Origin of the sequence: Psychromonas sp. L1A2, assembly GCF_009828855.1 — a bacterium.
Taxonomy (GTDB): domain Bacteria; phylum Pseudomonadota; class Gammaproteobacteria; order Enterobacterales; family Psychromonadaceae; genus Psychromonas.
Genome location: NZ_WUAG01000002.1, coordinates 346030 through 403700, shown reverse-complemented (window position 1 = coordinate 403700; position 57671 = coordinate 346030). Strand labels below are relative to the sequence as shown.

At 35.5% G+C, this 57671-nt stretch carries 52 protein-coding genes and 7 tRNA genes (2 of these 59 only partly in view); 40 read left to right on the top strand and 19 right to left on the bottom strand.

Annotated features, from left to right (window positions below; translation table 11 throughout):
- The 12 genes from GQR59_RS12310 to GQR59_RS12255 all read left to right on the top strand — a co-directional run.
- Positions 1 to 800: the 3' portion of an IscS subfamily cysteine desulfurase gene (locus tag GQR59_RS12310; protein WP_160063142.1), read on the top strand. Its footprint begins 415 nt before the window's first position; only the last 800 of its 1215 coding nucleotides appear in the window; its start codon lies off the left edge, out of view; its stop codon occupies positions 798 to 800.
- A gap of 46 nt (positions 801 to 846) precedes the next feature.
- The gene (iscU, locus tag GQR59_RS12305) at positions 847 to 1227 is read left to right on the top strand and encodes a Fe-S cluster assembly scaffold IscU (protein ID WP_137297784.1); all 381 of its coding nucleotides are present in this window, start codon (positions 847 to 849) and stop codon (positions 1225 to 1227) included.
- Between the two features lie 71 nt (positions 1228 to 1298).
- A complete protein-coding gene (iscA, locus tag GQR59_RS12300) occupies positions 1299 to 1622 on the top strand; it encodes an iron-sulfur cluster assembly protein IscA (RefSeq protein ID WP_160063140.1) in 324 nt (107 codons plus the stop codon).
- Positions 1623 to 1783: 161 nt separating this feature from the next.
- Positions 1784 to 2293 (top strand): co-chaperone HscB, encoded by a 510-nt coding sequence (hscB, locus tag GQR59_RS12295; protein ID WP_160063138.1) that lies wholly within the window; start codon positions 1784 to 1786, stop codon positions 2291 to 2293.
- A gap of 56 nt (positions 2294 to 2349) precedes the next feature.
- Complete coding sequence (hscA, locus tag GQR59_RS12290; RefSeq protein ID WP_160063136.1) at positions 2350 to 4218, top strand: Fe-S protein assembly chaperone HscA; 1869 nt, start codon at positions 2350 to 2352, stop codon at positions 4216 to 4218.
- Positions 4219 to 4247: 29 nt separating this feature from the next.
- On the top strand, positions 4248 to 4586 hold the full coding sequence (fdx, locus tag GQR59_RS12285) for an ISC system 2Fe-2S type ferredoxin (RefSeq protein ID WP_137297788.1): 339 nt from the start codon (positions 4248 to 4250) through the stop codon (positions 4584 to 4586).
- A gap of 379 nt (positions 4587 to 4965) precedes the next feature.
- Positions 4966 to 5166, top strand: a complete 201-nt coding sequence (gene iscX, locus GQR59_RS12280; protein WP_160063134.1) for a Fe-S cluster assembly protein IscX — start codon at positions 4966 to 4968, stop codon at positions 5164 to 5166.
- Positions 5167 to 5223: 57 nt separating this feature from the next.
- Positions 5224 to 6519, top strand: coding sequence for an aminopeptidase PepB (gene pepB / locus GQR59_RS12275; protein ID WP_160063132.1), 1296 nt, complete (start codon positions 5224 to 5226; stop codon positions 6517 to 6519).
- A 290-nt stretch (positions 6520 to 6809) separates the two neighbouring features.
- Positions 6810 to 7238 carry a hypothetical protein gene (locus tag GQR59_RS12270; protein ID WP_160063130.1) on the top strand — a complete coding sequence of 143 codons (429 nt, stop codon included), beginning with the start codon at positions 6810 to 6812 and terminating at the stop codon, positions 7236 to 7238.
- Positions 7239 to 7843: 605 nt separating this feature from the next.
- Positions 7844 to 10888, top strand: coding sequence for a D-2-hydroxyglutarate dehydrogenase YdiJ (ydiJ, locus tag GQR59_RS12265; RefSeq protein WP_160063128.1), 3045 nt, complete (start codon positions 7844 to 7846; stop codon positions 10886 to 10888).
- Positions 10889 to 10896: 8 nt separating this feature from the next.
- Positions 10897 to 11361, top strand: coding sequence for a hotdog fold thioesterase (locus tag GQR59_RS12260; RefSeq protein ID WP_236546755.1), 465 nt, complete (start codon positions 10897 to 10899; stop codon positions 11359 to 11361).
- 53 nt (positions 11362 to 11414) lie between these two features.
- Positions 11415 to 12254: a CvfB family protein gene (locus GQR59_RS12255; RefSeq protein WP_160063126.1), complete on the top strand. Its 840-nt coding sequence runs from the start codon at positions 11415 to 11417 to the stop codon at positions 12252 to 12254.
- A gap of 336 nt (positions 12255 to 12590) precedes the next feature.
- Here GQR59_RS12255 and GQR59_RS12250 read toward each other — a convergent pair whose 3' ends face one another.
- Both GQR59_RS12250 and GQR59_RS12245 read right to left on the bottom strand, forming a co-directional pair.
- Complete coding sequence (locus GQR59_RS12250; RefSeq protein ID WP_160063124.1) at positions 12591 to 12740, bottom strand: hypothetical protein; 150 nt, start codon at positions 12738 to 12740, stop codon at positions 12591 to 12593.
- A 51-nt stretch (positions 12741 to 12791) separates the two neighbouring features.
- Positions 12792 to 13412 (bottom strand): LysE family translocator, encoded by a 621-nt coding sequence (locus tag GQR59_RS12245; protein WP_160063122.1) that lies wholly within the window; start codon positions 13410 to 13412, stop codon positions 12792 to 12794.
- A gap of 369 nt (positions 13413 to 13781) precedes the next feature.
- On the opposite strand from GQR59_RS12245, the gene GQR59_RS12240 reads away from it, so the two are divergent.
- Positions 13782 to 14420, top strand: coding sequence for a GNAT family N-acetyltransferase (locus tag GQR59_RS12240; protein WP_160063120.1), 639 nt, complete (start codon positions 13782 to 13784; stop codon positions 14418 to 14420).
- Positions 14421 to 14783: 363 nt separating this feature from the next.
- Here the strand turns inward: GQR59_RS12240 and GQR59_RS12235 are convergent, their stop codons facing one another.
- On the bottom strand, positions 14784 to 16232 hold the full coding sequence (locus GQR59_RS12235) for a beta-barrel assembly-enhancing protease (RefSeq protein ID WP_160063118.1): 1449 nt from the start codon (positions 16230 to 16232) through the stop codon (positions 14784 to 14786).
- A gap of 321 nt (positions 16233 to 16553) precedes the next feature.
- Here GQR59_RS12235 and GQR59_RS12230 point away from each other — a divergent pair, with 321 nt between their 5' ends.
- From GQR59_RS12230 to GQR59_RS12215, 4 genes are all read left to right on the top strand, one after another.
- The gene (locus GQR59_RS12230; protein ID WP_160063116.1) at positions 16554 to 16763 is read left to right on the top strand and encodes a sulfurtransferase TusA family protein; all 210 of its coding nucleotides are present in this window, start codon (positions 16554 to 16556) and stop codon (positions 16761 to 16763) included.
- A 117-nt stretch (positions 16764 to 16880) separates the two neighbouring features.
- Entirely contained in the window at positions 16881 to 17963 is a 1083-nt protein-coding gene (locus GQR59_RS12225; protein ID WP_160063114.1) for an AI-2E family transporter, read from the top strand.
- A gap of 129 nt (positions 17964 to 18092) precedes the next feature.
- A complete protein-coding gene (gene bcp, locus GQR59_RS12220; RefSeq protein WP_201288101.1) occupies positions 18093 to 18557 on the top strand; it encodes a thioredoxin-dependent thiol peroxidase in 465 nt (154 codons plus the stop codon).
- A 373-nt stretch (positions 18558 to 18930) separates the two neighbouring features.
- A complete protein-coding gene (locus GQR59_RS12215; protein ID WP_160063112.1) occupies positions 18931 to 20817 on the top strand; it encodes a methyl-accepting chemotaxis protein in 1887 nt (628 codons plus the stop codon).
- Between the two features lie 395 nt (positions 20818 to 21212).
- Here GQR59_RS12215 and uspE read toward each other — a convergent pair whose 3' ends face one another.
- The 10 genes from uspE to ccoN all read right to left on the bottom strand — a co-directional run bounded on the left by uspE (position 21213) and on the right by ccoN (position 30496).
- Entirely contained in the window at positions 21213 to 22151 is a 939-nt protein-coding gene (gene uspE / locus GQR59_RS12210; protein WP_160063110.1) for a universal stress protein UspE, read from the bottom strand.
- A gap of 245 nt (positions 22152 to 22396) precedes the next feature.
- Positions 22397 to 23140, bottom strand: a complete 744-nt coding sequence (locus GQR59_RS12205) for an FNR family transcription factor (protein ID WP_160063108.1) — start codon at positions 23138 to 23140, stop codon at positions 22397 to 22399.
- A 119-nt stretch (positions 23141 to 23259) separates the two neighbouring features.
- The gene (locus tag GQR59_RS12200; protein WP_160063106.1) at positions 23260 to 23937 is read right to left on the bottom strand and encodes a sulfite exporter TauE/SafE family protein; all 678 of its coding nucleotides are present in this window, start codon (positions 23935 to 23937) and stop codon (positions 23260 to 23262) included.
- On the bottom strand, positions 23927 to 24178 hold the full coding sequence (gene ccoS, locus GQR59_RS12195) for a cbb3-type cytochrome oxidase assembly protein CcoS (RefSeq protein WP_160063104.1): 252 nt from the start codon (positions 24176 to 24178) through the stop codon (positions 23927 to 23929). Before ccoS ends, GQR59_RS12200 begins: the two co-directional genes overlap by 11 nt.
- Positions 24175 to 26598 carry a heavy metal translocating P-type ATPase gene (locus tag GQR59_RS12190; RefSeq protein ID WP_160063102.1) on the bottom strand — a complete coding sequence of 808 codons (2424 nt, stop codon included), beginning with the start codon at positions 26596 to 26598 and terminating at the stop codon, positions 24175 to 24177. Before GQR59_RS12190 ends, ccoS begins: the two co-directional genes overlap by 4 nt.
- A complete protein-coding gene (locus GQR59_RS12185; RefSeq protein ID WP_160063100.1) occupies positions 26599 to 27075 on the bottom strand; it encodes a FixH family protein in 477 nt (158 codons plus the stop codon). It lies immediately after the preceding gene.
- A 139-nt stretch (positions 27076 to 27214) separates the two neighbouring features.
- Entirely contained in the window at positions 27215 to 28174 is a 960-nt protein-coding gene (ccoP, locus tag GQR59_RS12180; RefSeq protein WP_160063098.1) for a cytochrome-c oxidase, cbb3-type subunit III, read from the bottom strand.
- The gene (locus GQR59_RS12175) at positions 28174 to 28365 is read right to left on the bottom strand and encodes a cbb3-type cytochrome oxidase subunit 3 (protein ID WP_160063096.1); all 192 of its coding nucleotides are present in this window, start codon (positions 28363 to 28365) and stop codon (positions 28174 to 28176) included. The genes ccoP and GQR59_RS12175 overlap by 1 nt, the downstream gene beginning before the upstream one ends.
- 47 nt (positions 28366 to 28412) lie before the next feature.
- On the bottom strand, positions 28413 to 29051 hold the full coding sequence (ccoO, locus tag GQR59_RS12170) for a cytochrome-c oxidase, cbb3-type subunit II (RefSeq protein ID WP_160063094.1): 639 nt from the start codon (positions 29049 to 29051) through the stop codon (positions 28413 to 28415).
- A gap of 14 nt (positions 29052 to 29065) precedes the next feature.
- On the bottom strand, positions 29066 to 30496 hold the full coding sequence (gene ccoN / locus GQR59_RS12165; protein ID WP_160063092.1) for a cytochrome-c oxidase, cbb3-type subunit I: 1431 nt from the start codon (positions 30494 to 30496) through the stop codon (positions 29066 to 29068).
- Positions 30497 to 30716: 220 nt separating this feature from the next.
- Between ccoN and GQR59_RS12160 the strand changes: the two genes are divergently transcribed.
- The 11 genes from GQR59_RS12160 to GQR59_RS12110 all read left to right on the top strand — a co-directional run bounded on the left by GQR59_RS12160 (position 30717) and on the right by GQR59_RS12110 (position 35851).
- Positions 30717 to 31208: a hypothetical protein gene (locus tag GQR59_RS12160; protein WP_160063090.1), complete on the top strand. Its 492-nt coding sequence runs from the start codon at positions 30717 to 30719 to the stop codon at positions 31206 to 31208.
- 594 nt (positions 31209 to 31802) lie between these two features.
- Positions 31803 to 32366 carry a sigma-70 family RNA polymerase sigma factor gene (locus GQR59_RS12155; protein WP_160063088.1) on the top strand — a complete coding sequence of 188 codons (564 nt, stop codon included), beginning with the start codon at positions 31803 to 31805 and terminating at the stop codon, positions 32364 to 32366.
- Positions 32359 to 33078: a DUF3379 family protein gene (locus GQR59_RS12150; RefSeq protein ID WP_160063086.1), complete on the top strand. Its 720-nt coding sequence runs from the start codon at positions 32359 to 32361 to the stop codon at positions 33076 to 33078. Before GQR59_RS12155 ends, GQR59_RS12150 begins: the two co-directional genes overlap by 8 nt.
- A 390-nt stretch (positions 33079 to 33468) precedes the next feature.
- A tRNA-Asn gene (locus GQR59_RS12145) sits at positions 33469 to 33544 on the top strand.
- 137 nt (positions 33545 to 33681) lie between these two features.
- Positions 33682 to 33757 (top strand) — tRNA-Asn (locus GQR59_RS12140).
- Positions 33758 to 33824: 67 nt separating this feature from the next.
- Positions 33825 to 33900, top strand: a tRNA-Asn gene (locus GQR59_RS12135).
- A 67-nt stretch (positions 33901 to 33967) separates the two neighbouring features.
- Positions 33968 to 34043, top strand: a tRNA-Asn gene (locus GQR59_RS12130).
- Between the two features lie 84 nt (positions 34044 to 34127).
- Positions 34128 to 34216, top strand: a tRNA-OTHER gene (locus GQR59_RS12125).
- 84 nt (positions 34217 to 34300) lie between these two features.
- Positions 34301 to 34389: transfer RNA gene (locus GQR59_RS12120), tRNA-OTHER, on the top strand.
- An 84-nt stretch (positions 34390 to 34473) separates the two neighbouring features.
- Positions 34474 to 34562 (top strand) — tRNA-OTHER (locus tag GQR59_RS12115).
- Positions 34563 to 35044: 482 nt separating this feature from the next.
- A complete protein-coding gene (locus tag GQR59_RS12110) occupies positions 35045 to 35851 on the top strand; it encodes an ankyrin repeat domain-containing protein (protein ID WP_160063084.1) in 807 nt (268 codons plus the stop codon).
- Positions 35852 to 36032: 181 nt separating this feature from the next.
- On the opposite strand, the gene GQR59_RS12105 is transcribed toward GQR59_RS12110, so the two are convergent.
- Genes GQR59_RS12105 through GQR59_RS12095 form a run of 3 tightly spaced genes read right to left on the bottom strand, consistent with a single transcriptional unit; the run spans position 36033 to position 38941 of the window.
- Positions 36033 to 37094: a FecCD family ABC transporter permease gene (locus GQR59_RS12105; protein ID WP_160063082.1), complete on the bottom strand. Its 1062-nt coding sequence runs from the start codon at positions 37092 to 37094 to the stop codon at positions 36033 to 36035.
- Positions 37094 to 38074, bottom strand: a complete 981-nt coding sequence (locus GQR59_RS12100) for an ABC transporter substrate-binding protein (RefSeq protein ID WP_160063080.1) — start codon at positions 38072 to 38074, stop codon at positions 37094 to 37096. Before GQR59_RS12100 ends, GQR59_RS12105 begins: the two co-directional genes overlap by 1 nt.
- A 6-nt stretch (positions 38075 to 38080) precedes the next feature.
- A complete protein-coding gene (locus GQR59_RS12095; RefSeq protein WP_160063078.1) occupies positions 38081 to 38941 on the bottom strand; it encodes an ABC transporter ATP-binding protein in 861 nt (286 codons plus the stop codon).
- Between the two features lie 379 nt (positions 38942 to 39320).
- On the opposite strand from GQR59_RS12095, the gene GQR59_RS12090 reads away from it, so the two are divergent.
- The 4 genes from GQR59_RS12090 to GQR59_RS12075 all read left to right on the top strand — a co-directional run bounded on the left by GQR59_RS12090 (position 39321) and on the right by GQR59_RS12075 (position 45497).
- Positions 39321 to 40538: an ammonium transporter gene (locus tag GQR59_RS12090; protein ID WP_160063076.1), complete on the top strand. Its 1218-nt coding sequence runs from the start codon at positions 39321 to 39323 to the stop codon at positions 40536 to 40538.
- 264 nt (positions 40539 to 40802) lie between these two features.
- Entirely contained in the window at positions 40803 to 41429 is a 627-nt protein-coding gene (gene upp / locus GQR59_RS12085) for a uracil phosphoribosyltransferase (protein WP_160063074.1), read from the top strand.
- A gap of 165 nt (positions 41430 to 41594) precedes the next feature.
- Positions 41595 to 42869, top strand: coding sequence for a uracil-xanthine permease family protein (locus tag GQR59_RS12080; RefSeq protein ID WP_160063072.1), 1275 nt, complete (start codon positions 41595 to 41597; stop codon positions 42867 to 42869).
- Between the two features lie 213 nt (positions 42870 to 43082).
- Positions 43083 to 45497: a DNA polymerase II gene (locus tag GQR59_RS12075; protein WP_160063070.1), complete on the top strand. Its 2415-nt coding sequence runs from the start codon at positions 43083 to 43085 to the stop codon at positions 45495 to 45497.
- Positions 45498 to 45589: 92 nt separating this feature from the next.
- Here the strand turns inward: GQR59_RS12075 and GQR59_RS12070 are convergent, their stop codons facing one another.
- Complete coding sequence (locus GQR59_RS12070) at positions 45590 to 46642, bottom strand: aldo/keto reductase (RefSeq protein ID WP_160063068.1); 1053 nt, start codon at positions 46640 to 46642, stop codon at positions 45590 to 45592.
- Positions 46643 to 47016: 374 nt separating this feature from the next.
- Between GQR59_RS12070 and GQR59_RS12065 the strand changes: the two genes are divergently transcribed.
- From GQR59_RS12065 to GQR59_RS19020, 3 genes are all read left to right on the top strand, one after another.
- Positions 47017 to 47256, top strand: coding sequence for a hypothetical protein (locus GQR59_RS12065; protein ID WP_160063066.1), 240 nt, complete (start codon positions 47017 to 47019; stop codon positions 47254 to 47256).
- 790 nt (positions 47257 to 48046) lie between these two features.
- Positions 48047 to 48571: an NADPH-dependent FMN reductase gene (locus GQR59_RS12060; protein ID WP_160063064.1), complete on the top strand. Its 525-nt coding sequence runs from the start codon at positions 48047 to 48049 to the stop codon at positions 48569 to 48571.
- 37 nt (positions 48572 to 48608) lie between these two features.
- Complete coding sequence (locus GQR59_RS19020; protein WP_160063062.1) at positions 48609 to 48962, top strand: DUF1294 domain-containing protein; 354 nt, start codon at positions 48609 to 48611, stop codon at positions 48960 to 48962.
- 151 nt (positions 48963 to 49113) lie between these two features.
- Here the strand turns inward: GQR59_RS19020 and GQR59_RS12050 are convergent, their stop codons facing one another.
- The gene (locus GQR59_RS12050) at positions 49114 to 49749 is read right to left on the bottom strand and encodes a hypothetical protein (protein ID WP_160063060.1); all 636 of its coding nucleotides are present in this window, start codon (positions 49747 to 49749) and stop codon (positions 49114 to 49116) included.
- 229 nt (positions 49750 to 49978) lie between these two features.
- On the opposite strand from GQR59_RS12050, the gene GQR59_RS12045 reads away from it, so the two are divergent.
- The 5 genes from GQR59_RS12045 (at position 49979) to GQR59_RS12025 (ending at position 56588) form a co-directional block, all read left to right on the top strand.
- Positions 49979 to 51967: a DNA topoisomerase III gene (locus GQR59_RS12045; protein ID WP_160063058.1), complete on the top strand. Its 1989-nt coding sequence runs from the start codon at positions 49979 to 49981 to the stop codon at positions 51965 to 51967.
- An 87-nt stretch (positions 51968 to 52054) separates the two neighbouring features.
- Entirely contained in the window at positions 52055 to 52474 is a 420-nt protein-coding gene (locus GQR59_RS12040) for a DUF3010 family protein (protein ID WP_160063056.1), read from the top strand.
- Between the two features lie 270 nt (positions 52475 to 52744).
- Positions 52745 to 53152 carry a hypothetical protein gene (locus GQR59_RS12035; protein ID WP_160063054.1) on the top strand — a complete coding sequence of 136 codons (408 nt, stop codon included), beginning with the start codon at positions 52745 to 52747 and terminating at the stop codon, positions 53150 to 53152.
- Between the two features lie 306 nt (positions 53153 to 53458).
- The gene (locus GQR59_RS12030) at positions 53459 to 54037 is read left to right on the top strand and encodes a HupE/UreJ family protein (protein WP_160063052.1); all 579 of its coding nucleotides are present in this window, start codon (positions 53459 to 53461) and stop codon (positions 54035 to 54037) included.
- Positions 54038 to 54587: 550 nt separating this feature from the next.
- Positions 54588 to 56588 (top strand): LTA synthase family protein, encoded by a 2001-nt coding sequence (locus GQR59_RS12025; protein ID WP_160063050.1) that lies wholly within the window; start codon positions 54588 to 54590, stop codon positions 56586 to 56588.
- 188 nt (positions 56589 to 56776) lie between these two features.
- On the opposite strand, the gene GQR59_RS12020 is transcribed toward GQR59_RS12025, so the two are convergent.
- Positions 56777 to 57671, bottom strand: the 3' portion of a protein-coding gene (locus GQR59_RS12020) for a helix-turn-helix domain-containing protein (RefSeq protein WP_160065151.1). It continues 35 nt past the right edge of the window; 895 of the gene's 930 nt are visible here — the last part of the coding sequence; its start codon lies beyond the right edge, outside the window — the gene reads right to left on this strand; the stop codon is at positions 56777 to 56779.

The window sequence follows — 57671 nt, the reverse complement described above, 5'->3', positions numbered from 1 at the left end:
AAGCACTACGTGATGACACGGTATTAGTAAGTTTAATGCATGTTAATAACGAAATTGGTGTTATCCAAGATATTGCTGCGTACGGCGAGTTATGTCGTGCAAATAAAACAATCTTACATGTTGACGCAGCACAAAGTGCCGGCAAAATCGAGATTGATGTGCAAAAAATGAAAGTCGATTTAATCTCTTTCTCTGCTCATAAAATTTATGGCCCTAAAGGTATCGGTGCATTGTATGTTAGCCGTAAACCTCGTATTCGTTTAGAAGCTCAAATGCACGGTGGTGGACACGAACGCGGTATGCGTAGTGGTACATTAGCAACACATCAGATTGTTGCTATGGGTGAAGCTTTCCGCATCGCAAAAGAAGAGATGGCTAGTGAAAACGAACGTGTTCTAGCATTGCGTAACCGTTTACTTAACGGTGTAAGCGATATGGAAGAAGTTTATGTAAACGGCTCATTAGAAAACCGCGTTGCAGGTAACATCAATATCAGCTTTAACTATGTTGAAGGCGAATCATTAGTAATGGCATTAAAAGATTTAGCTGTTTCTTCTGGTAGCGCATGTACTTCTGCAAGCCTTGAGCCTTCATATGTATTACGTGCCATTGGTCGTGATGACGAATTAGCACATAGCTCAATCCGTTTCAGTATTGGTCGTTTCACGACAGAAGCTGAAATTGATTATGCAATTAAAATTATCCGTGAAAACATCGGTCGTTTACGTGATATGTCGCCTCTATGGGATATGTTCAAAGAAGGCATCGACATTAACAGTATTGAATGGTCACACCATTAATTAATACGCACGTAAACATTATTCAACGAATACAAGGAATACACTCATGGCTTATAGCGAAAAAGTAATCGACCATTATGAAAACCCACGTAACGTAGGCTCATTTGATAAAGATGACAAAAGCGTTGCAACAGGTATGGTTGGCGCACCAGCTTGTGGTGATGTAATGAAATTACAACTTAAAATCGATGCTAACGGTATTATCGAAGACGCTAAATTCAAAACTTACGGCTGTGGTAGTGCAATTGCTTCAAGCTCATTAGTAACAGAATGGGTAAAAGGTAAATCACTAGAAGATGCTGCAAAAATCTCTAATACAGATATTTCAGCTGAACTTGCATTACCGCCAGTTAAAATTCATTGTTCTATTCTTGCAGAAGATGCAATTAAAGCAGCAATTGAAGATTATAAAAGTAAAAACGCTTAAAAAATAAGGTCAAGTGACGATCTTTGATCGTCATTTAAACTTGTTTGTGAATTAAATAAACGGAGTCAATTTTGGCTATTACACTAACAGAACCTGCTGCAAAGCATGTATCAAACTTTTTAAAGAACCGCGGTAAAGGCTTAGGTCTACGTCTCGGTGTTAAAACATCAGGCTGTTCTGGAATGGCTTATGTGCTTGAGTTTGTAGATGTTCTGAATGATGACGATGAAATGTTCACTGATAATGGTGTTAATATCATTGTTGATAAAAAAAGCTTACTTTATATAGATGGAACTGAATTAGATTTTGTTAAAGAAGGTCTTAATGAAGGTTTTGAATTTAACAATCCAAACATCGATGGTGAATGTGGTTGTGGTGAAAGCTTTAGCGTATAAATGACGCTGTATTAATATCATGAAGTCTGACCGATACGTTTGTATGGTCAGACTTTGTTGTTTTATTCTTATGCCAATTTTATTGAATCGCGAATTAACCCATGTGGAGTTTGCTCAGTTAATTTAAATAGAATCGGTGTTTACCAAGTTAGGAAATTGTTTTGAATTACTTTGAGTTATTTTCTCTACCTGCTGTTTTTTCTGTTGATAAAACTCGGTTATCTCAAACCTACCGTGACTTACAAAAACAATATCACCCTGATAAGTTTGCAATGCAAGACGATCGAACCCGTTTACAGGCAATGCAAAAAAGTACTGAAATTAATGATGCTTTCCAAACCTTAAAAGATAGCTGCCTTCGTGCTCAATATTTATTAAAACTAAATGGCTTAGATATTGAATTAGAGCAGCGTACTCTGCAAGACACTGGTTTTTTAATGCAGCAAATGGAATGGCGAGAAAAAATAGCTGACTTTACTGCTGATGACGAAGATCAGATTGAAGATTTTGACAAAGAGATTTCAGCACTCGTTAACGGTTTAGAAACAGAAATTGAAACCGCTTTAGAAACAGAGCAGTTAGAGCAAACAGCAAATCTTGTTCGTAAATTAAAATTTATGTTAAAACTGCAAGTTGAAATAGAGTTATTAGAAGAGAAGTTATTCGACTAATTTCTTTCGCTAATTATCTAACTAGCAGTATTCGGAAATAATAGGATTATAAACGCATGGCATTACTTCAAATTGCAGAACCTGGTCAATCGGCAGCTCCTCATGAGCATAAATTAGCTGTTGGCATTGATTTAGGAACGACCAATTCATTAGTCGCTACTGTGCGTAGTGGTAAAGCGACAACACTAACCGATGTCGAGCAGCAAGATATGCTGCCATCAGTAGTTAATTATGCATTATCTGCTGAGAATACTCCGCAAGTTTTGGTGGGTAAAAAAGCATTAGAAAAGTCAGTTAGCGATCCTTTGAATACATTAGTATCTGCCAAACGATTAATGGGAAAATCTTTAACTGATTTAGACCAAACACATTTACCCTATGAATTTTCTGCCCATGAAAGTGGTTTAGCGCAAATTGAAACAGTATGTGGTCCTATTAATGCAGTTCAGGCTTCTTCTGAAATTCTTAAAGTATTAGCGCATCGTGCAACAGAAAGTTTACAGGGTGAATTGAGTGGTGTTGTGATCACTGTGCCTGCTTATTTTGATGATGCGCAACGTCAAGGCACAAAAGATGCCGCACGTTTAGCTGGTTTGCATGTACTACGTTTGTTAAACGAACCAACTGCAGCAGCGATCGCTTATGGATTAGACTCTGGTAAAGAAGGATTAATCGCCGTTTATGATCTAGGTGGTGGCACTTTTGATATTTCTATCTTACATCTACATAAAGGTGTTTTTGAAGTATTAGCTACTGGTGGTGATTCAGCGTTAGGTGGCGATGATTTTGATTTGGCTATTGCTGAATGGATACAATCAGAAGCCGGTATTAGTGGTAAAATAACACCACAATTACAACAAGAATTGTTAAAATCGGCACGTGCAGCAAAACAATCATTAACAGATAATGAGCAAGTTGAAATAACCTTACAAGAAGTTCAATGGTCAGGTGTATTATCAAAATCTATCTTTGAGCAATTAATCGCTAAGTTAGTGAAAAAAACGGTACGGGCTTGTAAACGTGCGTTAAAAGATGCCAATACTAGTTTGGAAGAAATCGTTGAAGTTGTAATGGTTGGTGGGTCTACACGCGTTCCATTAGTACGGACTGAAGTTGCTGAGTTTTTTGGTAAAACATTATTAACCAGTATTGACCCTGATAAAGTGGTAGCAATTGGTGCAGCTATTCAAGCAGATATTTTAGTCGGTAATAAACCTGATTCTGAAATGTTACTATTAGATGTTCTACCATTATCTTTAGGCTTAGAAACAATGGGGGGGCTGGTTGAGAAAGTGATTCCACGTAATACCACTATCCCTGTTGCACGTGCACAAGAGTTTACGACGTTTAAAGATGGTCAAACGGCAATGATGATCCATGTTTTACAAGGTGAACGTGAATTAGTATCAGACTGTCGCTCATTAGCTAAATTTGTATTAACTGATATTCCGCCTATGGCAGCAGGTGCAGCACATATACGTGTTACTTTCCAAGTTGACGCCGATGGATTATTGAGCGTAACTGCGATGGAAAAATCATCTGGCGTACAGGCATACATTGAAGTTAAACCAAGCTATGGTTTAAGTGATGAACAGGTCATGGGAATGTTGTCTGACTCGATGACCTTTGCTGAAAAAGACATTCAAGCGCGTATGTTAGTAGAACAACAAGTAGAAGCTAAACGTGTTGTTGAAAACCTACAAGCTGCAATGCAAAAAGATGGCAAGCAATTACTTAATGAACAAGAATACACACAAATAGCAACGGCTATTGATGCGTTATTGACACTTGCAAATGGTAGTGATGTTAATGCTATTAAAGAAGCGATTGAAGCAATTGATAAATTAACTGATAGCTATGCAGAACGACGCATGGATGTATCAATCAAAGCTGCTTTAACGGGTCACACCGTTGACGAAATTTAAGCTAAATTTAATAAAAGAAAGGTTTTAAGATGCCAAAAGTTATATTTTTACCACATGAAGAACTATGTCCAGATGGTTTAGTTGTTGAAGCTGAAGATGGCGAAACGATTTTAGATGTTGCTTTGAAAAATCATATTCATATTGAACATGCTTGTGAGAAATCATGCGCTTGTACAACTTGTCATGTTGTAGTTCGTGAAGGTTTTGATTCATTAGAAGAAAGTGATGAGTTAGAAGACGATATGTTAGACAAAGCTTGGGGGCTTGAATCAGAGTCTCGCTTAGGGTGTCAAGCTTGCCTTAAAGGTGAAGACTTAGTCGTTGAAATTCCAAAGTATACGGTTAATATTGTTTCAGAAAATCACTAGTTATTAACATTAAGCTATTATAGTCAGCATACATAATGTTAACTATAATAAAATAGCTAACCAATTTGGTTAGCTATTTTTTCAATTCTCAGCTTGATAGCGTTAAGCTTACCGCTTCAATACACGATTTACTCGCCCACTCTTATTCTCTTTTATAACTGCCAACTTGACATCGTTCATATCAATATTCTATGCGGTAGATTTTATCTATTTGAATTTTATGAAACAGATATGCATTTGCCTTGAACAACCTTCTTACTTAAGAGTAAGATTAGACACATACTTATTTAAATTAGTATTATTTATTGAATGCTAATCTTTTATTCATGTAGTCAGTTAAAAGCAGTTATTAACCCAATTTTATTTTAAGGATAACTTAATGATATTAAAATGGACCGATTCTTTAGAAATTGCACTTGCATTAATTGAACAATATCCAAAGCAAGATCCACTCACTATCCGCTTTACAGACCTACGAGATTGGGTGTTAGCATTAGACGATTTTGATGATGACCCTGAGCATTGTAGTGAACGTATTCTAGAAGCAATTCAACTCAATTGGATTGATGAAAATGACTAATAGTATCAATGTATAAACGCGAGCTAAGACTCGCGTTTATACCCATTAAGGAATGTTATGAACCAACCATTTTTAGTAAATTTATCAGATCAAAAAGCTAACCCAGTTTGGGGAAATGACGCTTTATTATCTTTTGACCAACAACAAGCTACTATTCATATCAATTATAGAGACGATGTTTTATCTCAAGTACAAAGTGCGGCTCGTAAATTAGACAACATGTCTTTGCCTAAAATGAAGTTAGTTGGAGAACAATGGAATTCAGATTTATGTTGGGCATTTTGCCAAGGTTTCTATAATGCTAAAACAGGTGCTGATATTGAATTCCCTGAATTAGACGAAGAGGCCATTGATGCACTTAAAACAAAGAAGCTTATTAGTGAATGGGTAAGAGAGACGATTAACTTAGGCCCTGCAATAGTTACACCTGAAGTATTATGTGAAAAAGCATGTTTATTATTAGAACAAGTGTGTGCAGATAAAGTCCCATTAAAATATAAACTTATTTTTGGTGAGCAACTTAATGTAGATGGTTATGTGGGAATTTATGAAGTTGGTAAAGGCAGTGTGAATATGCCATGTATGTTGCAACTTGATTATAATCCAAGTGGTGATGAAGACGCTCCCGTTGATTTTGCTTTAGTAGGTAAAGGTATTACGTTTGACTCTGGTGGTTATAGTTTAAAACCAAGCCCTTCTATGGCGGCAATGAAAAGTGATATGGGTGGTGCGGCAACGGTTACTGGCGCATTAGCATTGGCTGCTGCAACTGGATTGCAAAAGCGTGTTAAGTTATATCTTTGTTGTGCTGAAAACATGATTAGTGGTAAAGCATTCAAACTAGGTGATGTCATTAATTATAAAAATGGTGTTAGTGTTGAAGTATTGAATACCGATGCTGAAGGGCGCTTAGTGCTTGCAGATGGTTTAATTGCAGCACAAGAAGATGGTGCGAAACAAATTATTGATGCTGCTACCTTAACTGGTGCAGCTAAAGCAGCGGTTGGCCGTGATTATAATTGTATTTTAAGTATGGATGATGAGTTTACCGATTCTGCTTTAGAAGCGGCAAAAGAAGTAAATGAAAAACTTTGGCGTTTACCATTAGAGTCTTTTCACTTACAACAAATTGGATCTGCATTTGCAGATATTGCTAATATCCACAGCGGTGGTGAAAGCATGGCTGGTGCATCTACGGCTGCAGCGTTTTTAGCTAAATTTATGAAAACGCCAGAACAAAACTGGATACATTTTGATTTGTCTGGAAGTTATCAACTTGCTGCAAATAGCAAGTGGGCTGTTGGCGGTAAGGGGCATGGCATAGAAACTATTAGTAGTTTATTACTTAAGTAAGCAATTAAAAGCAGTCTTTAACTGTTAATAAACCAAACACTTAATAACCATAAAAAAGTCAATATTAGCAATGCGATATTGGCTTTTTTTATGGCTATAAATTTTTTCATAATACTCTCTAGCCGTAAAATTTTAGTGATGATTAACTAGGATATTTAGAGGTGTTATATTGATTAATATTTTGACATATTCAAAAGCGTGAAATTAATATTTAAATTACGTATAATCTATATTTTTGTACTGGCACTCGATGCCTAAATACATATTTTATACGAGTTGAGAAAATAGCGATGGTTGTTAAAGCATTAATCTTCATGTTCAGTTTTTTATTGTTAAGTGGTTGTTCAACGAATTCTATCGGCCCTATTGAAGCTGGAGAAGATAGTTACCTTATTAGTAAAGAGCAAACTGTTTTTTCAGATAAAGAAGATAAGCTATTAGCTTCTATTCTTTCTCAAGCGAATGAATATTGCTTAGAGAAAAATCGTTTTATGGAAGTAAAACATCTCAACGAATATACTGGCTTCTTTGGTAATGATACTAAAACTACGTTAGTTTTTGCATGCTTAAGTCAAAAAGAAAAAGAATATGAGCAACTTGCTCCTGTTGTCATTGTATCGCCTCCAACACCTGCAGTTGAACTACCTAAACCTGTCGCTCCAGTGGTTGTGAAAGAGCCTGAATTTCCACCAAGTAAGTTGACTAATTACGCTTTTTGATAAATCACGATTGTTGAGGTTTAAAGGCAACTTGATAAGTAATAACTGCATTTAAACCTAACATTGGATGGTTATACCAATCATATTAATTAGCTGACCTATTTTACTTGTTAAAATAACTTATTGATTCGTTGTAAGTGTCGTAAAGAGAGAAACCATTAAAGCATTGATATCTTTTGGTTAACCTTGGAAAGGCCTCAACTTATACCTTAAACTAAAACATTTTCCTGCGTACAACTTAGAAAGCTTATTTAATGTAATTGATATAACTATAATAATGGCTCAATCTATTTCTACTGATCATTTTCTTTATTTATACTGTGCTTTGTCCATGATTCTTTCTTTTAATATTAATCCTACCTAATGTTGCCTTTACCTAATAAAGCATTAACTTAGAGGTTAGTATTTAAATTTAATCTCCTTTAACGTTCAGTAATTAAAAATAAACTTTAAACTTAATGATAATTACTATCTTAAATAATGTTTAAATATTCGCTTTCACAGTGATCATTTATGTTCTAAATCCTTATTTTATTGTTAATTATGCTATCATCTTCGTCTATTTTATCTTCAAAATACCATTACTGAATTAGAGCGCTCTACACATGATCCCAAACTTAAACCACCAAGAGAATATCAAGCAGGATACTTTTGCGTTTATCAAAGCATTAAGCGAAAGTGATTATGCAGGTGAAATAGCTAAAAGTTATGCAAGCCGTTTAGCCGTTGCAACCGATAACAGTGTTTATCAATGTTTACCACAAGCGGTTATTTACCCTAAATCGACAGAAGATATTATTGTCATTTGTCAGCTTGCTCAATTACCTGAATTTATCGATATTCGTTTTTCCCCTCGTGGTGGCGGTACGGGCACTAATGGTCAATCTTTGACCAATGATATTGTGCTAGATTTATCGAAACACATGAACAATATTCTTGAAATTAATGCGGCGGAAGGTTGGGTTCGTGTTCAAACAGGTGTTGTTAAAGATCAATTAAACGATTATTTAAAACCACATGGTTTATTCTTCTCTCCTGATTTATCCACAAGTAACCGTGCAACTATTGGTGGCATGATCAGTAATGATGCATCAGGGCAAGGTTCATTACTTTACGGTAAAACAAGTGACCATGTTCTTGCGTTAACCTCGGTATTAATTGACGGTAGCTTGTTAGAAACTAAACGTCTATTGCCAGTTGATTTGATTGAACAAGTTGAACGAGACGATGCTATTGGTGCTATCTATCGTCAAGTCATTGATACCTGTGAAACTCAACAGCAAAATATTGAAGATACTTTTCCTAAATTAAATCGCTTCTTAACCGGTTATGACCTAAAACATGTTTATGATCCAGAATCTGGGATTGTTGATTTAACGCGTATTTTGTGTGGCGCTGAAGGCTCGTTAGCCTTTATTACTGAAGCTACGTTACACGTTCAAAAAATTCCAACTTATCGTACTTTGTTCAATATCAAATATGATAGTTTTCAATCAGCTTTACAAAATGCCCCTTTTTTAGTTGAAGCGAATGCATTATCTGTTGAGACAGTCGATTCCACAGTATTAAACCTAGCGAAGCAAGATATCGTTTGGCATAGCGTAAAAGATTTAATTAGCGATGTACCTGGGCAAGTACTAGACGGCATTAACATCGTTGAATTTGCAGAAGCTGATGAAACGATCCAACAACAAAAAATCGATGCATTGATTATTATGCTAGATGGGTTGATCAGTCATAAACAAGCAGGTGTGATCGGCTATCAAATTTGTAGTGATTTAAGCGACATTAACAAAATTTACGGTATGCGCAAAAAAGCAGTCGGTTTATTAGGTAAAGCCGATAGCCGTGCAAAACCGATCGCTTTTGCTGAAGATACCTGTGTTCCGCCTGAAAATTTAGCGCAATATATTATTGAATTCCGTCAATTGTTGGATGATAAAGGTTTGCATTACGGCATGTTTGGTCATGTCGATGCCGGTGTTTTACATGTACGTCCTGCATTAGATCTATGTGACCCAGAACAAGAAAAACTGATGCGTGAAGTATCAGACAAAGTCGTTGCCTTAACGGCTAAGTATAAAGGTTTGATGTGGGGCGAGCATGGCAAAGGTTTCCGTAGTGAATATGGCCCTGATTTTTTCGGTGATGTTTTATTCAATGAATTAAGAAAAATTAAAGCTGCGTTTGATCCAAAAAACCGAGTTAACCCAGGAAAAATTTGTACACCAATTGATTCAACGGATCAGTTAGTGAGTGTTGATGCAGTTAAGCGCGGCACCTTTGATCGACAAATTCCGATAAAAATACGAGAAAGTTACAAACAGGCCGTTGATTGTAATGGTAACGGTTTGTGCTTTAACTATGATACTAAATCACCAATGTGTCCGTCTGTTAAAGTCACTCGGGATCGTGTTCATTCACCAAAAGGTCGTGCTGGCTTAATGCGTGAATGGTTACGTCAATTAGCGAATAACGATATTGATGTTCTACAATTAGAAAGTGATTTGTACGCAGGCAAAAATGCGAGTATTTTTACTAAATTCAAAAATACGTTAGCTAAACGCAATGGCGAATATGACTTTTCACATGAAGTGATGGAAGCAATGCAAGGCTGCTTAGCGTGTAAAGCTTGTAGCAGTCAATGTCCTGTGCAAGTTGATGTGCCTACGTTTAGATCTCGCTTCATTCATTTATACCATGACCGTTATTTACGCCCTGTGAAAGATTATTTTGTTGCTTATGTTGAACAATACGCTCCAATAATGGGAACAATGCCACGCTTTTTTAACTTCTTTACTGGGTTGAAAGTGACGTCTGTTTTGACTGAAAAAATAGTCGGTATGGTGGATATTCCGCAACTTTCATCTCCAACACTAAAATCAGCATTGAAAGATAATGATATTACAGAGTTTGATTTAGAAAGATTACAAGCATTAACGGCTGAGCAACGTGAACAGTATGTATTGATCGTGCAAGACCCATTCACTACTTATTACGATGCAGACGTAGTACGTGACTTGATATTAGCGATTAAAAAATTAGGTTATAAGCCTGTTGTTTTACCATTCAAACCTAATGGTAAGCCACAGCATATTAAAGGCTTTTTAAGTAAATTTGCTAAAACGGCTAATGATTCAGCTGAGTTTTTGAATCAAATGGCTGCGTTAGATATTGCCATGGTTGGGACAGATCCTGCGATGGTATTATGTTATCGTGACGAATATAAGCTAGCGTTAGGTGAAAAACGTGGTCAGTTTAATGTTCAACTATTTCAAGAATGGTTAAAACCGCGATTATCAGGCGAACCTAAAAAATCTGAAAATGCAGACTTTTTCTTGTTAGGCCACTGTACTGAAAAAACGGCTGAGCCTACCTCGGCAAATGACTGGTCATCTATCTTCAAACATTTTGGTGGCTCATTATCAGAGGTCGCAGTGGGATGTTGTGGTATGGCTGGAACCTATGGTCATGATGCAGGTAAACTTAACGAGTCAAAAGCGATTTATAGTTTGAGTTGGGAAGCTGAAATAGCAAAACGTGATAGAGCACAATGTGTTGCAACGGGATACTCTTGTCGTAGCCAGGTAAAACGTATTGAGGGTGAAACACTTAAGCATCCAGTACAAGCATTACTGAGTTTATTATAAGACGCTGAATGAAAGTAGAGGCCAACAGAATAGTAGAGGGTGCAATGAGTATTTGGAAAAAAAGCACAGAAATAAGTCGCTTAAATACAATAAGTGAAAATACTATTATTGAACTGTTAGGCATCGAATACACTAAGGTCGGTGATAATTTTATCCAAGGTACTATGCCTGTGGATAATAGGACGCATCAACCTCATGGATTATTACATGGTGGCGCATCAGTTGTTTTAGCTGAAACGCTCGGTAGCGTTGCTGCAAATTTAGCGGTAGCAGACGATAAAGTCTGCGTCGGGTTGGAAGTGAACGCTAACCATATTAGAAGTATTAAGAAAGGCATAGTAACGGGAACCGCAACCGCAGTGCATATTGGTTATAGTACGCAAATTTGGCAGATAGAAATTTGTAATGAGCGTCAGCAATTAGTGTGTACTTCAAGGTTAACTGTTGCCGTTATCGATAAGCCTAAACAATAAAAACTAAACACTAAAATCTTCATATGATGAGGGTTATTTAAAAAGAGAGAATTATGATTAAAGTAGGCACTTATAACGAACTTAACATCGTTAAAGAAGTGGATTTTGGACTCTATTTAGATGGAGGACAAAATTTTGGAGAGGTATTATTACCAAAGCGTTATGTTACTGATGAAATGAATATTGGTGACAGTATTACAGTATTTTTATATTTCGACTCTGAAGACCGTTTAATTGCAACGACACAAAAAGCAAAAGCGATTGCTGGTGAGTTTACTTCGTTAAAAGTAATCGATACTAACCGGGCAGGTGCCTTTTTAGATTGGGGATTACCAAAAGATTTATTGGTACCATTTAACCAACAAAAAGTAGCAATGAAAACTGGCTTTGGTTATGTCGTTTATGTATATCAAGATGATATTAGTGAGCGTTTACTTGCTTCATCTAAATTAGATCGGTTTTTAGATAAAGTACCTGCTGAATATAAAGTCGGTGAAAAAGTTGATTTACTCATTGCAGACCGTACTGATATTGGTTTTAAAGCGATTATTAACCATAAACACTGGGGCGTTATTTTTGAAAATGATGTCTTTGGTGACCTTGGTATTGGTAAAAAGTGTAAAGGTTATATTAGACGTATTCGTGAAGATGGAAAAATTGATTTAAGCTTAACACAAACAGGTTATGCGAAAATGGATGGTTTATCTGACCGTATATTATTAACGCTTAGACAACATGATGGATTTTTACCATTATCAGATAAAAGTAGCCCAGATCAAATTGCTAAAATTTTGAAAATGAGTAAAGGCAACTTTAAAAAAGCCATTGGTCAATTATATAAGAATGGCGATATCGTGATTGCAGATAATGGCATTACGATCACTAATAAGTAATAAAACTGAATAATGACTATTTTGATTAAAAGCGCTTCGGCGCTTTTTTGTTATCTGGTCATAGAGCTTTCATATTCACTTTCATTAACGTTTATACCGATTACATTAAATATGTTATCTAAATTTTGCGCTGGAAAAACAGTTCAATTCAAGGCGTAAATTGAGCCTTTCGAAGATTAACTTCGTTAATCGTCTATCGGAGAATTAACCAAAAGATGTTAATTCTTTAATGGCTGTTCCCTTTATGAAATTTACAACGAGGAAGTGGGCTGTTTTAACAAGTAAAATAGATAAGCTATTTATTGTGATTGGTATTACTTAATGTGAATAATAACGCTAGTCTGCATTGGCTAATTTAAGAATAAACAGATCATTCACATAGAACCGATCTGCACTACTGCTTTCCCACCATTGCTGCCATGGTTCTGGAATATTCAAATTGTTTTTTAAAGTATTTGAGACAAGTGGTTTGGTAATACTTTCCATTGAAACTTGCCCGCCACAAGGCGTACGCTTTTTATCATTTGAGGCGTCAATTTAGCTGACTACTAACCATACAGCGACTAACATCATCATTGAGCCTGCAATTCGATTTAACAACTTAACACTGCTTTGTTGTTGTAATAGATGTCGCAATGTTTTGCCACCCGTTGCATAAATAAGCATACAGGTTAGCTCAAAACATAAGATAACAGCGATTAACTGTGTTGCTTGTGGTAATAACGCGTTATCGGCATTAATAAAAGGAGGTAGTAGTGAAATCATAAATGCCCAGCCTTTAGGGTTAGCAATGGCCGTAATAAAGCCTTGGCTAATTAATGCGGTACGCTTGACTGAATCTTGATTTATAGGTGTGGCAGGGATGGCCATTTTTCCACGAGAGCGCCACATTTGTATACCAAGGTATAATAAATATGCACCACCTGCATATTTTAAGAATAAAAATAGATTAGGTCGAGCGAGCAATAAAGTCGCGACACCAATCAGGGCTGATAAAGCGACTAAGCCAACACCGACTAATTCTCCAAGCATCATCCATAAACTACGTCGAATACCAATCGTCATACCTAACGTCATTGCTAAGGTCATGCACATTCCTGGTGTAATTGACACGGCGAAAAAAGTGGGAATAAACAGCAATAATAGGTTGTGCTCCATAAGACTCTCATGTGAATTATATTTGGGATGTTATAAATCATTATAATGATAAATAGATGATTAAATACAAATTTCTTTGTCTGATTATCTTTATGAATTAAGGAATATTCTATTCTTGATTCTAAAAATGTCATTGCTATGAAGTACTATAATTTTAACTTTTTATTATTCACCATAAATTTGAAAGTAATATTTTTGAACTTAATTTTAATTATTTACATGAAAAATTTATAATTTCTCAAACTACTTTGATTTCAATCTCATTATCTATTTAATTTGCGCTTATTATGCGAGTCTAAATGGCGTAAAGTGTGCTACCCACTTTTATGGGGTGATGACAGTTGTATTTTATTTATCGGAGCGAGTTATATGGTTGAGTTAAACTCAATAAATTGGGTTGAATGGTTTGGTTATTGTGCATCTTTAGTGGTGCTGATCTCATTAACAATGAGTTCAATTATTAAATTACGCCTAATTAATTTTATTGGTTGTTTATTGTTTGCTGCTTTTGCTTATTTTATCAATTCATGGCCTACCATGATTATGAATCTTGGCATTGCTGTTATTAATGTCTATTTCTTATATAAGATTTATGCAACAAAAGAAGAGTTTAAAATCGTTTCTACTTCAATTGACTCAGAGTATCTTCGACATTTTATTGGTAACAATGAGGTAGAAATAACAAAGCAAGTTTCAGTACAACAGTTGTACCAAGCTAATCGTGTTTTTTATATGTTGCGTAATGACAGTATTGCTGGATTATTAGTTGGTGATTTAAATGAGGACGGTTGTTTTGAAATCTATTTAGATTATGTTGTGCCTAAATATCGTGATTATAAATTAGGTACTTACTACTTTAAAACTAATCAACATTTTTTACAGAAAAGAGGTGTTAAAGTTTTAAAAGCTGTTGCGAACCATTATATGCATCGTAATTACTTAATTAAAATGGGATTTATTGCTGATAATAGTAAAGAATTACATTTCTTAAAAAGATTACAAGCTTAATATCATACGTGCCTATTTTTTAAATAAACGTTTTCGGATTAGTGAGTTTATTCGCTCGCTAATTCGATTATATTTTTAGTAAAATCACAACAGATTAACGCATGATATAATTACACTCATTAACATCTTTTTGTTAATTCTCAGAGAGACGATTAACTAAGTTAATCTTCGAAACACCTCAATTTACGCCTTAAACTAAGTCATTTTCTTCCGTAAAATTTAGCACATTTATTTAATATAATTGGTATTACTGTTATGGTTTTTAATTTCATATGTTTTTATAAAACAATGAATTTAACCAAATTTTTTTATAATATTATTTAAAGATTATATGTGTTATTTAATAAATTTATTAAAAATTAATTATTCATCTTGTAAGGCTTTTAAACGAATATCATCGCGTTTAAACTCTTCAATTTTGGCACTATAGCGTGCTTGATCTAGCTTTTTTTCTGTATAAGCTAAGGCACTGCTCATTTTTTCAGATGCTTCTTTAAATCGTCCTAGTAATGCTAAATATTCAGCTCTCATTGCAAATTCTTTGGCTTTTTCATGCATCCTTTTATATAGATCGATTGCTAATAAGTACCCTAAGATATGATCAGGGTGAGATCGCAAAAAGTATTCTATTTTCTTATCTGCTAATGCATATTGTTTGTCTTGTTTAAGTGCTACGACTAAATTTAACAAAATGACTTCATTACTAGGAAAACGATGTTCATAAGAGGTTAGTGAATCAATCGCTTGTTGCACATGTTTGGTTGCTAATGAAATATCAGCTGCTAAGTCAATAAAAAAGAGGTTATTAGGATCATCGTTAATTAATTGGTTATTAATCTTTTCAGCTTGTTCAAACTTCTCATTTTTAAAGTAAGCCAATGCTAAACCATATTCAGCTGCTTCTTTGAATTGATATTTATGATTTTGCAGCTGACTTTGATATTGGTTAATCAGTGTCGGCGCTGTTAAACGATGAAACCTGACTGTGATGCGCGCTTTGCTAAGGTGATAATCTAAACTATTTTTTATATGCGTTTTTTTCAATCTGCTAGCACGTAAACGTGCTTCTGAAAGGCGAGCTTCAGGCAAGGGATGAGTTGATAGCATTTGTGGCGGTAGACTAGCATATTTGTACTTTTCAGCTAATTTACCGAAAAAATCAGCCATTCCATAAGGGTCAAAGCCAGCGTTTGCCAATGTTTGAATACCAATGCGATCTGCTTCATATTCATGTGAACGAGTATAGTTAATTTGGCTTTGAATATTGACGGCTATCGTTGTTGATAATGCTGCTAATCCAGCTGCTGGTGAAACCAGTGCTAATAATATTGAACCAGCTAAACCTGCTATTGAAGTTGGATTATTAAGCGCTTGTTGTTCTAACATTCGAGCTAAATGACGTTGTGTAATGTGTGCTACTTCATGTGCAATAACACTTGCCAACTCACTTTCTGTTTCAGCGTACAAAAATAACCCTGTGTTAATCTTTACATTTCCCCCTAAGAAAGCAGCTGCATTAATATCTTCATCTTCTACTAAGAAAAATTTAAAAGGTAATTTTACAGAGTCTGAATGACTGACGATATCTTGCCCAAGTTCAGATATATAATGATTTAACACTGGATCCCGAATAATAGGCAAAGCTTGATTAGCTATCATATTAAATGCCCAGCCATATTGCTTTTCTTTTTCAATGGTCAATGCGCCAGCGCCTACTGTACCAATTTCTGGTAAGTCATTATTAGCAAAGCTAACCGGAGATAAGCTAGATAAGCATAAATATGCCGTAGCGAGTTTTAATTTGTAACGCATATTACTAACTCCAAGTGAATGATTAGCTTAAGATTATCTAAATTAGGTAATTAAGGTAATCTAACTTACGTAAAAAGTGTTACGTAAACAAGGTTAAATAGATCACAACTATACAGTTAAAGGTTATGTTGTTTTAGAACATAAATAAGTCTTAATGTTAACCCTGTTGGTGAACGGTATCTTAGAATGAGCATAACATTTTCAATTCGCTATTTGTTATGGATTACAATTGTTTTATTACGTAATGATGGACTATTCAAATGAATGAAATGCTATAATTCATTCATTTATCACATATTTAAGTGCAATAAGATAATATCTATGCAAAGTTTAGATTTACGCCAAGTACGTTGTCCATTAGCATTAGTTTTACTGAAGCAGCAATTACTCACTTTAGATACAAATGCAAGTATCGAGGTGTTATTTTCTAACCAAGTCGCAATACAGGATATTCGACGATATTTGGATAAAAAAAACTATTGCTATCACTGCAATCAAAATACATTATTGATTAAGTTAGATAATAAATAATGCGACGTATTATCAGTATAAAAAGCGCTTTAGCTACCTAAAGTAAATTGTTGTTTATAAGTGTATTTTCTGGCCTATAGAACGACCTCTGTGCACCAATAGAAGGAATAATCTTCAATGTTTATGCAACTATTTCAATGGTATAAGACACGTTTTTCAGACCCTAATTTAAGTGTTTTGTTCCTGCTTTTGTTATTTTCTTTTATTGTCATCTATCTTTTTGGCAATATTTTAGCTCCTTTATTTGTTGCTATAGTATTAGCTTATTTATTAGATTGGCCTGTCACGTATTTAATGCGTTTTAAAATAAATAGAACGTTTGCAACTTTAATTGTTATGTTGTTATTTATATCTATTTCTATTTTTGCTTTCTTAGGTGTCTTGCCAACCATTTTTAAGCAAGCAACATCTTTTATTCGTGATTTGCCAACCATGTTAAATCAAGGGCAAGCATATATTTTAACTTTACCTGCTCATTATCCCGATGCTATTGATCCAGTTACTATTACACACATCATTGGTACTATAAAAAGCTATTTAGTTGATAGTGGCGGTTTTTTATTATCACAATCTTTTGCCTCTATATTAAATATTGCTGCGTTACTCGTTTACGCGGTGTTAGTCCCATTAATGATGGTTTTTATGCTTAAAGATAAAAATCAATTAATTGCTAGTATGGCTCGTTTCTTACCTCAAAATCGTAAATTAGCGGCCCAAGTTTGGTCAGAAATGAACGGTCAAATAATGAATTATATTCGAGGTAAAATAACTGAAATCTTAATTGTTGGCGTCGCGACCTACTTTACTTTCTTTTTCATGGATTTACGTTATTCAGCTTTACTTGCTGTATTAGTTGGTTTGTCTGTATTGATACCTTATATCGGAGCTGCTGCAGTGACGGTTCCTGTAGCGGTTGTTGCCTTATTTCAATGGGGTATTTCTCCTGAGTTTGCTTACTTGATGATAGCTTACGGTATCATTCAAACGCTTGATGGTAATTTAATTGTACCTATATTGTTTTCTGAAGCCGTTAATTTACATCCAGTGGTTATTATAATCTCAGTCTTAATCTTTGGTGGTTTATGGGGGTTTTGGGGAGTGTTTTTTGCGATCCCTTTAGCAACTCTTGTTAAAGCTGTTTTAAATGCATGGCCAGCAGTTCAAGTTGATTCTGATGATATAGAACTTATTGAAAAGTAATTTGTACTCTTGAAATTAGCAGTAAATGAATTAAAGTTTCAGCCGTTAATACCATCAGCTATTAAGTAAAAGTTGAGCTTGAAATAAGTAAAAAATCACTTTAAATATGAAATAATAGGAATAAATATTATGTTAGAAATCGGTAGCTTAGCACCAAACTTCACATTACCAGACGAAAATAATTCAAGTGTTACGTTAAGTGATTATCTTGGTAAAAAAGTATTAGTTTATTTTTATCCAAGAGCTTCTACACCTGGTTGCACTACGCAAGCCTGTGCTTTAAGAGATAGCAAAGATGAATTAACGGCATTAAATGTTGTTGTGTTGGGTATTAGTCCAGATACTCCTAAGAAGTTGACTAATTTTATCAACAAACAAAATCTTAACTTTACCTTACTAGGCGATGAAGACCATAGTACGTGTGAAAGCTATGGTGTTTGGCAATTAAAGAAATTTATGGGCAAAGAAAATATGGGCGTAGTGAGGACTTCTTTCTTAATTGATGAACATGGTAAGTTAGAGCATATCTTCAATAAATTTAAAACTAAAGACCATCATGAAGTAGTGCTTAACTATTTAAAATCAGAAGGTTAAATTAAAGCCTGAATAATATAAATATAGCTACAACCATGCACTGGTTGAAGGTTAACGTGCCGATGTTGTAGCTAATTTACTTCGAATATTAATATTGTTTAATAAAAGTATTGAAAATATTTATTCACTATAAAATATGATGAAAAACTTATTTATCTAAGTTAATAAGTTTGTCTAACCGCTGTAGGATTAGCAGTTATTTTCTCATTAGTTATTAATATAACTTCAACATAATTAATCATAATTGCCATTATTTTTTGCCACATCATTATGAAATTTAAAATTGTATATAAAACATTGATAGAAAGAGATGAATAACACTTTAAATATAACACCTCTCCAATAAACACAGTTCATTTTAGGCAGAATAAACATGACTGCAAAAACAAAAATATTATTATTATTCGGGTTACTTTTCACATCAAGCATACTGTTAGTCTCAGGTGTTGGTTTTAGTAATTTTAAAACAGCATCAACAGAAAATAAGACTGTAAAGTTAGATAACCAAGCCTTTTTAATATCTAAAGCCCTTGAGCAGAAAATAGAACGTTATTTTGATGTGCTAAATGTCATGGCTGACGATATTGAAATCGATGAAACTGGCTTATTAAATATAAATAAAACGATCCAATCGTTACATATAATCGCAAATAATTTAGGTGTTCTTGACGCCTATATTACGACTAAGGATGCACGTAGTTACACGCACCAAAATGATGGTCTAGAGGTTGGTTTTAATGCCAAAGAAAAAAAACGTGAATGGTACATACGCGCATTTGATGGTGAAGATAAAATAATTACAAATCCTTATGTAAGTAGTTATGGTAATAAAGTTACTACATTCGCGGTACCCATTAAGCGTAATGGAAAAGTGTTAGGTGTGCTTGCCTTAAATATTGGCATTAATCAAATTACTGGATTTATTCAAGAGCTTGCACCTGAAAATAACATTTTTGTAAGTCGTCAAGATGGTTATCTACTTGCAGCGAAAGAAGCAGGATTAATTGGTAAAAATATATATGATGAGCGTCCTTCTTATAGGGAGTTTAAAAACAAAAGCATCAGCAATCATGATTACTATTTAGAAGATATAGAGTATACCGTTTCAGGAGTTGCTATCGATTCGTTAAATTGGACAGTCTGGGGCTGGAGCAGTTGGGATGATATTAACGAAGCATCAAGTGAAAATTTACAAGTTAGTTTATGGATCACATTAATATTTATTATTACCTCGCTGTACTTCACTTATCTTATAATAATGAAAGTGATGTATCGTCCTATTGGTGGAGAGCCGGCTGAAATCGAAGCGATTGTAAAAAGAATTGCACAAGGAGAATTACATTCTGTTGCGCCTCTTACAGGTGGTGAAACTGGTATTTATAGCGCAATTCACACCATGGTGGGTAATTTAAAAGATATTATTAAAAATATTAATACATCGACAAGCCAATTAAACATTTCATCAGCGCAAATGTCAGAGTCAGCTTCCAAAGTGAAAAATAGCTCAGGGGCGCAAATAAAAGAGTTAGAGCTAACTTCTACAGCATTGAATAAAATGGTTGCAACAGTTAGTGAAGTTGCACGTAATGCGTTATATACATCAACGGTGGTGAACGGAGCAGATGAACAAACGACTAAAGGTATTCATGTTGTAAATGATATGAATGCCAGTATTTCAACATTAGTAGAAGGTGTTACTAATGTACAGCAAGTGATATGTACCTTAGAGGAGCAGGCTGAGAATATTGGCTGCATTATTGACTTGATTATTGATGTTTCAGAGAAAACAAATTTATTGGCATCAAATAGCATTATTGAAGCAGCTGAAGTTGTAGGAGGGAGGCAAGACTCTGCTATTTTGACTGGTGAAGCAAAAGAGCTTGCCAATAAAACCAAAGACATCTCTGTTAAAATTCACTCTATGCTTAGTCGTCTACAAAATGAATCAACAAACGCAATAGCGTTGATACAAATTAATCTAGATAATGCAAAATTGACGGCGATAAAATCGAGAGATGTAAATAATATTTTAGAAGAGGTACGTCGCTCTATTTCAATTATTCAAGATATGAATGATCAAGTAGCAACATCAGCCGAACAACAAGCAATAGTTGTTGGCGAAGTAAACCAATGTATTACTGGTATCAATAATATAGCCAAGACCGCTTTTGATAGTGCTGGGAGTAACACTAAAAGAGCCACTGAATTATTAAATATTGCCGCTGCTTTAAATAAATCTATTGAGGTATTTAAGCTGTAAGATTTTTAAATGCCTAGGGCTCCAAATAAACTAGCTTTGTTACATTAATTTAATGAGTATAAAAAATTCTAATTACTTATTTAATTATTTATTTAATTACATAATTGGAATGTTGGCTTCTAGTGCGTTTTTATCAATTCTACGTGTATTTTATTGCAGTTAAATATTTATACTCATTCGATTAAAGCACTGAATTTATTTTTTGGCTTAGAAAGTTCACTTCTACGTTGTGGAATTCATTAAGTAACTATACAAAAGAACAATACAAAACAACACAAAAATACAAAATAACAATATAACAAAACCACAACTCCATTTACGTTTTAAATTGAGTTGTGGTTTTGAGTAAAGTTTAATTCATCCACCTAATGGTATTGGTTGCTTGAAACTGTTAATTACTCTAGTTTTATTGGACTGACAAAACCAGCTGGTTTTAAGGCGAGTAAATCACTATCAAGTTTATCAATCACTTGTTCTGCCGTGTGGCCTAATAGTGTTAAGCCTATGCCTGAACGTCCTACGGTACCTAAAATAACTAATTCTGCTTTAATTTCCTGTGCCACATCACTAATAACATCTTCAGGTAAACCTTGATGTAAGTGAATATTTTGTGTTTCTATATGGTATTTATTGGCATAATCATTTAAGGTTTTGTGATGGAATTTTTTTAAGCCATCTTCATAATGAATAGGATCAAATTCAGGTAGTTCCATCATAATATTCATTGGTGGGCTAGGGTAAGCGTTTACTACGTGCACATTTGATTTCACCATCTCTGCAATATCGTTGGCTTCCGCTAAAATAGATTCATTTAAGTTATGATGGTCAGGATCTTCAATACTTTTACAGTCAACTGCACATAAGATATTACCATTCTCAGGCCAAGATTTTACTTTGACTAATAATAATGGAATAGGGCACTTACGGAGTAGATTCCAGTCTGTCGGTGTAAATAAAATAGCACTAAGACGCGGATGAGGATGTGTTGATTTTATTAATAAATCATATCCTTCTTTTAGTATTAATTGAATAGCAGCTTGAAAAGGACGATTATGCCAATGCACCTGACAAGTTATTATACGTCCTTGCTCTCTATAAGGCGCAGCAAGTGTGTCTAGCCATTCTGTATTATCTCGAATGACTAATGACTGCATTGCTTGACGTTCTTCCATCGAACTTAAAGAGGTCATTTCGTAGGTCAGATCGTAACAAGATAAGAATAAAGTAATTTTAGTATTTTTATCTTTTTCGGCTATTTCAATAGCACGTTGTAGAGCCGGTTGTTCTTCTTGTGTTGGATCTATATAAACTAAAATATTACGGTATTTAAGCATGTTAACCTCCAATTTTTAATCAGATATATAATGCCAGTCACACTAATTAACTGATCTATAAGGGCTCAGCTTATACCTGAAACTAAGCCATTTTTTCTGCGCAAAATTTAGAACACTTATTTAATGTAATTGGTTTAACTATAACTTAGATCAAATAAGGATAAACATATAGGGGTATCTACCAGAAAATGAAAATATTTTTATTTTCTGGTAAGTTTTATTGTGACAAGCGAGGGAATTGATTTTTAAGCAAGTGAGCCAGCTAATTCAGATAATTGTGCATCATCTAATACTGTGATGTATTTGCCTTTAACTGCGATCATTCCACTTTTTTGGAAACGACCTAATAAACGGCTAATTGTTTCAACAGTAAGACCTAAATAGTTGCCAATATCTCCACGAGTCATTGATAATCTGAATTCTCTTGGAGAGAACCCACGAGCAGCAAAACGAACAGATAAGTTGTGAATGAATGAAGCGAGTCTTTCTTCTGCATTCTTTTTCGATAGAAGTAAAATCATATTTTGATCACCGACAATTTCACTGCTCATTAGACGTAAAATTTGCTGTCTTAACTTAGGCATCGTCGTCGATAATTCATCTAAAGTATCATATGGAATTTCACAAATCATTGCAGTTTCAAGTGCTTGAGCAAAACTTGGATGTGTACCTGTACTAATACCATCAAAACCAACTAAATCACCAGCAAGATGGAAAGCAGTGATCTGTTCATCCCCTTGCTCTGTGATAGTATAAGATTTTAAAGTGCCTGAACGAATTGCATATAAACACTTCATGTTATCGCCAGCTTTGAAAATCTCACTGCCTTTTTGCACTGGTTTTTTACGTTCGATAATAGTGTCTAAACGATTTAATTCAGTCTCGTTAAGAGAGTAAGGTATGCATAGTTGACTAATGCTGCAATCTTGACAGTGAATTGCATTAGCGCCTGTTTGTGCTCGACTTGAATTGCTTTTATCCATATTCATCTCTTAAATAATATTGATTTGTGTTAATACTAACACCTTATAAAGTTCCTTTGAAATTGTTAATCACAAAGTTGCCTATCTAGGGCAGTATTTTAGGAGCATAAGGGTTACGGTAAATACTAATATAACTGTGTAAATGCAACATAAATAGTTTGAAAAGCAAATAGTGCTAATACTAATCCGCTGCCGTACCTAAACCATTTTTTATTAAGAATGTTTTTCAGTTTATGGCTTAAAGAGCCGACTAGCATCATGGCAGGTAATGTCCCTAACCCAAAGCCAAGCATGATAACTAAACCATTAAGTCCATTAGCAGTACTTATTGCCCAAACCAAAGAAGAGTATACTAAACCACAAGGTAACCATCCCCAGAAAAAGCCGAGAGGGAAAGCTAAAGCAGGGTGTTTTAGCGGTAAAAAATATTGCGCTAACGGCTTTATAAAGTGCCACAAAAACTGACCTGCTCGCTCTACTATTATCAAGCCATTCCATAATCTAGCAATATAAAATGCTAATAACAGCATCATGACGGCAGCGATAATACGTAAATAAATAAGGGATTCTTTACCACCCATCCAAATAATTAATACACTGCTACTCGCTGCAAAAATAAAGCCTGCGATAGAATAACTAGTAATACGACCTAAGTTATAAAGCAGTAGCGAGAGCAGTCCATGTTTTTGCTCAGGATTAATTGAGAAACTTAATGCACTAGCAATGCCTGAACACATACCAATACAATGACCAGCCCCTAATAAACCAATTAAAAAAGCACTGAAAAAGTCGTTAATGAGCATCTGGTTTTATATCACTTGTGTTTAAGGATTTTTTTTGAGGTGTTTTTATTTCTGATTGTTGGTCAGTTGCTTGTGCTTTTTGTATTGGTTTTGATGGTTGTACATCTTCATCAAATAAAATATTAACGCCTTCTCTATCGAGATCATCATACTGATTAGACTTCACTGTCCAAAAAAATACTATGACTGCAATAGTGACAAAGATCATCGCAATAGGAATCAATACATAGATAATATTCATTTTAATAACCTTAACGAATTGCTCACTACAATTAATGAACTGAAAGACATCCCTAGCACCGCAACGTAGGGGGGGACTAAGCCGATCACCGCTAATGGAACTATGATTAAGTTATAGCCAATAGCCCAAGCTAGGTTCTCTTTAATGATGCGTGTTGTTTGCTTAGCATTAGTCGTTAATAGGTTTATTTTACGTAAATCAGAGCCTAATAAAATAACGTCAGCACTATTTTTAGCAATATCAGTACCGCTGGCTAATGCGACAGAAATATGGGCACCTGCTAATACAGGAGCATCATTGATACCGTCCCCAATCATCATAACTTGCTGTGATTGTTGTAATGTTTCGATATGTGCTAATTTTTGTTGCGGACTAACACCTTTGACTACATTTTGAATATTTAGTTGCTTAGCGACTTGCTCACTTTTATCTGAAATATCACCAGTTAGCATGGTGGTTTCTAAATTATTTCTATGACAAAAATCAACCAAATCTTTTGCTGATTCACGAATTTCATCACCTAATTCAAAGGTTGCAATTAATTGTTGATCGACAGTCAAATAGATTAATAACTCTTGGCTACTTAATTCTCTAGTCACTCCACAGAACGCTGCATGACCTAATTTCACTTGTGATTTTTGACCACCATCTTCCCAAGTTGCTTGTAAGCCTTGACCTGGGATATTTTCAATATTATTTAATATTAATGTTTGGTTCTTTAATTGAGTGAAAGCAACTGCGATAGGGTGTTCAGAGTTCATCTCAAGATTGGCTGCAAGGTTAATACATTGTTGCTTATTATAATGCTTCTTAGTCATATCTGTTGGATATAAATGTGCTTTTAGTAATTTAAAGTCACCTTGCGTTAATGTACCTGTTTTATCAAAAACAACATGGTGTATTTTGTTGACCGTTTCTAATACGTGATGTTGCTTAATTAAAATACCTTGTTTATTAAGCTGCGCAGTTGCACAGGTTAAAGCGGTAGGCGTTGCCAGAGATAATGCACAAGGGCAAGTGGCCACCAACACAGAGAGAGTGATCCAAAAAGCTTGGTCAGGATCAATAATGCTCCAGCTAATATAAGTAAGTGTTGCAACTAACAATAATGCGGCGACAAAGTAACGAGATACCGTATCAGCGAGCACTTCAATATGTGGTTTATTTTGTTGCGCGCTATTTTGTAATTGTATGATATCTGATATCAACGTGTTGTTGCCTATGTTGACAACTTCGATAGTCAATACACTACTTATATTCACTGTGCCTGCGTAAACAGTATCCTGTGTTTTTTTGAAAACAGGTAAATGCTCACCGGTAAGCATTGACTCTTCAATATTGCTTTGACCATCAATAATGATACCGTCAATGGCAATAGTTTCACCCGGTTTCACTAAAATATACTGCCCTGGTACTAGTGTTTTCGCAGGCGTTAAGTGATGACTAACAATACCATTGTTTGTTTCTAATAAGGTTGCCATGGAAGGCAGTAAACGTAATAAATTACTACTGGTTTCCGATGCTTTACGGCGAGCTCGAAGTTCTAATAAACGCCCTAATAATAGTAAGAAGGTAAACATCGATACCGATTCGAAATAAACCTCGCCTCTTCCTACGATAGTGGCATAACTGGATGCTGAATAAGCACCTAACAAAGCAATAGAAATAGGGATGTCCATGCCCAATGTTTTGTTACGAATATTACGCCATGCATTCACATAAAAAGGCTGTGCACTGTATAAAAGAACTGGCGTTGCAAGTATAAAACTAACCCACCTGAAGTAGGTAATAAACTCTTGTTGCATACCCGAAAAGAAGTCTGCGTATAAGGCAATGGCAAACATCATTACCTGCATAGTCGCAAGGCCCGCTAATCCTAATCTACGTAAGTAAGATTTTACTTGTTTAGTATAAAACAGTTCTTGTTGGTTAACTTGGAAAGGGTAGGCTTTGTAACCAATACGTTGGATTTGTTCTAGTATTTTACTGAGTACCAGTTGTTCATTATCCCAACGAATTACAGCTCGATTTAATGTGGTATTCACATTAACAAAAATAAGGCCGGGTAAAAAGCGTAATTGTTTTTCAATGAGCCAAGCACAAGCCGCACAACTAATGCCTTCAATAGTTAATGTTATTTCAGTGGTGTTGCCATTTTGTTTTATAAAGTCGAGTTGAATTTGTTCAATATCATAATGTTCAAGTTGTTGCAGCTCATCAGGGATTAACGACTCTCCTTTAGCTGCAACCTCTGTTCTGTGCTCATAATAAGAGCTTAAGCCACTATCAACAATTGTTTGTGCCACTGCCTGACAACCTGGGCAGCACATCGTTTGTTGCTCTCCATTAATCAGAACCTGAAAACTAGCATTTGTTGGATTAGGCTCTCCACAGTGAAAGCATTGACTTACTTGTTGCATTTATAATGCTATTTTTTCAGATGGAAAAACTACTTTCTTTTCTAAGCGCCATTTCTTATCAAAAGGTTCAAGGCGAAGTGACCATTTACCCACTAATGGCTGGTCTGTTTCAAAATGATAATTACCTTCTGCATCTGCTGTTAACATGGCAAGTTTGTCGCGTTTAGATTGAGTTGAATGAAATAAAGAGAAGCTGATCGACGTATTTGTTTCTAACCCCTTCATTTTGATTAATAAGCCATCTGCTTGTTGTACGACTTCAGCAGACAGGCCTAATTTTTTAGCATTAGTTAGTAAGCTTAAATCTGCATTAATAGCTTTTCCTGTTTTATAATAATCATCCACAACCATATCGGGTTTATTATCAGAAGCGATAATGAAAGTGCTGATACCTGCAACAACAGCTGCCATTGGTAAAATAATTAAAAACCAAGGCCAAAATTGTTTAAACCAAGATTTTTTTACTTCTGTTTGCATGACAATTCCTGTTATTAAAAGTAGGGTGAGGCAATACGCGATAATCTAGCATTTATGACGAATTTTAGCTATAAAAAAGCCTCGATTAACGAGGCTTTAAATGTCCACTTTAATACGCTAAGCAGCGATTAAATTTGACTTATTTTGGTTGTGATAAAGAGTAAACAAATGCAGAGATTAATTGGATTTTATCTTCGCCTAATACATCTTTCCAAGCTGGCATTACACCATTTCGGCCATTACGTAATGTATCTTCAACTGCTTTACGCGAACCACCGTATAACCAAACTTTATCCGTAAGGTTAGGTGCGCCAAATGCATGTAAACCTTTACCATCAGCACCGTGACATGCTGCACAAACTACAAAGCGTTCTGCACCAGCTTGTGCATCAATGTCATTTACACGACGACCACTTAGTTGTAATACATAACTTGTTACTTCTTTTATGCCATCTTCGCCTAGAATATCTTTCCAAGCAGGCATTGCTGCGTTACGACCATTCATTAACGTTTCTTTGATGGTTAATGGATCGCCACCATATAACCAATCATCATCAGTAAGGTTTGGAAAACCTTTACTACCACGTGCATCTGAACCATGACATTGAGCACAATTTTGTAGGAATAAACGTTGCCCTACTTTTACAGCTTCAGAGTCTTTAGCAATGACTTCGATATCTTTATAAACACCAGCATCGGTATAAACTAGTTGTTTAAATACTTCACCGTATTTAATTTCAGCTGCATCAATTTCACGTTGATATTGTGATTTTGATGTTTCTGCTCGTTCATCCAGCTTAGAAACGTCAGTAACGTCTTTATCTGCACTAGTCCAGTTTAAAAAACCATTCCAATTTGCAGTATAACTAGGGAAAGCAATTGAATAAATTAATGCGATAACAATCGTAAACCAAAATAAACCAACCCACCATTTCGGTAATGGATTATTCAGTTCTTGAATACCATCAAAGGTATGAGGCATTGGTTCGCCTTCTTTAACGCCTGTGTTATTTGAATTTGCTGCTTTAAGAAGTACTGCACAACCGATGATGACGGTTAACGTAATGACAGATATCCATATTGTCCAAAAAATGCTCATTATTTTTTAGCTCCTGTATGTTCGCTTGAGGTGCTTTCATACTGTGTTGAGTCCAGATCATCTTCCAAAATAGAGTTACCCATTTCTTCAAATGACTTTTTTTGTTTTTTACTGTAGGCCCATAAAATCAACCCAACGAAAATAATAATTAAAAATAATGTATATAATCCGTTAAAAGTTCCAAAATCCATATAGCCTCCAGTAGCCTAAAGTGCCTATTGCTAGGCACTAACTTTAATTATTTAAACGCATGACCAAGTGATTGTAAGTATGCAATTAATGCTTGCATCTCAGTTTTACCTTCAACTGCTGCTTTCGCACCTGCAATATCTTGTTCAGTATAGATTGGTTGCATTACCCCATTTTCATCTTTATGACCTTGTCCTTTAGTCAACATGTTGAAAATCTCTAATTTACGGGCGGTATCTTCACCTGTTAACAAATCAGTTGCTAACCATGGGAAACCAGGCATGTTTGATTGAGATACTACGTCACGTGGGTTCATTAAATGAACTTCATGCCATGCATCAGAATAACGACCACCTACACGTGCTAAATCTGGGCCTGTACGTTTAGAGCCCCATAGGAATGGATGTTCCCAAACACTTTCACCAGCCATGCTGTAATGACCGTAACGTTCAGTCTCCGCACGGAAAGGGCGGATCATTTGGCTGTGGCACACACTACAACCTTCGCGAATATAAATATCACGACCTTCCATTTCTAAAGCTGTATATGGGCGTAAAGTATCAACCGGTGTATTGGTTTCTTTTTGGAATATTAACGGCGTAATTTGAGCTAATCCACCAAAGCTAATCGCAATGATGATTAAAATCGCTAGTAAGCCTACATTCTTTTCAATAAATTCGTGTTTCATTATTAACTCCCTGTCTACCCTAGTTCTTGAGGCTTGATAGAGCCTTCTTCAGCGACAACAGTTTTGAATGTGTTGTAAGCCATTACAAACATACCTGTTAGGAAGATGATGCCACCCACTAAACGTAATGCATAGAATGGGTAAGATTTCTCTAATGATTCAACGAAGGTATAAGTTAATGTTCCGTCTGCATTTACTGCACGCCACATTAACCCTTGCATAACACCTGAGATCCACATTGCTACTATATATAAAACAGTACCGACAGTTGCTAACCAAAAGTGTAAGTTAACCAACGCTGTGCTATACATGCCTTTTTGGCCGAATAAACGTGGAACCAAGTGGTAAATAGAACCAATTGAAACCATTGCTACCCAACCTAGTGCACCTGAGTGTACGTGACCAATTGTCCAGTCTGTATAATGCGATAAAGCATTAACCGTTTTAATTGCCATCATTGGACCTTCAAACGTAGACATACCGTAGAAAGAAAGAGAAACAACTAAGAAACGTAAAATAGGGTCTGTACGTAGTTTGTGCCATGCACCAGATAGCGTCATAATACCATTGATCATACCACCCCAAGATGGAGCAAATAAGATCAGAGACATCACCATACCTAACGATTGAGCCCAATCAGGTAATGCTGTGTAATGTAGATGATGTGGACCAGCCCAAATATAAACAGCAATTAATGCCCAGAAATGAATAATAGATAGACGGTAAGAATAAACAGGGCGGTTTGCTTGTTTAGGAACGAAATAATACATCATACCTAGAAAACCAGCTGTTAATAAGAAACCAACAGCATTATGTCCGTACCACCACTGTACCATTGCATCAACCGCACCTGCATAAACAGAATATGATTTCATCGATGACATTGAAACAGGGATCGCCATACTATTAACAATGTGCAATACAGCGACGGTTAAAATAAACGCACCAAAGAACCAATTTGCAACATAAATATGTGAGGTTTTACGTATTGCCATTGTACCAAAGAAAACCGTCGCATAAAGCACCCAAATCACTGTGATAAGTAAGTCAATTGGCCATTCTAATTCAGCGTATTCTTTTGATGTTGTGTAACCTAATGGTAATGAAATAGCTGCAGATAATATTACTAATTGCCATCCCCAAAATACGATAGAGGCTAACGGTCCACCAAACAATCTAGTTTGACAGGTACGTTGAACAACATAAAAAGAAGTGGCCATTAACGCAGACGTACCAAATGCAAAAATAACAGCATTAGTATGAAGAGGACGTAAACGACTATAAGTAAGCCATGGTGTATCAAAGTTTAAAGCTGGCCATACGAGTTGAGCTGCGATAAGCACCCCGACACTCATGCCAACGATACCCCAAAGAATGGTAGTAAGTGTAAACTGACGTACAACTTTCATGTTGTAGTCAGGTTGGATATTGGTTGCGGTTGTCATTGTGTTGATTCCATGCATGTATTTACAATGTACGTTCGTTATGACGTAAAAATAAGTATTCAATATAAATGTTTTAAGGTTAGACTGAAAACATTTATATTTGAGCCGAAGTTTACGCGACAATTAAAAAAATGAACAGATTTCCATTGATTTAATGTCAATAAAATTAATGTTTGTTTTAAAAAATGCGCGTTAACCACTATTTTTACAAGGAATTGCAATGCTTACAAAAAGTAGATTGATTCAACTAGTTAGTATGCTTAGTTTACTGATTGGTCTGTTCGTTTGGAGAACGATTGACTTATCTGAAACAGAGTCAGATAAGTCAAAAATTAATGAGCAAGCGTTAACGTTTGATGAAACTGTTTGTGATTTTGCTCAATCCTGTGTTTTTAACTCGGTATTAGGAAACTTTTTTTTGTCTGTTGATGAAGGAAAAATAGTGCCTGAGCAATGGTATAATTTGACATTGAAAAGTGATGTTAAAAATTGGCAAGTAATGAGCGCAAAAGTAGTGGGCAAAACGATGTTTATGGGACAAATCCCTATTAAATTTTCTCCGCTTGTGGAACGAGACGGGGAATTACAATCTCATGCGAAGAGCATGATAGGTGTTTGTACGGAAGATAAAATGTTGTGGCGATTGAAAATATTAATTGAGGTCGATGGTAAACCCGTTGATATACATTACGATTTTTTAATCATTAAATAAAACTCATTATATACCACTTTTAAATGAATATTATAAAGTAACTAACGCTATCTTTATTTAGTCAAAAAAAGATAGCTTGGGTAATACTATTTAAAATTGTTATAAAACCGTGATTTATCTCATTACGCAAAGTGCTATTATTAATTCATAACTCATTTAATGAATGTATATTTCATTAAACATAAAATTAATTCAGGCCGTAATGTATTTTTTTAATTTATCCAATACTTATAGCTATGGTTATTTGATTTTTTCATTAATTACAAAATTAAAACAATGTATCTAATTGGCTAATGATTTGTGTATTTAATAAAAGATAAACTAATGTTTAGTTTTAATTAAGCATCAATTTTTATTTTATACAGTGGCTAAGTCTTATTGTTTGTTTAATATTTTTAATTTTATTATTCAGCTACACCTATAGATACCGTTTTTTTTTAGAAAAAATTTCAAAAAGATTAAAAAAATTAAAATTAAGCTAAAAGCTTCAGATTTTTAAGTGTTTCGCTGTTTAGTGACCGCACTATTTATTAAGTCAAAAATTTAAATATAACCTCAGCAATACAAGGTTAAAGTAAATAATTAAGGAAAATAATGAGTTTTTTTACATTAAAGCGAAATAAAAGTGAGTCATGTGCGGTCCTTAAGGATATGAATAGAAAACAAAAACGATATGAATCATTAGTGAATGTTTATAGTGCGGATTTATACCGTTATGCATTCTGGGTGTGCCGTGATCCTGAGGTTGCTCAAGATCTGGTACAAGAAACTTGCTTACGAGCGTGGAAAAATATTGATAGTTTATTAGATGATAAATCAGCAAAAGCTTGGTTGTTTACTATTTTAAGGCGAGAAAATGCAAGGCGCTTTGAACGTAAGCAATTATCGTTGGTTGATATAGATGATTATGAAATAGCAGCAGAAGAAAATGCTAGTCCATATGACCAAGAATTGATCCAACAGAAAATAGCAGCTTTACCTGTTGAATATAAAGAACCTTTATTATTACAACTTATTGCTGGCTTTACTGCTGAAGAAATAGCAACACAACTAGATCTAAATAAAAATACTGTTTTAACACGTTTATTTAGAGCAAAGAATTTACTTAAAACTAACTTAAAAGTAGAGATTAATAATAATGGAGAAGCGCATGGATGATATTTTATTTCGTCATACTGCAATAGCGACGCCAAATGATAAGTCAGAACTGTTTTTATCACGTGCAGCAGAGTCAGATTGTGCAAAAAAATTAATAGATGAATCAAAAGCATTCGATAAACTATTAAAAAAGAACTTACAGGTTGATGTACCTAGTGATCTAACTGATAAAATAATGCTAGAGCAAAGTTTTGCTTTAGAACGTGATAAAAATATGAGTGCTCGTTGGCACATAGCAATAGCTGCATCAATTGCATTTGTAATTGGTTTAAGCTTACCTATGCTAAATAGTTTGACAGAGCATAATGGACCGTCAGATATTGGGACAATTGCTTTACAGCATGTACAACAAGAATACTTTTTAACAGCTAAAGCAAATGAAAATGCTACATTACAAACTGTTAATGCTAAATTAGCTGTTTATGGTGGGACTGCAGAATCAGATTTAGGTGAAGTGATGTTTGTTAACTACTGTAACTTTGAAGGAACTTCTGCCTTACATATGATCTTCAAAGGCGAAAAAGGTCGTGTTACTGTATTTGTTGTACCAGAAGATGGAAAATTTACACCATCAGTTGAATTTAGTAATAAACACTTAAAAGGTATTTCTGAACACGTAGGTAATGCGAGCGTCGTTATTGTAGGCGAGCCTGATGAACCACTTGAAATGATGAAAGATAAAATAAATAAAAGTATTAAGTGGGATATCTAACTGCTCTAATATTGAACAATAAAAGGGCAAGTTAGCCTATAATTGTGATTGGTTGCTTGAATTATCAGCAACCAATTTTTTTATCTGCCTTTTTTGTTGACATGATTAAACGCAAAAAATATACTGCGCCCGTCTTTAACGTGACTGAAGCAAATAAGTTTCTGGTTACACTATCAATTATATAACCAATTGATATGATAGAAGGCTAGCTATTTAAAACCATAGCAAGTTACAATTTCTCTTTAGTTCGATTTATAGTGCAATAGAGACACTGTTAATTTGTATTTAGTTTTAGTAGTGAGAAAGTTACAATTCCTCTTTAGCTCAGTTGGTAGAGCAATAGAGACACTGTTAATTTATGTTTAGATTTAATAGTGAGAAGTTTACAATTCCTCTTTAGCTCAGTTGGTAGAGCAACGGACTGTTAATCCGTGTGTCGCTGGTTCAAGCCCAGCAAGAGGAGCCACATTTAGTTAAACTTGATTATGTCGAGAGTAACGAGTCTGATAATTTGAAGACTTAAAAGAACAATTCCTCTTTAGCTCGGTTGATAGAGCAATAGAGACACTGTTAATTTAGATTTAATAGTGAGAAGTTTATAATTCCTCTTTAGCTCAGTTGGTAGAGCAACGGACTGTTAATCCGTGTGTCGCTGGTTCAAGCCCAGCAAGAGGAGCCACATTTAGTTAAACCTTTGAGTTTAACAAGTCTACAAGTTGTTAAACTTGGTGACTTAAAAAGTTAATTCCTCTTTAGCTCAGTTGGTAGAGCAACGGACTGTTAATCCGTGTGTCGCTGGTTCAAGCCCAGCAAGAGGAGCCACATTTAGTTAAACCTTTGAGTTTAACAAGTCTACATGTTGTTAAACTTGGTGACTTAAAAAGTTAATTCCTCTTTAGCTCAGTTGGTAGAGCAACGGACTGTTAATCCGTGTGTCGCTGGTTCAAGCCCAGCAAGAGGAGCCACATTAAAAATCCTGAACATTATTGTTCAGGATTTTTTTTGCCTAAAATTTATGATCTCCCTGATACATTAGCAAAAAGAACAATTCCTCTTTAGCTCAGTTGGTAGAGCAACGGACTGTCCTCTTTTGAAGGTATAGCGTGTGTCGCTGGTTCAAGCCCAGCAAGAGGAGCCACATTAAAAATCCTGAACATTATTGTTCAGGATTTTTTTTGCCTAAAATTTATGATCTCCCTGATACATTAGCAAAAAGAACAATTCCTCTTTAGCTCAGTTGGTAGAGCAACGGACTGTCCTCTTTTGAAGGTATAGCGTGTGTCGCTGGTTCAAGCCCAGCAAGAGGAGCCACATTAAAAATCCTGAACATTATTGTTCAGGATTTTTTTTGCCTAAAATTTATGATTTCCCTGATACATTAGCAAAAAGAACAATTCCTCTTTAGCTCAGTTGGTAGAGCAACGGACTGTCCTCTTTTGAAGGTATAGCGTGTGTCGCTGGTTCAAGCCCAGCAAGAGGAGCCACATTTAAAAGTCTACTCATATGAGTGGGCTAAAATTCAGGAGTAGTTCAACAGACTGTCCTATTTTTAATGCATAGCGTGTGTCGCTGGTTCAGCACAGCAAGAGGTGTTGCATTTAAAAGTCTATTCATTGAATAGGCTTTTCTCCTAAAATTCAGGAACAGTTCAACAGACTAACAAAAAAAGATTCCCCTTTAGCTTTGTTGGTAAATCAATAGGTTGTTCTACTGTGAAAGGATCGTGTGTATCAATGGTTCAGCTTAATTGAGGGGATAAAATATTTAAAGACCTACTTATTGAGTGTTTTTTGCTTAGTGGTTATGCACTTCAAGGTTGAATCTACTAACCTTTCCCTAGGGCAGTATTTGATCTCATAGAGAGGCATGGCTTAACCTACTACAGATGCAGATATCGCTATTGTAGAGATTGAAGCATAATAAAATAAATGTATTAAAGTGGTTGAAACTTATGGGAATAATTACAATGGATGTTAAAGAAAAATTATTAACAAAGCTTAAATATTTTAATAGATCTTTATTAATTATAAGTCTGTGTTTAACAAGTGCATGTAGTTTTGGAGGTAAAATTAAAAAAAATAACTATTTTGATAGTAATATGACTTTACTACTCAATGAAATCGAAAAGGGTGATAAGTTTACATCTGAACAGCTTATTCAAAATGGCTCTAATTTAAATAGTTATGGCAAAGCAGGTATTACTCCTCTTTTTTTCTTGATTATCAATAAAGACTTAAATGCTATTGAACTGGCATTACAACTTGGTGCTGATCCTAATTTTATTTCCGGTAATAATGACCATCCTATTGCTTATATTGTTGGAGATGGTAACGATAAGGTTTTAGAATTACTGCTTAAATATGGTGGAAACGCAAACGCTGTTGATCATAATGCTTACCCTGTTATCTTTAGAGCAATTGGACATGATAACTGGAACCACATCAATATGTTATTAGAGGCTGGTGCGGATTTGAATTTAACTAATAAAACTAATGATAATTCAGCTTTATATTTAACTTCACTCAATAAATTTGAAATTACTTTTAGATTAATTGAGCTAGGTGCTGATTATCATTATCCTAATAAAGTAGGTGCGACGATTGCTAATCGAATAAACAAAAAACTATCTAGAAATCTTCTTAGCCCTAAATTTGAAGCTTATGGTTGGGCTATCAAAACAAAAGAGCTCTTAATCAGTAAGGGAGTTGAGTTTCCTCCATACTCACCGAAAGAAATACGTGAAAGAATAAAAAATGAACAATCTATTAATTAAATTAATAGATTGTTTATTGGCTTGAAAGGTGTTGATGATAATGAACTTAAACAGCAAGAAGTGTTGTTTATTGGTATTAATCAATAGTAATTAAGCAGCTTATTATTAGTAAACGGGCTACATGCCATCGTCTTATGAACGATATTATATCCGTAAATATTTTCCTTAAAATTTACCAACTTTAAAAAGCCATATTACGACGTTGTCGCATTAAGAAGACAAAAGCGATGCCGCCTGCTAAGCCCGTTAAAATACCTATTGGCATATCTTCTGGTGGAATAATAATTCTTGCCACTATGTCTGCAAAAACTAAAAATAATGCGCCTAGCAAAGCCGATAATGGTAAAATTTTACGGTAGTCTCCACCCACTAACAAACGCACAATATGAGGCACCATTAACCCTACAAAACCGATTACACCTGAGAAAGCAACAGCGGCACCTGTTAGCAGTGCACACACTACAATAACAATTAAGCGGAAGCGTTGTACAGGTACACCTAATGTGCTGGCAGTCTCATCGCCTAGCATCATGGCATTTAGGTATCTTGCTTTATAAATAAGGTAGCTTGCCCCTAGTAATAAAGTAATAAATGGAAACCAAAGTTGATTCCATTGTGCTAACCCTAATCCACCCAACATCCAGAATATGACGGTATGTGATGCGCGATGATCTCCCATGAAAATAAATAAGTTACCTAATGCAGTGAGTACAAATGCGACCGCTACGCCTGCAAGCACTAATCTACCTGCACTATTAGCCATAGAGAAATTAGCCACGCCTAATACTAGAAACATAGCAAATAAAGCTCCAATAAAGGCGAATACAGGCACGGTTACCAATCCTAAAATCATACCAGTGTGTAGCAAAGCAATAATCGCTCCTAAGGCAGCACCCGAGGAAATTCCTAGCAAATGAGGATCAGCAAGTGGGTTACGTGTGATCGATTGTAAGGCCGCACCAACCAAAGCAAGCGTCGCTCCTACAATGGCTGCTAAAATAGTACGAGGGAAACGGACTGCCCACACAATATTTTCACGTCCTATAGACCAATTGGGCAAGGTATTGGAGAAAGGTAGCTTATGAGCTATGACTCCCCACACAGTGGATTGTGATATGGGTACAGAACCAACACCAATGGCAATACCCATGGAAATAATAAGTAATGCAGTCATCATTATTAATAGTAAGCCTAAAGGCATATTTGAAAGGCTTAGTCTTTTGGGAACAGTTATTTTCTGCATTATTTTTTTCTAAAGGCATTAGCTAAACGTTTAATCGCTTGGATATTACGTGGTCCTGGCGTGGCTTCAACATATTCTAAAATGACAAAGTGATTATTCTTTACTGCTGGAATATCCTTTAGCCCTGGATGACTACGTAAAAAGTCAATTTTTTGCTGTGCAGTGACATCCCCATAGTTAACAATCACAATAACTTCAGGCGCGCGGTCTATTACTGATTCCCAACCGACTTGTATCCAGCTTTTTTGTACATCATCAATAATGTTTTTACCGCCAGCTGCTTCAATTAATGCTGTCGGCATACCGAACATTCCTGCTGTAAAAGGTTGTTCTTCACCTGAATCATAGACAAAAACTTTAGTTGGGTGTTCAAGTGGAGACAAGCTAGTTTGGAAATCTGTTAATTCTTTTTTATAACTAGCCACTAATTTATTGGCTCGTTTTTCAACATTAAAGATACGACCTAAATTTATCAGATCATTATAAAGATCATCCATTGAAACTTTAGGTTTTTTCATAATATGAACGCAGCTTTCACTTAATTCATAAACCTTAATACCTAATGGTGCTAATGTATCAGGAGTGACACCTCCACCAACTTGCATACCATAGTTCCAACCTGCAAAATAAAAATCGGTATCTGCACCTAGTAAGACTTCTTTGCTTGGGTATTTAGGTGAAAGCTCTGGTAATTCACCGATGCCTGCACGTAAAATAGGATCCAGTGTTTTCCAACCTGAAATGCCTGTTACACCTACCATATTGTCTTGTAAATTAAGTGCTAACATCATTTCTGTTAAATTAACGTCATTTGAAACAGCTGCTTTTGGCTTGTGATCAAAAGTGACAATACGATCGCAGCTTTCTACATTAATAGGGTAATGCTGTGTCTCGCTCTGCGTTGCATATACGGTATTGGCTAATAAGCTTGTTAATATAATGGCTGTATATTTATTAAATGGGGCACTGACGTGATTCATGCTTAGTTAATCCTGTTGGTTATCCGTATAAAAAGAAAATCGCGGACGATGTGTTATTGGATGTCTATCTATAATAGTTTTTACTTCGAACACATGTTCAATCTGCTGTTCTGTAAAGGCTTCATATGCTGCTGAATAGGCTTGCATCTGCCCATCTTTCATCATCAGTACACGATCTGCATAAGCAGCTGCCAACGACAGATCATGTAAAGATACAATAACCGTGCAAGGTAGTGTTGCTAGTAGTTCGAGCACTTCAAGTTGGTGACGTATATCTAAATGATTGGTAGGCTCGTCGAGAATAAGTATATCGGGGCCTTGCACCAAAGCACGAGCAATCATGACGCGTTGTCGCTCGCCACCGGATAAAGAACTGAAGTTACGCTCCATAAGGTGAGATACATCCAATAATGCTAATGCATCTTTAATTGCTTCACTATCAGCAGCAGTTCGTTTCCAACTAGTTGATTTAGGCGTTAGCCCAATTTCAACCATTTCAAATACACTCAAACCAAATTCTGCCCCTGTATCTTGTAATACCGTTGCAATACGCTGAGCACAGCTGCGGGCAGGTAATGACCAAATATCTTTCCCATCCATTAATACTTGACCTGAAGAAGGTTTATTCACACGATATAAGCAACGTAATAAACTTGTTTTACCTGACCCATTTGGACCTACTACCGCTACGAATTCAGCAGCTTTAACAGTCATACTGATAGGATGCAATAAAGGAGTATGTCGATAGGGAGACCAAGCTAAATTGCTTAATTTAAGTGATGCAGGCTTACAGCCTATAAAGCATGGTAAAGATGCTATATTTTCTGACTTCTTTCTGTCGTTATTAAGTAATGGATTATTTAGCAAAGCAAGTAGAGTCCTATAACGACCAAAGTGTTAAAAACTAGAAGTTTAAAAGTGCATAAATATTAAATAGGACTATACGTAAGGCATTTTATATAAACAAGTACAGTGCCTTGAGTAATTTTCATTATCAATTGAAATTAATCAATATAGGAACCTCATAAGTACATTGATATTTTTTATTTAACCTGAATTAACTTAAGTAAATATCTTGTTTTTCTAAAAAGAACAAACCATCACATTGTACTTAATAACATTTTTCTTTCGATTGTTGATTTTGAATCAAATAAACCACATAAAACGATATAAAACTATGTTAAGTAGGGGGCCGATAAGTTATGGTTCTGCACAATTTTTTTTAAGGACTTTTGAGAGGGAATTTATGGAGTCAGTGCAAAATCACGTAACAGCATTAATCAGTAGTGCAGATACATTATTTATATTACTAGGTGCAATCATGGTTTTTGCCATGCACGCAGGCTTTGCTTTTTTAGAAGTCGGTACCGTTCGTCACAAAAACCAAGTTAATGCATTAGTTAAAATTATGTCCGACTTTGGTGTGTCTGCTTTAGTTTATTTCTTCTTCGGTTATTGGTTAGCATATGGCGTAACGTTTTTTGATGGCGCAGCAGTACTCGCTGAAAATAATGGTTATGAGCTAGTTAAATTTTTCTTTTTAATGACTTTTGCGGCTGCTATTCCTGCGATTATTTCTGGAGGTGTTGCTGAACGCGCTAAATTTAATCCGATGTTAATTGCCGCTGCATTATGTGTTGGTCTTGTTTACCCTTTCTTTGAAGGTCTTATCTGGAATGGTAACTATGGATTCCAAGATTGGTTAGAAGCTAACTTTGGTGCTGCCTTCCATGATTTTGCAGGCTCTATTGTTGTGCATGCAGTGGGTGGTTGGATTGCTTTTGCTGCGATTATTGTTTTAGGTAGTCGTAATGGTCGTTACCGTAACGGTAAAGTGGTTGCTTTTGCACCATCGAATATCCCATTACTTGCTTTAGGCGCATGGATATTGTCTATCGGTTGGTTTGGTTTTAATGTGATGTCTGCACAAGCAATTGAAGGCATTAGCGGATTAGTTGCGATGAACTCTTTAATGGCAATGGTTGGCGGTATTATTAGTTCTCTCGTGATTGGTAAAAAAGATCCTGGTTTCATTCATAATGGACCGTTAGCAGGTTTAGTCGCTGTTTGTGCTGGTTCTGATTTAATGCATCCTATTGGTGCTTTAATGACAGGCTTAGTCGCTGGTGGATTATTTGTTTGGGTATTTACCTACGTACAAAATAAATTTGCTAGCTTTGATGATGTGTTAGGGGTATGGCCATTGCATGGACTTTGTGGTTTATGGGGCGGTGTTGCTGCAGGTATCTTCGGGCTAGAAAGCTTCGGTGGTTTAGGTGGCGTGACCTTTATGAGTCAATTGGTTGGTTCTATCGCAGGTGTATTGTTTGCGGTTGTTGGTGGCTTTATTGTTTATAAGGTTATTAATGCCATTATGCCTGTTCGCCTTAGTGAAGAAGATGAATTTAATGGTGCAGATGTCGCGATTCATAAAATTGGTGCGACTAACTTAAATAATAACTAGGTTTTATATTATTTTTTACGGTATTCATTGCACTATTTTTTATATTCTGGAACGCTCATTGAAGTGCACATTTAGAATGTTGAAATGTTGAAATGATTTTAAATCAAAAGGCTAAGAAGAAATTCTTGGCCTTTTTGCTTTAAAAATTAACTAATTTTAACAAAAAAGTACGTTTTCAATTTATAATGATGCAGCACATAATTTGATTCATTTTATATTGTTATTATCAGCCGATTTTAAATTTTACCCATTTGGAGAGTTATCATGAAAGTAGTTGAAGTAAAACATCCCCTGATCCAACATAAATTAGGTTTATTACGTGAAGCGGATATTAGTACCAAACGTTTTCGTGAGTTAGCGCGTGAAGTTGCGAGCTTATTAACCTACGAAGCAACTAAAGATTTAGAGCTAGAGCCTGTCACAATCCAAGGTTGGGAAGGAGAGTTAGAAGTTCAACAAATTGCAGGTAAAAAAGTAACGGTAGTGCCTATTTTACGTGCGGGTTTAGGCATGATGGATGGCGTTTTAGATTATATTCCAAGTGCAAAAGTAAGTGTTGTTGGTATCTACCGTGATGAAGAAACGCTAGAGCCTGTTCCTTATTTCCAAAAATTAGTGAGTCAAATTGATCAACGTTTAGCGTTAGTGGTAGACCCAATGCTAGCAACGGGCGGTTCAATGATTTCAACATTAGACCTTATCAAAGAAAGTGGTTGTACTAATATTAAAGTCTTAATTTTAGTGGCTGCACCAGAAGGTTTAAAAGCATTAGAAGCATTACACCCTGATATTGAAGTCTATACAGCTTCTATTGATTCTCACCTGAATGAAAGTGGTTACATCGTTCCGGGTTTAGGTGATGCTGGCGATAAAATATTTGGTACTAAATAGGCCGTATAAAAAACTGATAATTAGTGCTAAGCAATAAGTACTAAAGGTAATCAATAAGGTAATTCATCGCCTTATCAAAATATTGAGCATGTTTATTTAACAGAATGTTTCAGTCTACGTGCTCAAAGAAAACTTTTAACTGCAAATTATTAAAGGGAATTATTCATGTCTGACATCGCCTCAGAAGAACAATCCAAACAACCTGAACACGATATTACTGCCAACCTTAATGTATTTCAGCAATTACTAGCGGGTTCTCAAATGTTATTTGTTGCCTTTGGTGCATTGGTATTAATGCCTTTGATCACGGGTTTAGATCCTAATGTTGCTCTATTTACTGCTGGTATTGGGACGTTGTTGTTTCATCTAGTGACCAAAGGTCAAGTACCTATCTTCTTAGCCTCTTCTTTTGCTTTTATTGCACCGATTGCTTATGGCGTTCAAACGTGGGGTATTCCAGCCACTATGTCTGGTTTATTTGCCGCGGGTGTTGTTTACATGCTGATGTCTTTCGCTGTAAAACTTAAGGGTGTTGAATTTATTCATCGTTTATTACCGCCTGTTGTTGTCGGGCCAGTGATCATGGTGATTGGCCTTGGTTTAGCCCCTGTTGCTGTGAATATGGCATTGGGTAAAACCGGTGATGCAAGCATGGTTTTGATTGATCAAAATACCGCTATGATCATCTCTTTTGCGTCTTTAATTACTACCTTGATCGTCTCGACATTGGCAAAAGGTATTTTTAAACTAGTGCCTATTTTTTGTGGTGTGATTGTTGGTTACTTGTTATCGCTGTTTTTTGGTATTTTAGATTTCACTGTGATATCTAATGCAGCATGGTTAAGTGTTCCACAATTTGTTGCACCTGAATGGAATTGGCATGCCGTGTTATTTATGATTCCTGTTGCTATTGCACCTGCCGTAGAGCATGTTGGTGATATTCTTGCCATCAGTAATGTCACGGGTAAAAACTACCTGAAGAAACCTGGGTTACATCGCACCTTATTTGGTGATGGTATTGCGACTAGTGCTGCATCATTGTTTGGTGGTCCACCTAATACAACTTACTCTGAAGTAACTGGCGCGGTTATGTTGACGCGTAACTTTAATCCTAAAATTATGATGTGGGCGGCGGTTATTGCTATTCTACTTGCCTTTGTTGGTAAGTTTGGTGCGGTATTACAAACGATTCCTGGTGCGGTAATGGGCGGTATCATGATGTTGTTATTTGGTACGATTGCCTCTGTGGGTTTAAATACGATGATCCGTCATCGAGTTGATTTATCGCAACCACGTAATATGTGTATTGTATCGGTTACCTTGGTGTTTGGTATTGGTGGAATGGCTTTAGGGATTGGTTCATTTAGCTTACAAGGTGTCAGCCTTTGTGGGATAGTGGCTATTTTACTTAACCTAGTATTGCCGCGTCATCGAGCATAATGCATTGTCGTTAATGTAGGTTGTAAAAGTAAGGGGGCATTCGTGCTCCTTACTTATTTTTGAATCTAACACTTAACCTTCATCTTTTCAGTGTTTATCTTAATATGTATGTTTGCCATTAACTCTTTACCATCAAAAAATTAACCTCATTAAGTTATCGTTTATTCTCATAAATAATGACCTTTTCTAATAAACTACTTTATGATGCACCTTATGAATGAATCTTCTATTACTTCCCTATCTGGTTTGATTTTATCGCGTCAGCAAATTGAGACTGCGAATGGCGTAGATCTTGTTTTTTGGTTAAGTACTGAACGCGGACCTTGTCGACTTGTTATTCCACAGCAGCGTTATGTTTTCTTAATTGAACAAGATCAACTTGAGCAAGCAGAAACCATTTGGAAACAAGAAAATTGCCAGCCTAATTTTATCCGTCCACTTGATATTAAAACCTTTAATGGTCAAAAAGTTTGTGCTGTTTATACCTTTAAGCAACAGTTACATAAATGGTGTCAGTTAGCATTAATGCAGCAAAGCATTGCGACTTATGAAGGTGATATTAAACTAAGCGATCGTTACTTAATGGAGCGGTTTATATATGGTTTAGTGAAAGTGTCAGGACAGATAGATTGGTTAGGCAGCTATTGGTCGTGTCAGCATGCAACGATTGCGAGTGAAACCGATCCTGATGTCATACAAGCGAATGTGACATTAAAAATGGTGTCATTGGACGTCGAATGTAGTCCGCAAAGTGAGTTGTATAGTATTGCATTAAGCATGGGTAATGTTGGGCAGAAAAAACAAGCGCATCATACCGTCTTGATGATTGGTAAACCGCAAGCCGCGACCGATATCAATATTATCTGGGTTAAAGATGAACGGGCATTATTATCACAATTAATTATCTGGTTTGAACGCTATGATCCCGATGCCATTATTGGCTGGGCTGTGGCTAATTTTGATATGCGTTTATTAGCAAAACGAGCACAACTATTAAATGTACCTTTAACTATTGGTCGTGACGGTAGCGCATTAAAATGGCTAACACATCGAGATGATCCTGAATCTGGTTCGGTCATATTAAACGGTCGAGTTGTGTTAGATGGTATTGATGCCTTAAAAAACGCGAGTTTACATTTTGAAAGCTATAGCTTGGAGTTTGTGAGTCAAAGCTTATTTGGTGAAGGTAAATTAATTGCGACTAATAGCGATAAAGGCTTGGAAATAAAACGTCAATTTGAACAAGAACCGTTAACACTCGCTCGTTATAATCTACAAGATTGTTTGTTAGTCGAGCGTATTTTTGAAGATAAGCAATTAGCAGAATACACGATTCAACGCGCTAGGTTAACTGGGTTGATGTTAGAAAGACGCGGTGCCTCAGTGGCTGCATTTATTAACTTATACTTACCTTTATTACACCGTAGTGGTTACATTGCCCCTAACTTAGGAGATGTGCAAGCACAGCATTCACCTGGTGGGTTTGTGATGGACTCCATTCCTGGTTTATATGAATGGGTATTAGTGCTGGATTTTAAGTCTTTGTATCCGAATATTATTCGCAGCTTCAAAATTGACCCATTAGGCATGGTGGAAGGGTTGCTAGAAGCTGAAGATAAAACCATTCCTGGTTTTAGAGGGGCTCGATTTAGCCGTACAGAACATCACTTACCGGGTATTATAAATACCTTAACGAGTGCACGAGAACAGGCAAAGAAAGAAAAAAATAACGCTTTCCAACACGCAATCAAAATTATAATGAACAGTATGTATGGGGTATTAGGCTCTGCAGGTTGTCGATTCCATGATACGCGATTGGCGAGTTCGATCACCTTACGCGGTCATCAAATTATGCAACAAACTGCGCGTTTTATTGAAAGCAAAGGGCAGCAAGTTATTTATGGCGATACCGACTCTACTTTTGTTTATTTAAAAGACTGTAAAAATCTACAGCAAGCAAATGAAATAGGGAAACAGTTAGCAATTGATATCAATCAGCATTGGGAAGCCCTATTGCGGGATGAGTTTGATTTAGATTGCTTCTTAGAAATTGAATTCGAAACGGCATTTTCTAAGTTTTTTATGCCAACGTTACGTGGGCAAGATACGGGTTCTAAAAAACGTTATGCAGGATTAACTGCGACAGAGTCTGGTGAAAAGATGGTGTTTAAAGGGTTAGAAACGGTACGTTCAGATTGGACTGAATTGGCGCAAACCTTTCAAAAAACCTTATATCAAAAAGTCTTTGCAGAAATGCCAGTGGATGAATATATCACCGACACTATCGAACAATTAAAACAAGGATTGTTAGACGATAAATTGGTTTATCACAAACGCTTACGTCGACCTTTAGCCGATTATGTGAAAAATGTTCCTCCTCAGGTTCGGGCCGCGCGTTTAGCTGATCAACAGAATGCTGCATTAGGTTTACCTTTACGTTATCAACGAAACGGTCGTATTGGTTACTTATTAACGGTCAATGGCCCAGAACCACAGGAATATTGTCATTCTGACATTGATTATCAGCAATATATTGATAAGCAGTTAAAGCCCATTGCAGAAGCTATTTTACCTGTTTTAGGCAAAGATTTTAATCTTATTACGTCAGATCAAATGTCATTGTTCTAATGAATATATCTTCTTTAGTGGATACAAAAAAGCCGATGTTTTACAGACATCGGCTTTTGATATTCTTCAGCTAAATCACGATTAACGTCTTATTAATAAGGTGCTGGGTATAATTTTATTACCGCACTAATATCTGATAAAGCTTGCTCTGATAGTGGATCTTTAAAGGCATTAATATTTTCTTTCAACTGTGCCATTGTTGTCGCACCAATAATAGTCGAAGTCACACCATCAACTTGGTCACACCATTTCAATGCTAACTCTGCAGTAGTGATGCCATTAGCCATTGCAATTTCTTGATAAGCTTTTATTGCTGCTTCACTCGTTTCAGTATCTCTATATAAACCATTGCGCTGTTGAAGTGTCCAGCGACTCCCTTCAGGACGTGCACCATTAAGGTACTTACCACTCAACATACCTGTTGCTAGTGGTGACCAAGGTAAATAAGCGATATTTTCATGCACACAATTTTCAATTAAATATGGCCAATCTTTTGCGTGTAATAAACTAAATTCATTTTGAATAGAGACCATGCGCGGTAGGTTATGTTGTTCGCTGAGTTTTAAGAAGCTATTAATGCCCCATGGGGTATCGTCAGACAATCCACAGTGGCGGATTTTTCCTGCTTTCACACATTTTTCTAAACCTTGTAAAATATCTAACATCGATTCAGTTTGTTCTGCGCTATCACTATCAGAAAATTTAAAATGATTTGGTGCATTACGACCAAAATGAGGCGTTTGACGATTTGGCCAATGCAATTGATAAAGGTCGATATAATCTGTCTGTAATCGCTTTAAAGAGGCCTCTACTGAACTGATAACAGTATCGCCTGTAATAGGACCTCCTTCCCTTACCCAAGGTAAACCTGGACCTGCAATTTTAGACGCTAATATGATGTCTTTACGTTGACTACTATTGTTTTTTAAATAGTGGCCAATAATAGACTCTGTTTTACCGTAAGTCTCTGCAGAAGGCGGCACTGCATACATTTCAGCAGTATCAATAAAGTTAATATCTTGCGCTAATGCGTAGGCAATTTGTTGGTCGGCATCTTGCTGGTTGTTTTGTAATCCCCAAGTCATACTGCCTAAACAAACACGAGAAACGGATTCGTCACTACTGCCTAAAGTTGAAAACTGCATATTCACCCTTTTATAATTATCGAAATTAGTTAGCTAATGTAACTGCTTATTAGTCCTTTGTATATTATCTATGTAAACAGGTCGGAGCATTAAACTAAGGACTCAAATAGAGTGGCTAAAATGAATAATGCATGTCCGAAATTATCAATAAAATAACGCTTTAATCTCATATTTTATAGAATTTTAATTTTAACTTAATTTTTATTGAATATTTTTATTGAATTTTTTGAATAATGAGTTAAAAAGAGAGGGTATGGTTTTTTATTTAATTAAAGATTAAAACCTCCCATACTTTACATGTTAAAAACAATGTTTTTGTAGTTATAAAAAGCTGATAAACAGCTTAGCAATACTGTCATGATTGGAGAATTAAAATGACAAATACCAACACAAACTCTCTACAAACTGAAGACGACGATATACAAGATGTGGAATTTTTTTCTGAAGAAGACAATTGGGATGAAGATGACTCTTCTACGAAAAAGAAACAAGCATTAATGAATGATAGAAAAAGAGGCCGAGTTCGCCGTAGCATTGAAGAAATTAAAGAAAGAAGACGTTTAAAAGATTTATTAGGTGATGATTACGACGATTTAGATTACCTCGATAGTTAAAAATTTAGACTAGTAAATTCTATTTACTTTGTAATTAGGCGTATCAAAATATGATGCCTTTGTTTATTGCCTTGATAAAATTACATCAGATATAGATATTTTATTTGTTATTAAAAAGGTTGATAGAAATATCAGCCTTTTTTTTCATCTATTGTTTAATGTAATAAGAATGTGGTGTGACAAAGTAAATAAGCAGACAATCTTCAAAAGGTAAGAAGTTAGATATTTGAATGAATTCATATATTTTTTTATATACTGTTAATTGGATCGTTAAATTTACTATTAACCTTCAATAATGATACCAATTATCAGTTCGATATGATCTAATGTCGGGCATTAAAACAGGTAGAATAAAAGGAAGTTAACGTTATACTTTCTAACATTTAATATAAAAAATCGAATAATTAATTCGTTTACAAACATATCATTAACATTGATTTACAATAACATAGTAGTAACATAGTCATTATATTATGACGATTTTGTTACACTGAAAAGATTGTAATGACAGATAAAATTATACTAATCTAGATAAGTAAATGGTCTATTTAGGCGTTAGGGAAAATGCATAATAGCAAGGCGTTGATTGCAGTAACGAGTTATTCTCGTTACAAAATCAACAACGAAGCTAAGATTCATTTTAACAAGCATAAATGACTAGATAATGACTTAGATTGGTATTAGTTATTCATTAAGTTATATTGATACCTTGGTACTATTTGATAAGTTGTCTAACTAGTTAGTAAGTGGTTCAACTATTTAGAACTATAGGGAAAATAAGGAGCTCAGCATGAAAGTACTCGCATTTGCAGCTAGTAACTCAGAAAATTCTATCAACCATAAATTAGTCGATTACACTGCACACCTAATCCCTAATGCTGATATTGAGTTATTAAATATTAACGACTTCGAAATGCCTATTTATAGCATTCAACGAGAAGTGCAGTTAGGCAAACCAAAGCAAGCACAAGATTTCTATGACAAGATCACTGAAGCTGACGTTCTTATCATCTCTTTTGCAGAGCATAATGGCTCTTATACAGCTGCTTATAAAAACCTGTTTGATTGGACTTCTCGAATTGATATGAAAGTATATCAAGACAAACCAGTGCTAATGTTGGCTACTTCACCAGGGCCTGGGGGAGCGTCTTCTGTGTTAGCTTCCGCTATTGGCTCTGCGACTTACTTTGCTGCAGATGTAAAAGGGTCTTTATCAGTACCTAACTTTTTTGATAACTTTGATATTGTTACTAGTCAAGTTGTCAGTGTAGAAATCAAAGCTGCATTATTAGCAATGGTTTCTAAATTGAAATAATAGCCCTTTTAAAAGCGTTAAAGGCAAAGTAAATAAAATGAAAAACCTTTTATTACTACTAATTTCTACAGCTTATATCGCTTTTATTTTTTACTATCAGTCAATACAGTGGCTACCTGTGTGGACACTATATCTATTAGTTATTACTAATTTATTAAGTTTTATCTTTTACGGTATGGATAAACTTGCCGCGATTAAATGTTGGCAAAGAACACCTGAAAAACACTTCTATTGTTTAGCATTATTATCTGGTTGGCCTGCGAGTATATTAGGTCAAATCGTCTTTAATCACAAAACTACCAAAGTAAGTTTTCGCCGGTGGTTTTATTTTATGAGCCTTATTAACCTAACAACAGTGGTAGGTTATTTATCGTATTGGCTAAATTACTGATATAGCTTTAAATCTTTCCTCTAGATATTTATTCTAAATATAGTCTCTAAATACTTCTTCTAAATATAGCTGCTAAATACAATCTCTAAACACAGCCTTTAATTTAGTTTTTAAATAAAATAAGTGCTCCGAACTTTTCAAATAAACAGCATTAAATCTCATCGGCCTCAAATGCTTCATTGGCTTTATTAAAGGCATCATTTTCAGCGCTTTCATCATTATCATCATTGTTATCAAACAATTTTTCTAGTTTTTGTATATGTTCATCCCAAAGCTTTGTACTGTTTTCTTTGCCGTCTTTCCAAAGCTCATTACTAGATTCTTTTCCGTTATCCCAAAGCTCTTTAGTTGTCTCTTTACTCTCATTCCAGACTTCTTCACTAGAGTCTTTACCATTCTCCCAAAGCGCTGTACTTGCTTCTTTACTACCTTCCCAGATCTCTTGGCTTATTTCTTTACTTTTCTGTAAAGCTTCTTTACTCGACTCTGTGCCTAACGTTAAAATATCTTGACTGGTCTTTTTACTTTTTTCCCAAATTTCTTCGCTGGATTTACCTACAGCATCCCAAGACTTAGTGGGATCTGTTTTTCTCGCTGCAGAAGCGGCTATTTTTGCTCTTTCTAATAATGTCGGTTTAGCTTCGCTTGTTTGTACTGCTTCTTCTTGTAAATCAATCGCCATTGGCTCGCTTATTTGCTTTTCAGTGTTTTCCTCGGAGCCGCAGGCTGACACTAATAACGCTGCGCTGAAACATAATGATGATGTTATCTTGTTTGACATTTTCATATCTCAATTCCTATGAGGTCATGCTAATTAACTAATTCCGAATAAGCTTATATAAAATAAGTTATACAGGTTAATTTATGCGAGTGATATATCCTAAATATTAAGGGGCATTTTAAGAATCATTGGTGATTAGTCAAACAATAGTAAAACTAGTTGCAAATAAAGACGTCTAAAACTTGAATTATTACACCATATAAAATACTGTTTATAAAAACAGTTGGAGTGTTCGTTGAAATTATATATTGCTGAAAAACCAAGCTTAGGTCGTGCAGTTGCAGATGCACTGCCAAAACCACATCGTAAAGCTGATGGATGCATCTATGCAGGTAACGGTGATGTTGTTAGTTGGTGTATTGGGCACTTACTAACACAGGTTGATCCTGAAGCTTACGATCCTAGTTTTAAGCAATGGAAATTTGAACACCTTCCAATTATTCCTGAAAAATGGAAATTAAAGTCTGTTGCAACCACAAGTAAACAATTAAGTATTTTAAAAAAGCTAATTAAACAAGCCGATCAATTAGTGCATGTGGGTGACCCAGATAGAGAAGGACAACTTTTAGTCGACGAAGTAATTCATTTTAGTGGTGTAAAAGGCAATAAACTAAAGCAAGTAGAACGTTGTTTAATTAGCGATTTAACGGTTAATGCAGTCAAACGTTCGCTACAGCAATTGCGTTCAAATCAAGATTTTATTCCTCTTTCAACGTCAGCTTTAGCGAGAACCCGTGCAGATTGGTTATATGGTTTAAATTTAACGCGCGCTTATACCTTACTTGCACAAAAATCTGGCTACAAAGGAGTGATATCGGTTGGTCGAGTACAAACACCGTTATTGGGCATAGTAGCAAGGCGTGATAAAGAAATTGAGCAGTTTGTTAGTAAACCCTTTTATGAAGTACTCGCGCATTGCCAGGCTATGAATCAACATAAAAATGAACCTAATTTTACAGCTAAGTGGCAACCAAGTGATGCTTGTGCACCTTATCAAGATTCAGAGGGGCGTGTATTAGTAAAGGGGTTGGCAGAAAACGTAGCGGCACGTATTACTAATCAACCCGCTACAGTTAAAAGCTTCATTAATAAAAATAAAAAACAGGTCGCACCATTACCTTATAATTTATCTAGTTTACAAATTGATGCCGCAAAGCGTTTTGGTTATAGCGCACAGCAAGTGTTAGATGCTGCACAGGGGCTTTATGAAAGGCATAAACTAATCACTTATCCGCGTTCAGATTCGCGTTATTTACCGCGTAATCATCATCAACAAGCGAAGTATGTTACTCAAGCAATTGAGAATAACGACAGTGCAATGAAAGAAGCGGTGCAAGGTGCTAATTTATCAATCAAAGGGCGTGCATGGAATGACAGTAAAGTCGATGCACATCATGCGATTATTCCTACGGATACAAAAAAATCTACCAACACATTAGACTTGGTTTCAAAGAATATTTATCAATTAATTGCGCGTCAGTACCTTTGTCAGTTTTATGATGATTATTGTTATGCGGAATGTATTGCTGAAATAGAAATAAACCAAGGCTTGTTTATCAGCAAAGCAAAATCGAAACAAAGTGATGGTTGGAAGATACTGTTCTCACAAAAAGAAACTGAAAGCTTTTTACCAACGCTCAAAAAAGGCCAAGTATTACATTGTGAACGTGGCGAAGTGCTGGATAAAAACACACAACCTCCCGCTTTTTTTACTGATGCAACTTTGTTGGCGGCTATGAGTAATATTGCTCGTTTTGTAAAAGATCCTGAGCTCAAAAAAATACTGAAAGAAACGGACGGTTTAGGAACAGAAGCCACCCGAGCAGGGATAATTGAATTATTGTTTAAGCGTCAATTTTTACAAAGAATTGGCAAAACTATTCAAGCAACTGAAGTGGGGCGAAAGTTAATTGAAAGCTTGCCAGATAGCTTAACGTTGCCTGATATGACGGCGTTATGGGAAATGCAGTTAAATGCCATTAGCCAAAAAGAACAAACTTATCAAGGCTTTGTATTTCCATTGCAAGATCAGCTCGGGAATATTATCAGTAAAGCGATCGCTGATGGTCCTCAAGCATTAATTAATTTACCGGCTAATCCAGCGGGGTTTAAAAAGTCGTTTTCTAAAAGAAAACCGACACCTAGAAAAACAACGGGCTTTAAGAAAACGACTAAGGCTAGTGCGAATACTAAACCTAAAACTAAGAGAGCAGTTACTAAGTAAGCGTGATTAACATAATATTTTAATCATGAACGTCGTAAGGCATTCAAATGCACGATGACGTTATTAGACATTATACAAAGGATTATTATGAAAATATGCGGCATAGAATTAAAAGCAAGTGATGCCATTTTAGTGGTATTGGAAACAGAGGGTGAAGACTTTCATCATGTGAACTTAAAAACAAAGAAAATTTCATTAGGTGATGGAGATGTTAATGCGGATGTCTTATCTTTCAAAGAAGCGATTGATACTTTTGTTCTCGATAATCAGATAGAAAAAATATTTATTAAAAAACGTGGGAAAACAGGGCGGTTTGCTGGTGGGGCAAATACGTTTAAAATGGAAGGGCTAATTCAACTTTCAACGGTGGGTGAGGTAACGTTAATCTCTCCACAAACGACTGCCGCTATGCAGAAGAAAAACAAAATTGAATTGCCAACTACGCTTAATGCATATCAACATGATGCATATTTAACCGCCGTAACTGGAATGCACTTCAAAGCTTAATCTGCCACATTTTATTAATGTACTCCCAATAGTCTTCTTGAAAATAATTTATGATGAATTGGGGCGCTATCATTAATCGAGCTAAAAAATGAAAGTCATTGATGAAAAGTTAAGTTAATAGAAATGCTAATAAAAAGTATGAATAGAGTGAATAATAGACAAAGGAATAATTAACTTAATATTGGTTTCAGAGTACTTTTTGTGCTTTATTAGTTATACTTTTATGATATTAACTTAGTTATTTCAATTATATAAAAGGTTCGGAATAAGATGAATGGAGCAGGTGGAAGTTCAGGTGGTGTTGGCAATTTTTTCATTGGTTTGATTATGATGTGTGGTGGCTTTTATATGCTACTTAATGCTATCACGGTGACGTCCAGTTTTGGATTTGGATCTCGACTTTATAGTTTCAATAACTTTGGTGGTATTGGTATCACTAGCGGTATGGTGATGATCCCTTTTATTTTTGGTATCGGTCTTATCTTTTATAATGCTAGAAATATTTTAGGCTGGATCCTTTCTATAGGTTCTCTTACTGCATTAATCTTTGGTGTTATAGCTAGCGTCAGGTTCAGTATGCGTACTATGACCTCATTTGATCTTATTGTTATTTTGGTATTGTCTGTCGGTGGACTTGGGCTATTTTTACGCTCACTAAAATCTAATAAAGTTGATTAATATTCTTCAGTAGGGTTTTATTCTAAGGGCTTCAAGGTTATTAGCCTTCTTCAATATTCATGATAACAATATGATTGCTGTCTAAAATAGGATCCTATTCTACTCAGAGAGGTTAATGTTTTCATTAACCTCTCTGAGTACATAATCATGATGCTTTATCGTACTTCTTTATCATAGTTCCCCTCGCATAATTTTTTAATTTCGTTAAACTTAATGATTATTGATAGCAATATCAATAATGAAAACCATTTGTAATAAAAACTATCTGTAATAAAAATAATAACAATAAACTTCATAGGTAATCGAATGAAAAAAGTATTAATTACACTGCTTGGAATCATGTTAGTTCTCCCTAATTTAGCTTACGCACATACTGTACATGGTGCTGGTGGCTTTATGTCCGGATTCAGTCATCCTGTACTTGGGTTTGATCATCTACTCGCTATGTTAAGTGTGGGGATTTTGAGTGCTCAGATGGGTGGGAAAGCGATATGGAAAGTACCTGCAACTTTTGTGATCGTTATGTTGATTGGAGGGATCCTTGGGATGGAAGATATTCAATTATTTTCTGTCGAGCTAGGTATTATTTTGTCAGTACTTGCATTAGGGCTTTCTATTGCATCAGAGAAAAAATTTCCCGCTTTGCTAGCAATGTTGTTTGTTGGTATTTTTGCCATTTTTCATGGCCACGCACATGGTTCAGAAATGCCTTATCTAGCTAAACCTATGTATTACGCACTTGGCTTTGTTGCTGGTACTGCGATTATACATATTGCAGGTGTCTTTATCGGTCTTGTTCTGTTGAAATTAAAAAGTGGGGCTCAATTATTAAGATATTTAGGTGCTGGTATTGCAGGTGTTGGTTTCCACATGCTTGTAATGTGAGCCTCCTTTTTTGGTAAATAGCTTCTGTAATAGCTTTTATAAATGGCTTTTTAGCTCACCCTCTATAATTCAATTTCATCTCTATTAATACTTTAGTTAATTCATCTTCCTTTTACAGGAAGGTGAATATTTAAGATGGCTTTAAATATTTATTGTATTCATGTTTAAAAATAACATTTAACAAAAACAGCAGCAGTTTTACTGCTAATCATTCCTGCCGCTTTCTTATTAACATTCTTCCCGTTTTACCTTTGTAATGGATTCAAAATAACTCGGCTATTTGCTGTAATAAAGTAATTATACCAATGGAATTAAATAAGTGATCAGAGATTGCGCAGGAAAAATTAACACTAATAAGGCGTGAGTTGTAGGAGATAGTTGTTTTCACTTCAAAATTCACAACGCAGTTAGGGGAGATTTTAACCAGCAAGAATGATCACCTTATTAATTCTTTTGGTATTAATCTTAAGCAAATCTTAAGGTTACTCTCAGTGTTCCTTAAGCTAGTAATGATACTTTATCGTTAAGTTCATTCATCTCAGGATATGGTATGTCGTTTTCACTCAAAAAACGTTTAGGCGTTTTATTTCCTATCATTTCCACCTTTGTTATTTGTTTATCTATTTTCATGCTTTCTCGGTTGAGCTTGTCATTATGGCAAAGCGAGCGAATTAATGATGTTAATGGATGGATGGCTATTTTTTTAAGTGGGTTACGTATTGACCTTGCCAGTTTAGGTTATCTGCTTGCCATCCCTGCGCTAGTGAGTAGTTTATTTTTAAATAACAATACTATTGGAAAAGTTTGTTCAGCATTTTTACGAATTTGGATTATTGTTGGTATATGGTTAGTTGTTTATATGGAAGTGGTCACTCCTTCATTTATTATGGAGTACGATGTTCGTCCTAATCGATTATTTGTTGAATATTTAATTTATCCGAAAGAAGTTTTCGGTATGTTATTGAGTGGTTATAAGCTTGAGTTATTGTTAGGTGCGATTATCTCTATTGCTACTATTTATGGTGCTTGGACATTTAGCCGGTATGCTGTGACAGGATTAACCTTTCCTAAGTGGTATTGGCGTCCAGTGATTGCCTTACTGGCTGTTTCAATTTGTTTTATTGGGGCGCGATCTTCATTGGGACATCGTGCTTTGAATCCGGCTATGGTTGCCTTCTCAACAGACCCTTTAATGAATGATTTAACCTTAAACTCTTCCTATTCACTGTTCTTTTCTATTAAGCAGATGAGTGCGGAAGATGATGCATTTAAATATTATGGAAAAATGGACAAAGCTAACATTATTCGTCTCGTCAGAGAATCAATGTCTACCAAAGTCGGTTCATTTCATATTGAATCCTCCTCTTCAGAAAACAGTCCGCTTAATGGTAATAACACTGAAATAATGCCAACTTTAGTTAACCGTTCAGCTTCCTATAAAGGCAAACCTAAGAACTTAGTGATTCTATTGCAAGAAAGTTTAGGGGCGCGTTATGTTGGAGGGTTAGGAGGATTACCACTAACACCGAATTTAGATGCATTAATAAAAGAAAGTTGGAGCTTTAATCGCATGTATGCAACGGGAACTCGATCTGTACGTGGTATTGAAGCAGTCACCACTGGGTTTTCACCAACACCAGCGCGTTCGGTTGTTAAATTAGGACAAAGCCAAACCAACTTTTTTACGATTGCCGATTTATTAAAAAACAAAGGTTATCATACGCAATTTATTTATGGTGGTGAAAGCCATTTTGATAATATGAAAAGCTTCTTCTTGGGTAATGGTTTTAGTGACATGCAAGATTTTGCTACGTTTGAAAATCCTGATTTTGTTGGTGCTTGGGGGGCTTGTGATGGTGATTTATATAAAAAAGCAGACCAACAATTTTCACAGCTTAATAAATCAGGAAAACCCTTTTTTAGTTTAGTGTTCACTTCGTCAAATCATTCACCGTTTGATTATCCAGATGGGTTAATTACACCTTATAACTCACCAAAACAGACACGTGAAAACGCAGCTAAGTATTCTGATTATGAATTGGGACAGTTCATTGAAAAAGCCAAAGCATCAGACTACTGGGATAATACGGTATTTGTGGTTGTTGCGGATCACGATTCACGAGCATACGGTAATCAATTAGTTCCTATTGATCACTTTAGAATACCTGCGGTTATTTTTGGTGGAGGTATTGGCTATCAACAAGATGATCGTTTAGCCAGTCAAATCGATTTACCGCCAACGTTATTATCATTGATGGGTATTGATAATGTAACGCCTATGATTGGGCATGATATGACTAAAGATATTGAGAAGACAAAATTAAGAGCAATGATGCAGTTTTATAAAAATTATGCTTGGATGGACAATAATAATGATGTAGTTATTTTACAGCCTAGTAAGCCACCATTGGGCTTTCATTATGATGCTAAAACTACGCAACTGGATAGTAAAGAGATGCCAGAAACAATGATTGATAAAGCAAAAGCGAATGCATTGTGGGGCAGTTTAGCTTACAAAAAAGGCTATTATAGTGCTGAGTATCTTCATTAATTTTGCGTCATTATTCACCCGTAATTGTTGTCATGTCAGTGAAAATAATTACGCTTTAAATGAAAGCTATTTATTAAATAGCTTTATGGGATGGCTTTATTAAACAGCGTTATTGAATGACTTTATTAAGCCATTTTATTAAACCATTTTATTAAGTAATCCTTAACTGTTTTCGGACCATACCGTTTTTAGTTGCTAATCACACCTCGATATTGACGAGGTGATACCCCTACTACTTTTTTAAAGTATCGTCCCATATGACTTTGATTAGAAAAACCGCACTGAAGCGCTATGTCAGTGATGCTTTCTAATTTATTGTGCAGTCTTAGTTTTACTTGTTCTATTCTAATACTTAACAAATATGCTTGTGGTGTTTGGGCTAAGCTTTGTTTAAACATCCTACAAAAATGATATTCGCTTAATTGTGCTAACTGAGCTAACTCATTGAGGTAAATTTGACGATGAAAGTTAGCTTGCATGTAATCACAAACTAATGCGGTAATCTTAGGTGACAAACCTCCTTTGATAGGCGCTATTAGCTTAGTGATCCCCATGTTCTGTATCATCGATACTAATATTGTATTGGTGATTTGTTCCATCGCAAGATGGTCATCTTTACTATGCCAATTACTCGTAGCCATACAGTGTCTAAATAAGGCTTCAGTAGCGATATCTGTGGTAAAGGTTAACTCAGGTAGTTGTAACATGCGTGGGTCAATATCAAATACTTTTAAAGCAAGTTGTTTGAGATAGTCATCATTAAAGTATAAATGCATGAACTGTTGCGTTTGCCCAAGCTGCCAATGACTTTCTGAATCCTTTGGCATTAAACAAAATTTACCTGGTGCCCCAAACCCTGAGCGAATATCAGTACGATGTGTTTGGTAACCTCCAGTCATATATAAACTTAAGGTATGTTGCTTTTTATTTATATAATACACATGGTCATTTTCATTTTGATAATGTGCCCATGATAATGCATCCGTTAAAGACCTTTCTCTTAAACAGATTTTGTTAACTGATTGCTGAAAGCTGGTATTGGATGTCTCAACATGTAAATGGGTTTTTTTTGTCTCAATATGA

Bases quoted from the DNA above. Each gene is read 5' to 3' on its own strand.
- iscU (WP_137297784.1), top strand. From the start codon at position 847: ATGGCTTATAGCGAAAAAGTAATCGACCATTATGAAAACCCACGTAAC.
- hscA (WP_160063136.1), top strand. From the start codon at position 2,350: ATGGCATTACTTCAAATTGCAGAACCTGGTCAATCGGCAGCTCCTCAT.
- fdx (WP_137297788.1), top strand. From the start codon at position 4,248: ATGCCAAAAGTTATATTTTTACCACATGAAGAACTATGTCCAGATGGT.
- iscX (WP_160063134.1), top strand. From the start codon at position 4,966: ATGATATTAAAATGGACCGATTCTTTAGAAATTGCACTTGCATTAATT.
- pepB (WP_160063132.1), top strand. From the start codon at position 5,224: ATGAACCAACCATTTTTAGTAAATTTATCAGATCAAAAAGCTAACCCA.
- GQR59_RS12270 (WP_160063130.1), top strand. From the start codon at position 6,810: ATGGTTGTTAAAGCATTAATCTTCATGTTCAGTTTTTTATTGTTAAGT.
- ydiJ (WP_160063128.1), top strand. From the start codon at position 7,844: ATGATCCCAAACTTAAACCACCAAGAGAATATCAAGCAGGATACTTTT.
- GQR59_RS12260 (WP_236546755.1), top strand. From the start codon at position 10,897: ATGAAAGTAGAGGCCAACAGAATAGTAGAGGGTGCAATGAGTATTTGG.
- GQR59_RS12255 (WP_160063126.1), top strand. From the start codon at position 11,415: ATGATTAAAGTAGGCACTTATAACGAACTTAACATCGTTAAAGAAGTG.
- GQR59_RS12250 (WP_160063124.1), bottom strand. From the start codon at position 12,740: ATGGAAAGTATTACCAAACCACTTGTCTCAAATACTTTAAAAAACAAT.
- GQR59_RS12245 (WP_160063122.1), bottom strand. From the start codon at position 13,412: ATGGAGCACAACCTATTATTGCTGTTTATTCCCACTTTTTTCGCCGTG.
- GQR59_RS12240 (WP_160063120.1), top strand. From the start codon at position 13,782: ATGGTTGAGTTAAACTCAATAAATTGGGTTGAATGGTTTGGTTATTGT.
- GQR59_RS12235 (WP_160063118.1), bottom strand. From the start codon at position 16,232: ATGCGTTACAAATTAAAACTCGCTACGGCATATTTATGCTTATCTAGC.
- GQR59_RS12230 (WP_160063116.1), top strand. From the start codon at position 16,554: ATGCAAAGTTTAGATTTACGCCAAGTACGTTGTCCATTAGCATTAGTT.
- GQR59_RS12225 (WP_160063114.1), top strand. From the start codon at position 16,881: ATGTTTATGCAACTATTTCAATGGTATAAGACACGTTTTTCAGACCCT.
- bcp (WP_201288101.1), top strand. From the start codon at position 18,093: ATGTTAGAAATCGGTAGCTTAGCACCAAACTTCACATTACCAGACGAA.
- GQR59_RS12215 (WP_160063112.1), top strand. From the start codon at position 18,931: ATGACTGCAAAAACAAAAATATTATTATTATTCGGGTTACTTTTCACA.
- uspE (WP_160063110.1), bottom strand. From the start codon at position 22,151: ATGCTTAAATACCGTAATATTTTAGTTTATATAGATCCAACACAAGAA.
- GQR59_RS12205 (WP_160063108.1), bottom strand. From the start codon at position 23,140: ATGAATATGGATAAAAGCAATTCAAGTCGAGCACAAACAGGCGCTAAT.
- GQR59_RS12200 (WP_160063106.1), bottom strand. From the start codon at position 23,937: ATGCTCATTAACGACTTTTTCAGTGCTTTTTTAATTGGTTTATTAGGG.
- ccoS (WP_160063104.1), bottom strand. From the start codon at position 24,178: ATGAATATTATCTATGTATTGATTCCTATTGCGATGATCTTTGTCACT.
- GQR59_RS12190 (WP_160063102.1), bottom strand. From the start codon at position 26,598: ATGCAACAAGTAAGTCAATGCTTTCACTGTGGAGAGCCTAATCCAACA.
- GQR59_RS12185 (WP_160063100.1), bottom strand. From the start codon at position 27,075: ATGCAAACAGAAGTAAAAAAATCTTGGTTTAAACAATTTTGGCCTTGG.
- ccoP (WP_160063098.1), bottom strand. From the start codon at position 28,174: ATGAGCATTTTTTGGACAATATGGATATCTGTCATTACGTTAACCGTC.
- GQR59_RS12175 (WP_160063096.1), bottom strand. From the start codon at position 28,365: ATGGATTTTGGAACTTTTAACGGATTATATACATTATTTTTAATTATT.
- ccoO (WP_160063094.1), bottom strand. From the start codon at position 29,051: ATGAAACACGAATTTATTGAAAAGAATGTAGGCTTACTAGCGATTTTA.
- ccoN (WP_160063092.1), bottom strand. From the start codon at position 30,496: ATGACAACCGCAACCAATATCCAACCTGACTACAACATGAAAGTTGTA.
- GQR59_RS12160 (WP_160063090.1), top strand. From the start codon at position 30,717: ATGCTTACAAAAAGTAGATTGATTCAACTAGTTAGTATGCTTAGTTTA.
- GQR59_RS12155 (WP_160063088.1), top strand. From the start codon at position 31,803: ATGAGTTTTTTTACATTAAAGCGAAATAAAAGTGAGTCATGTGCGGTC.
- GQR59_RS12150 (WP_160063086.1), top strand. From the start codon at position 32,359: ATGGATGATATTTTATTTCGTCATACTGCAATAGCGACGCCAAATGAT.
- GQR59_RS12110 (WP_160063084.1), top strand. From the start codon at position 35,045: ATGGATGTTAAAGAAAAATTATTAACAAAGCTTAAATATTTTAATAGA.
- GQR59_RS12105 (WP_160063082.1), bottom strand. From the start codon at position 37,094: ATGCAGAAAATAACTGTTCCCAAAAGACTAAGCCTTTCAAATATGCCT.
- GQR59_RS12100 (WP_160063080.1), bottom strand. From the start codon at position 38,074: ATGAATCACGTCAGTGCCCCATTTAATAAATATACAGCCATTATATTA.
- GQR59_RS12090 (WP_160063076.1), top strand. From the start codon at position 39,321: ATGGAGTCAGTGCAAAATCACGTAACAGCATTAATCAGTAGTGCAGAT.
- upp (WP_160063074.1), top strand. From the start codon at position 40,803: ATGAAAGTAGTTGAAGTAAAACATCCCCTGATCCAACATAAATTAGGT.
- GQR59_RS12080 (WP_160063072.1), top strand. From the start codon at position 41,595: ATGTCTGACATCGCCTCAGAAGAACAATCCAAACAACCTGAACACGAT.
- GQR59_RS12075 (WP_160063070.1), top strand. From the start codon at position 43,083: ATGAATGAATCTTCTATTACTTCCCTATCTGGTTTGATTTTATCGCGT.
- GQR59_RS12070 (WP_160063068.1), bottom strand. From the start codon at position 46,642: ATGCAGTTTTCAACTTTAGGCAGTAGTGACGAATCCGTTTCTCGTGTT.
- GQR59_RS12065 (WP_160063066.1), top strand. From the start codon at position 47,017: ATGACAAATACCAACACAAACTCTCTACAAACTGAAGACGACGATATA.
- GQR59_RS12060 (WP_160063064.1), top strand. From the start codon at position 48,047: ATGAAAGTACTCGCATTTGCAGCTAGTAACTCAGAAAATTCTATCAAC.
- GQR59_RS19020 (WP_160063062.1), top strand. From the start codon at position 48,609: ATGAAAAACCTTTTATTACTACTAATTTCTACAGCTTATATCGCTTTT.
- GQR59_RS12050 (WP_160063060.1), bottom strand. From the start codon at position 49,749: ATGAAAATGTCAAACAAGATAACATCATCATTATGTTTCAGCGCAGCG.
- GQR59_RS12040 (WP_160063056.1), top strand. From the start codon at position 52,055: ATGAAAATATGCGGCATAGAATTAAAAGCAAGTGATGCCATTTTAGTG.
- GQR59_RS12035 (WP_160063054.1), top strand. From the start codon at position 52,745: ATGAATGGAGCAGGTGGAAGTTCAGGTGGTGTTGGCAATTTTTTCATT.
- GQR59_RS12030 (WP_160063052.1), top strand. From the start codon at position 53,459: ATGAAAAAAGTATTAATTACACTGCTTGGAATCATGTTAGTTCTCCCT.
- GQR59_RS12025 (WP_160063050.1), top strand. From the start codon at position 54,588: ATGTCGTTTTCACTCAAAAAACGTTTAGGCGTTTTATTTCCTATCATT.